This is a genomic window from Vibrio sp. 1CM7H (assembly GCF_023161645.1).
Classification (GTDB): Bacteria; Pseudomonadota; Gammaproteobacteria; order Enterobacterales; family Vibrionaceae; genus Vibrio; species Vibrio diabolicus.
In genome coordinates this window covers 1-57671 of the sequence record NZ_JALNTV010000008.1, presented here as the reverse complement: position 1 = coordinate 57671, position 57671 = coordinate 1, and the positions used below count along the sequence as shown (strand labels likewise).

Here is a 57671-nt window from a genome sequence, read left to right as displayed (position 1 = left end):
AGACACCTCCCACTCTCTTGCCAATTCAGCCAGTCAGTTAACGGATGTTGCACAATCAACAGACAAAGCGGCCAATAATCAACAATTGGAAACCAGTGACGTACAAAGCAACATCACCGACATGTTGCAACAACAAACCGCCGTTGAAGACTCGACCAATAACGCCACAGCTCTAGTCAACCACACCGTTGATGTTGCTACTCACAGCGCAAGCCAAGCACACAGCGTGAGCGAAGACATCAAACACTTGGTGAGCAATATCGACGGCGTGCGGGAGAAAATCAGTTCGTTAAACCAAAGAACCGAAGAAGTATCATCCATTCTAGGGGTCATTAAAGGCATTGCAGAACAAACCAACCTACTCGCGTTGAATGCTGCAATTGAAGCCGCCCGAGCCGGAGAGCAAGGACGCGGTTTTGCCGTCGTCGCGGAGGAAGTGCGTAACCTAGCTTCTCGGACCGCCGAAGCCACAGGCAACATTGAGCATATCATTTCTCAATTCCAGCAAGGGAGTGAAGAGTCCTTAGCCTCTGTGGATACTGTCTGCCAGTTTGCTCACCAACGTTCAGTCGATGTCGAGACACTTTCAGTCACGATGCATAACGTTGTCGATGAAATGCATCAAGTTCTGAAACATGCGGAAAACATTCAAAGCCAGACGCAAACCACATCCGACGTCAGTCAGCGTATTCAATCCAAAATTGATGTGATCACACTGCATGCTGACGACACATCGCAATCAGCATCGCACACGCGTGATATTAGTGTTGATTTAGAGCATCTATCCGAACGTTTAGAGCAATTACTTAACCAATTCACACTTTCAGAGCATCAAAGAGTGAATAAATAAAGAGATTCTCCCCATCAAAATGAATATAAAGGTTGATGCGAGCGAATTGACAGGTAATATGTCTCGTTGAATCTGTAAAATGCTACCCAACTCAGCACTTAGCTTGTTTTTTGAACAAAAATGTTATTAGACAAGCACTTTAATAAGTGTTGGGTTGAATTTTTACCTCAATGGAGAATATTGAAAACATGACTTACGCGCCTGTATCAGACGTATTGAAAGGTCAGCTAGCAGTAGACAGCGAAGTGACTGTTCGTGGCTGGATCCGTTCACGTCGTGATTCCAAAGCTGGAATCTCTTTCCTTGCCATATATGACGGCTCTTGTTTCGACCCGATTCAGGCCGTGGTCCCAAATAATCTTAATAATTACGAAGACGAAGTACTAAAGCTAACGACTGGCTGCTCTGTTGAAGTAACTGGTAAGATTGTTGAATCTCCTGCAAAGGGCCAAGACTTCGAACTTGCTGCCACTGGCGTTAAAGTGGTTGGCTGGGTTGAAGACGCTGAAACTTACCCGATGGCAAAAACTCGTCACTCTATCGAGTACCTACGTGAAGTTGCGCACCTACGTCCGCGCACAAACGTAATCGGTGCGGTAGCTCGTGTACGTAACTGCCTATCTCAAGCGATCCACCGCTTCTACCACGAGCAAGGTTACTTCTGGGTATCTGCACCACTAATTACAGCTTCAGATGCTGAAGGTGCAGGTGAAATGTTCCGCGTTTCTACGTTAGACATGGAAAACCTGCCTCGTACAGACGCAGGCAAAGTAGACTACAACGAAGACTTCTTCGGTAAAGAAACTTTTCTTACGGTATCTGGTCAGCTAAACGCGGAAGCTTACGCTTGTGCACTAAGCAAGGTTTACACTTTCGGCCCTACTTTCCGTGCTGAAAACTCAAACACAAGCCGCCACCTAGCAGAGTTCTGGATGGTTGAGCCTGAAGTTGCGTTCGCAGAACTGGACGACGTTGCGAAACTGGCTGAAGACATGCTTAAGTACGTATTCAAAGCAGTACTTGAAGAGCGTCGCGATGACCTTGAGTTCTTTGCTCAGCGCATCGACAAAGAAGCCGTTAGCCGTCTAGAGAACTTTGTTTCTTCTGACTTCGCACAAGTTGACTACACTGACGCGATCCAAATCCTGTTGGATTCTGGCCGTGAGTTCGAATTCCCAGTTGAGTGGGGTATCGATATGTCATCTGAGCACGAGCGTTTCCTAGCGGAAGAGCACTTCAAAGCGCCGGTAATCGTTAAGAACTACCCGAAAGACATCAAAGCATTCTACATGCGTATGAACGATGATGGTAAGACGGTAGCGGCAATGGACGTTCTAGCACCTGGCATCGGTGAAATCATCGGTGGTTCTCAGCGTGAAGAGCGTCTAGACGTACTGGATGCACGTATGCGCGAAATGGGTATCGACCCTGAGCACATGAGCTGGTATCGCGACTTGCGTCGTTACGGCACAGTGCCACACGCAGGCTTTGGTCTAGGCTTTGAGCGTCTAGTATCTTACGTAACAGGCATGGGCAACGTTCGTGACGTGATCCCATTCCCACGTACGCCTCGCTCTGCGAACTTCTAATCACTTTTTAGTGAGACAGAATTAGAAAAGACCTCCCTAGTGGAGGTCTTTTATTTTGTGCTCAACCGTCAATACTATCTGCCAAGCAACTCAAGCTTGAGTTAGTCTTCTTCCTTATCTCTGTCCGCTTTTTCAGCGTACTTTACGCCCACAATACATAAGCCAAACATTACGAAAGGGATCACGGCCGCGGTGTACTCTGTCCATGCCATATGAGAGAAAGACTTCGCCAAAATGAGATGCGCAAATACCAGTAAAAACGCACTAAAAATAGCAACGGCGATTAACCTTAACTCATGTTTAACCAACTGCTTTTTCATCTTAAATCCTGCTTAATCGTCCAAGGTCTGTCGACCTGAATAATGATTGAAGCACAATTTGCAAAAATGGCGCTGATACAGTTGGAGCAAAAAAACACTAAGCAGTTTAATGGGTTTCAATTCTGAGTAATTCGCGAAGCAAATCACCTAACCTTTTGATAGCACGTTCCAAACTCGTTTCTAAAGGAAGCGATGTATTCAGTCTTAAATAGTTTTCGTATTGATCACTTATCGAAAAGAGTTTGCCATAAGCGACGGTAACCTGCTCAGACAATAGTGCTTGATATACCGCTTTACTTGATATTCCATCTGGCAATTTCAGCCAAAGAAAGTAACCACCATCAGGACGTTGATAGGTAACCTCTTTAGGTATGTGCTTTGCGAGTAAATCCACGAAGTCAGCTTGACGGTGTTGCAGTGTCTTACGCAGCTTTCTCAGGTGGTTGTCGTAACTGTCGTTTTGTAAGTAGTGTGCAACTCCCTGCTGAATAGGGGCACTCCCAGACAATGTCGATATTAACTGGAGCTTTTGAATAGTCTCGTTAAAACGCTTATTCACCACCCAACCCAAGCGATATCCAGGGCATAAACTCTTAGAAAAAGAACCACAATGAAGGACACGTTCTTGCTCATCAAAGCTCTTTAATGAGTTCGGCCTTTTGTCAGAAAAATACAGCTCAGAGTACACATCGTCTTCGATGAGATACACATCATATCGATTGGCTAACTCAACAATGTATCGTTTGTGTTCATCAGACAAAGAAGCTCCGGTTGGATTATGAAAGTTCGTCATTAACCAACAAGCCCGAACGTCTTCATTGGCAAAGGCTGCTTCGATTTGTTCAAGCGAATGCCCACTCTCATCATCGACACTGATTTCTATAGCCTTGAGACCTAACCGTTCTACTGCTTGAAGTGCGCCATAAAACGTTGGGGATTCGACAACGACGGTATCACCTGGTCGGGTGACCGCTTGCAAACTCAAGTTTAATGCTTCTAGCGCACCGGAAGTAATAACCACATCATCATGGGTTAGTGATATCCCATGATGAATATACCTCTGAGCGACGAGTCGCCTTAACGACTCAGCACCAGGAGGTAGGTTGTCTAGCAACTTATCCGGCCCCATTTTTCGTCCCGAGCTGGCCAAATTACGGTTAAGCGACTCTAAAGGAAACAAACACGGATCCGGAAACGCCGAGCCTAAATGAACAACACCCGATGTTGCTTGGTGCTTCAAAAACGAATACAACTCATCATTCAACTTAGTGCATGGCGTATTGTTGCTTTTAATTCCATTCGTATTGGTGAGACGTTCAAGATCGGCAGTCACATAGTAACCAGATTGAGGCTTTGCTATCACCCAACCTTGCGCCTCTAGCAATTGATAGGCTTGTAATACCGTACCTGCACTTACGGAATGATTGCGGCTGGTGACGCGTATTGAAGGCAGCTTCTCCCCTGCTCTCCAAGTATCTTGCTGAATTTGTGCCTTAAACAATTCGGCCAATTGACGGTATCGATTCATGTATCCCTCATTTCACTTGCAGCCGCACCATAGCATACTTCGCGCCAGCATTCTGATATGGCAGTCGTCAATTTAGCAACGTAATTTATCAAGCTTGTTAATAGCAATTTCGACGACGAAGTGAGAATTTATGTTCCATACTTTTACTGATACGTCCGAGTGGTCTTAAATCTTTGCCTTGTCCGAAAAGCAAGGCATTCCACAGAGCTGAGAGTGTAAAGTCCACTTAGACATCTATCTTTTAAGTCGGGAGGAAGCGATGAAAGTATTTACAATGGACGATCTCTCTTATCGCGGGAAACATAAAGGTGTACATAGCTGGGACCATCCTGGCGGCACAACCCCTTATTACTGGCATCCTGATTGGTTGCATATCGCTGAAGATGCTTTGGGTGAACACAAAAAGGCTGACCTTGAAGTCCCTGACGGAGAAGCAGCGACAGAAGAGCATGCAAAAGCGGCGATTCTCAAACACTTGAATGACAAGTAGTTTAGGCTCTATCACCGTTCAAGAATAGCGTTAGGTAGACGAATCCATCGTCGTATGCTTTAAACGCAGATAAAGCCAAAACCTGCCAAATAATAAATTCTTCTGAATGAGAAGTACGCATCGTCTATAGCTATCGAATGACAAAATAAGTCGATAGTTATCACATTAATTTTCATTACATCTGTTACATTTAGATAGTAATGGTGATGCACACCTCAACTCATGGATTATGAGAGAAAACAATAATGGCGAAATACAACGAAGAAGACATTAAATACAAAGGTGAATCCAACGGCGTACATTCTTGGAGTTCTCCTTCCGGCCAACCTTATTACTGGCACCCAGATTGGCTACACGTAGCAGAAGATGCGACGGGCACACACCCGAAACAAAAGCTTGAAGTCGAAAAAGCGGAAGTCCCAACAGAGAAGCACGCGTTAAAAGCAATCTTAAAGCATATGAACGACTGGGCGACTGAGAAGCTTTCTTCTAACCCAGACATCGAAACCAATGCGGTTGAGTCTGAAATCGATCTGAAGAAATAACATCAATCGGCCTCTATACTTCTTACAAGCAAACGCTCCAACTTTAGTGGGGCGTTTTTGTCTCAACTAGTAACCGCCACTCCACGTAAATCACTAACGCAAAGCACTAAAGTCAAACGATTGGTACGTGAACAAAACTTCATCAACCATGGTATAAATCCCCTTCAAACTCTGTGCCTACCAAACGTTTTCATGGCAAAAACTTTAGTTATGTTAGAATTCTGTTTCAAATCGCAACTTTTTTAGGTTTTCTTTTCAGTAACGGTTGTAACCAATATTGCTGAAAGGTATAAATGTTAGCACACCCCTTCGATTAACATGGATGAAGATTATGTTTGAAAAAGTAGTTGCCGCTCCGGCTGACCCTATTCTTGGCCTTACTGAAGAGTTTAAAAAAGATACTCGCGCAGACAAAATTAACCTTGGCGTAGGTATTTACAAAAACGAGCAAGGCGAAACTCCCGTTCTTGCAACAGTAAAGAAAGCTGAAGCAGCGCTTGTTGAAACTGAAAAAACCAAATCTTACCTGACTATCGAAGGCACAGCAGAGTACGGCATTGCAGTACAAAAACTGCTTTTCGGCTCTGATGCAGAAATTGTAAACGAAAAACGCGCTAAAACAGCTCAAGCTCCAGGTGGTACTGGTGCATTACGTGTTGCTGGTGAGTTCATTAAACGCCAACTTGGCGATGTAAAAATCTGGATCAGCAACCCTACTTGGGCAAACCACAACGGCGTATTTACTGCCGCTGGTATCGAAACGGCACAATACAGCTACTACAACGCAGAAACAAAAGACAAAGACTTCGATGCAATGCTAAACGATCTGCAATCTGCATCTGAAGGTGACATCGTGCTTCTACACGGCTGCTGCCACAACCCTACTGGTATCGATCCAACTGCTGAAGAATGGGAAACATTGGCGAAACTTGTCGCAGAGAAGAAATTGCTTCCTCTATTTGACTTCGCATACCAAGGCTTTGCTAAAGGCGTGGAAGAGGATGCTGCGGGTCTTCGTACTTTTGCTAAGTACAACAAAGAAATCCTAGTCGCGAGCTCGTTCTCGAAAAACTTTGGCCTATACAACGAACGCGTTGGTGCCTTCACGTTAGTAGCGGAATCAGAAGAAGTCGCAACAACCGCATTCTCGCAAGTTAAAGCCATTATTCGCTCTATCTACTCTAACCCACCAGCGCACGGCAGCGCGGTCGTGACTCACATTCTTGGCAATGCCGAAATGCGTGCGGAATGGGAAGCTGAAGTAGCAGAAATGCGTGACCGTATCCAAGAGATGCGTGAACTATTTGTAGCGACACTAAAATCAGAAGGTGTGGACGCAGACTTTAGCTTCATCGAACGTCAAAATGGTATGTTCTCTTTCTCTGGCCTATCTAAAGAGCAAGTAAACCGTCTGAAAGAAGAGTTCGGTATTTACATCGTCGGTTCAGGCCGAATCAGTGTTGCTGGTATGACGAAGTCAAATATGGGTCCTCTATGTAAAGGCATTGCAGCGGTTTTATAATCGATAGTCGCATACTTTATTAAAAGAAAAGGTCAGCATAAGCTGACCTTTTTGTTTTTATTTATTGCCAATAAATGAACCTGTCCGCTAGTAGACAAACTTCAAACTCAGCCCCACTTCATTGACATAATCAGAGCTCTCACCGCTGTAATCGGTATCTCTAAACTGATAAAAAAGACCAGTACCAATAACATCATGCCATTGGTAGTTAAAACCTATCTTAAAATTGTTCTCATCGACGATATCACTGCGGTTAACTTCCACCTCGGCCGTCGCAATAAGTTTTTCACTGAATAAGTAATTCCCCCCAATGGTGACGGCTTGAAGCAGTTCACTATCTGAAGATAACGTATTATCCGTTTTGTCGTCCGTCGCTTTCGCTTTGATTGCACCTATTCCATATTTACCGTAGATATCGAATTGATCCGTAATCCCATAACGATAACCACCACCAAACAACAAACGGTCAATGCGAAGAGTAAAGTCGTCCGGATGGAAAAACTGCGCCGAGTAATCGACATTAAACAACCAGTTCTCAGTAAATAAGTAATTACCACCGAGCCCAATTGTGGTCGCGTTCGAATTATCTAACCACTCTTCATTTGTGGTTCCGGCACCCACATCTAGGTGAATGTGTTCATACCCAAATTTTTCTGCTTGGTCCATGACCGCCGCGCTAGTTACTGCTGGCAAAGCAGCTAAAGACGCAAGCAATAAACTTCTCACCATTCGACTTCCTTTCATGAGAATTATTTAAACACTGCCCCCAAATCACCTTGAGTGGCTTAGTTCAACAAAAATAACTTAGTTTACAGACGCGGTAACGATTTGAAATCTGCTATGCCTCTAAATCAAGCATTGGCCCAAAATATATCGACCACGTCCGCTCACCTTTTAAGTGACTATATAGTAGTAGAAATGCCGATTCCTTATCGTGCGATATGTCAGAATCTTATGACTGAGTACGAAAATCACGGTTCAGATAAGACTCTGTTTTAAAACTAAGTTAAGATTACTTTATTATTTGCGAACTAAAAGGCACCTTCGATGGATGCAGAACTTCTCGAGATTTATAACTTTCTCGCCAAGTACCCCCCGTTCAATGAACTCCCTGAAGAAACACTAAACAAGGTGACAGAGAGCGTCGAGATCTCGTACTACCGAGAAGATACCCCAATCATCCATTTTGGAGACTATATCCAAGATCTCTACGTGGTGCGAAGCGGTGTCGTAGAAGTTTATCGACGTAAAGGAGAGCTTTATAACCGTCTTGATGAAGGTGACCTCTTTGGTCAAATGGGAATGCTAACCAACAACAAAGTACGCTTTCCAGTAAAAGCCATTGAAGATACTCTGCTCTACTGTATTCCTGGTGACGTTTTCCAAGAGATATACGACAACTTTGATTCCTTTGCAGACTTTGTCGAAGTGGAAAATAGTGCTCGTTTACGCCAAGCCATTTCAGAAAACAAAGATGCCAATGACCTGACGACATCGAAAGTGAAAACCTTGCTGACTGGCGATGCTCATACGATTGATCGTGGTCAAACAATCCAGCAAGCCGCGCAGCAGATGGCGAATGACAACGTATCTGCTCTACTTATCGTCGATCCAGATTTCGTTCGTGACGAAGATGACCCACAGTCTCCGGTACTTGGTATTATTACTGACCGTGACTTGTGTACCCGTGTGTTAGCCGAAGGCTTGTCTCCACAGGACGATGTATCAAGTGTGATGACCACTGAAGTCATGTCTCTTGATCACAATGCCTACATCTATGAAGCAATGTTAACCATGCTGCGTTACAACGTGCACCATCTGCCTGTGGTTAAAAACCAATTGCCTATTGGTATTATCGAAACAACCGACATTGTTCGTTATGAATCACAAAACTCGCTCTTATTGGTGAGCAGCATTTTCCAACAACAGACCATCGAAGATTTGGCAGTTGTTGCTGAAGAAGTAAAAAGCAGCTTTGTACGCCTGGTCAACGAAGATGCCAACTCACACATGGTGGGCAGTGCGATGTCCGTAATTGGTCGAAGCTTCAAACAACGTCTGTTAGAAATGGCTGAAGAAGAGCTTGGCCCACCACCAATTCCTTATTGTTTCCTTGCACTTGGCTCAATGGGACGTGATGAGCAACTGTTGGTGACTGACCAAGATAACGCCATCATTCTAGATGAGACCTACCAAGAAGAGAAACATGGTAAGTACTTCGAAGCTTTAGCAAAATACGTCAGTGATGGATTAGATGCCTGTGGCTACAAGTATTGTACGGGCGATATTATGGCAACCAACCCATTATGGCGCATGACTCGTTCAGAGTGGGAAGAGTGCTTCGCTGACTGGATTGATAACCCGAACCCGAAAGCGCTACTCAACGCGTCCATCTTTTTCGATTTGGATGGCGTTTACGGTCGCTTAAAATGGGCAGAACAATTAACCAGCTTTATTGTTCGTCGTGCGCGTAAAAACAATCGCTTCTTAGCCTGTCTGGCTCGTAACGCACTTAACCGAACGCCGCCACTTGGCTTCTTTAAAGACTTTGTGATGGAGAAAGATGGCAGACACAACAACTCCATCAACCTCAAACGTCGTGGTACGGCTCCTCTGGTCGACTTAATTCGCGTTCACTCTCTGGCGGTTGGCTCACGCGCACAGAACTCGTTTGAGCGTCTCGACGACATCATTGATGCTGGCATTTTGCCAAAAGGTCGTGCACAAGACTTAAAAGACGCACTAGAGTTTATTTCCATGGTGCGTATTCGTCACCAAGCGACGGACGTGGAATTAGGCATTGACCCAGATAACAATATCGAACCAGAAAATCTCTCTGAATTTGAACGTCGCAACCTAAAAGATGCTTTCCAAATCCTAAGCAATGGTCAGAACTTCCTTAAGTTCCGCTACCAAGCGAATAAGAGCTTTAAGTGAGGTTGAACATGATCAAAAAGCTCTTTCAGAAGCCAACCATTCAGTGGCCAACGAAATTTGAACAAAAGTTGGAGATGGCTAAAGATGAGAATTTAATTGCGTTTTATAGCAATAAACCACCGGCACCAGAGACCCCCCTGTCTGAGGTGGAGTTCGTCGCGCTAGATTTCGAAACGACGGGGTTGAACCCCGAAAAACATGACATCATTACCATTGGTTTAGTGCCGTTTAACTTGAAACGTATTTTCTTGCGCAATTCGCGTCATTGGAAAGTTCGCCCGCAGCGAGCACTCGATGAAGACTCGGTAATCATACATGGTATTACTCACAGTGAATTGATCGATGCACCTGACTTGGGCGACATCTTAAGCGAGCTACTACCATGCTTAAGCGGAAAAATCATTGTTGTGCATTATCGTCGTATCGAGAGAGAATTTCTGGATAAAGCACTCAAAAGCCGTTTAGGGGAAGGAATTGAGTTTCCAGTGATAGATACGCTGCATCTTGAAGAAACCATTCAACAGAAACGCTCTGGCTCACTCTGGGAGCGTTTAAAAGGGAAAAAGCCAGAATCGGTTCGGCTAGCGCAATCTCGACGCCGTTATGGTCTGCCAGACTATACCCCTCACCATGCATTAACCGATGCAATTGCTACGGCAGAACTGCTACAAGCGCAAATCGCCCATCATTATAGCGAAGAGCAACCGATCAGTGAGTTCTGGCTATAACGTCTTGCTAGCTTAATAAGCGATCAAAAAAGGAGCCAAATGGCTCCTTTTTATTTAGGTCGGTATCCGATTACAGCTTAAAGCGTTGAATCTCTTGCTCTAATTCGTGTGAAAGCTCAGATAGGTGGGCAGCTTGTTCTGCTGCTTGATGAGCTTCTACCGACAGCTCGTTAGAAACGTCACGAATGCCTTCAGTATTACGCGTGATCTCGGTTGTTACCGATGCTTGCTCTTCTGCCGCTGATGCAATCTGCGTTGCCATGTCACTGATGCGCTCAACAGCAGTATGGATTTGCGTCAAGCTCGCTGCAGCCGCGTTTGCATCATCAACACTGGTGTCAGCCAGACGACGGCTATCACCCATGATGCCAACCGCTTTCGCTGTTGTGCCCTGTAGCATCTCGATAGTTTCTTGAATCTCTTGCGTTGAAGCATGAGTGCGTTGGCTCAATACGCGAACTTCATCCGCAACCACAGCAAAGCCACGGCCTTGTTCACCTGCACGTGCTGCTTCAATTGCCGCGTTAAGTGCAAGTAGGTTTGTTTGCTCAGCAATACCTTGAATCGTTGATAGAATCGTATTGATGCTATTTCCGTGTGCTTCTAGCTCTTGAATCACATCAGTGGCGACTTGAACTTCTTGCGCCAAGTTCTGGATAGAACCTTGCGTCTGAGTCACTTGGCTAGAACCGTGTGAACAAGCTTGAACCGCTTCCTCTGAGTTACTTGCCGTGCTATCTGCATTACCTGCAATTTCTTGTGTCGCTGCAGCCATTTCGTTCACAGCCGTCGCCACCATGTTGATCTCATCTTGCTGGTAAGAGATACGCTGACTACGCTCTTCAGCTTGCTGTGCTGTCGTGCGTGCTTGCTCTGAAAGCGCAGATGATACGTGGCTAAGCTTGGTCACCATCGTGTGCATGTTGCCAACAAAGCGGTTGAAGTTTTCAGCCAGTTTACCGACTTCATCATCACTGCGTGGTTCTAGTCGTTGCGTTAAGTCACCTTCACCAGATGCAATTTCCTCAAGTGCATTTGATACGCGGCTCAAGTCACGGAACAAGAAACCAACCAACCAAGATACCGCAAGAATAACCACAATGGTGATCATCACTGCAGTGATCAATAGGTCACGTAGCAATACCGCATGCCCTGCTTCTTCCGTTGCGCGATCCATTTCAATCGCGAACATCCAATGCGTGCCAGGTACTTTATTAAAGTAGTAAAGCTTCTCTTTGCCTTTGATTACCGTATCTTCGATACGACCTTCATCTGCAGCGCGCTCGATTGCCTCTTCTGAAAAGTCTTTTAGAACACTGGTGATAGGCTTAAGCGTTAAGCTTTTATCAGGATGCGCTAGGAACGTACCTTCGTTCATATCGATTAACATCGCATGCGCGTTTTCACCTGCATCTAGGTTAATCACGTCGCTGATGAGCTGATCGATCAATACATCTGCACCAACAACACCAACAAACTGACCATTTTTCATTACTGGCTCAGCAATGGTTACAAGCAGCGCGTTAGTGATTGCATCTTGATATGCAGCTGTGATGATCTGCTTACCTGCGGCGTTAGCATCTTTGTACCAAGGACGAGTACGAGGATCGTAATCAGCACGGTTACGCTCAGGGTGAGAGCGATACATATCACCATTTGGTGTACCAAGGAAGATGTCATCAAAGCCACCAGCCTTGCGAGCTTGTTGTAGGAAAGGGACAACGTCTTGCTCTGTCGAGTAGTCGTTGAATGCGGTAGCAATATCTTTACGGATATTGACCCAATCAGAAATTCCTTCTGACGCAGTAGTACTTAGACTTTGCGCACGTGAATAGACACCTGAACGAGTCTGATCAAATAATTGACCAGCCGACAACCAAGTAAGTGCTGTTGCCATCACAACAACAGCAGAAAGGCTTGCGCCAATAAGCTTTTGTTTTAATGATAATTTCATATTTATAGTTTTTGAGTTGGGAGAACAGTTAAGGTGTGTGAATATTACACACTTTTTCACGACTATTCACTAATTTTTAAAAAACAAAATAGCACATTAACTCTTTGTAAAATATGAACTTTCATGTGTCATTTTTTTGTCTCACCGTCATAAAAACCGCACAAAAAAAGCCAGCAAAATGCTGGCCTTTTGATTACTTGTTACTCAGACAGATTTATAAAATGCCTGAGTTATTGACGTTCTGTTCTCATACCCATCAATAAGCTCACACACATTGCAAGCAGAATGAAGGTAAACGGTAGTGCTGTAGAAATTGCACCTGCCTGAAGCGCTTGAACCGCTTCTGAGCCACCAATCCACAGTAGAGCAACCGCAATTGCACCTTCCATAAATGCCCAGAAAACACGTTGAAGTACAGGAGCGTCGACTTTACCGCCCGCTGTGATGCTGTCGATAACAAGTGAACCAGAGTCAGAAGACGTGATGAAGAACACAAGTACCAACACAACAGCAATGATTGAAAGCATGCTACCAAATGGAAGAACATCGAACATTTGGAACATAGCAAGTGAAACGTCAGTCAAACCATTCGTGCCCAACTCACCTACTTTATCAACAACTTGCTCGATCGCTAGACCACCAAATACTGACATCCAAACAACCGTAACAGCGGTTGGAACCAATAGAACGGCTGTAATGAATTCACGAACGGTACGACCGCGAGAAACACGCGCAATGAACATACCTACGAATGGTGACCATGAAATCCACCAAGCCCAGTAGAATACTGTCCAGCCTTGGAACCATGCCTCATCTGTACGACCAAACGGGTTACTTAGCGGAATAATATTCTCTACGTATGCCATAAGTGTGGTTGGAATCGAGCCTAGACTCGCCGCCCAACCGATAAGACCAACAAGAATCAGTAGCAAGAACGCCACAACCATGTTGATGTTACTAATGACTTTAACGCCACCATCAATACCACGTACGACTGAAACAACAGCCAGCAAAGTTACAACGGTAATGACGACGATTTGTAGGCCAAGGCCTGGCTCAACACCAAATACGTGATGAATACCACTTGCCGCTTGTTGTGCACCTAAGCCCAGTGACGTTGCAAGACCAAACAAGGTCGCAAGAACGGCCAAGATATCCACGATATGACCAGCCCAGCCCCACGCGCGATCACCCAGAAGCGGGTAGAAGATCGAGCGCATAGACAGCGGTAATCCTTTGTTGTAGGCAAAGAATGCTAAAGAAAGTGCTACAACACCGTAAATTGCCCATGGGTGAAGCCCCCAGTGGAACATCGTCGCACCCAGTGCCAATCTCGCTGCTTCTGGTGTATTTGCTTCAACACCGAGTGGCGTCTCATACCAACCAGTGAAGTAAGCGACAGGTTCTGCGACACTCCAGAACATTAAACCGATACCCATACCAGCCGCAAATAGCATTGCAAGCCATGACATGAACGAGTAATCGGCAACAGCGTCTTTACCACCTAGGCGGATTTTACCCATTGGCGAAACGATAAGTGCCAAACAGAAAATAACGAAAATATTACCTGCAATAATGAACAACCAATCGAATGAACCAATGATCTTCCATTTCAGCCCATCAAGTGCCGTCTTTGCGGTATGTGCATCTAGAACTAATGCAGCGACAAGAAACAGCGCAATTAAACCTGCACTAATACCAAAAACTGGGTTATGAACATCAAAACCCCATTTTTGAACGTTGTCTTGACCTACCGTATAGTCGGTACTATCGATACTGTACTTATCTATACCCTTTGTCATCGTTCCTCTCTATTTTTGTACTGTTTTTACGTACCAAACAAAAAAATCTTTCGAACACGATACGTTTTACATTCCGTGAAGGCGCAAGATCCTATCATTTGACACGTTTTTGTCTATCTTTTTGCTATGAAAAAATCCAATAACTTACTTTTCACTCAGCAATTTCCGCCTTTAAAAGGATAAACCACTAGAGCAATAGTTAGACCACAAACATTTATTGCTATAATAATTTTAGGTCTTCTTATTTTGTCTACACGACGCGACAAAATGAAATTGGAGACACTACTTAAAATTGTAGTGGTAATTTTTGATTCCACCCCTTTAAATAAGGGCGCATTTAAGTTAGTGTCGCCTCGATAAATGTTCCCTACAGACTGGATGAATAAATTGGAAAAGTACGAAGAAGTATTGGTCTCGATTCGTCAGATCATCCGCGCTATTGATTTACATTCTAAAAAGCTGAGCAAAGAGTCTGGATTGACCGCTCCACAGTTGATTTTGATGCGTGCTATCAATGAGTTAGATAACGTAACGATTAAACAGTTGTCTAGCCACACTAACATGAGCCAAGCGACCGCAACGACCATTCTAGATAGACTAGAACGAGGCCAGTTTGTTGAGCGTCAACGCAGTGTTCAAGACAAGCGTAAAGTGCATGCTGTACTTACGAGCAAAGGCCAAGAAGCCCTAAAGCAAGCACCAACGCCATTGCAGGAACACTTCATTAATCGATTCCAAAAATTGGAAGAATGGGAGCAGTCTCTGCTGCTATCTTCCGTTCAGCGCATCTCAACAATGATGAATGCAGAGGATATCGATGTCGCTCCAATGCTCGAGCTTGGCAGCATTACAAAAGTCGATTAATTTCGCTCTCACGTGCTCGCTTTTTGCGGGCACTACTCTCCTACTCCGTTAACCCTGTTTCAAACGCATATTTCGCTAGCTCTGCCGTCGAATGTAAATCCAACTTGTGCTTAATGTTATGGCGATGCGTTTCTACCGTTCGGTAGCTAATGTTAAGTAGTGTGGCTATTTTCTTACTGCTGTTTCCTTGAGCGACTAATTTAAGCACCGCTTCTTCCCTGCGGCTAAGTGGATTCGTTTTTTGAGTGGCTGGCACCACCTCTTGGGTAAAAAGCGTTTGTGTGACAGACTCGCAGAAATACGTTGAACCTTGATTTACCGTTTTTATTGCTTGCACCATTTTCTCGGCCGAGATTTCCTTGAGCATGTACCCTACTGCGCCAGCTTGCATGACCTTCATGATGTATTCACGGTTATCATGCATGGTCAGCATAAGTATTTTGCTCTCTGGTCGCTCTTCTTTAATTACCCCAGTCGCTTCAATACCGTTCATTATCGGCATGCTAATGTCCATCAAGATGACATCAGGCTGAAGGTGCTTTGCGACTTCAATCGCTTCCAACCCATTGCTTGCCGTACCGACCACTTCAATGTCAGGCTCTAACTCCAAGCGAGCCATGAAGCCATCTAAGACCACTTGATGATCATCAACAATCACCACACTAATCGGTTTATCCATAAACTAACTCATCCAAATTAAGCAGCACGGTAATCTCTGTTCCTAAACCAAGCTCACTCATCAGTTCAAACTCACCACCAATGAACTCTACACGCTCTTGCATGTTCCTTAACCCAATCCCTTGTTGGTGCACTGCTTGGTTAACCACAAAGCCAACACCGTCGTCACGTATGAGTAATTGCAGCATATTGCCCATTTTTTGCAAAGTAACCGTCACTTTTTTCGCTCTTGCGTGTTTTTCGATGTTGTTCAAAGACTCTTGAGCAACACGATACAAGGTCGTCGCGACCTCCGACGTCAGTTTGTACTGCTGAGTATCAAAATTACTCTCGATATCAATCCCAGAGTGAGAGTGAAAGTCTTGCAGTAAAGTGGTCAGTGCCGCCTCTAAGCCGATATCATCAAGGGCGCTAGGGCGAAGTTGATGAGAAATATGCCTTACTTCATTTATCGCGGTGACCAATGAGCGTTGCGATTTGTCTAAGTGGGATTTGAGTTTTTCGTCTTCCAGTCTATGACTCATTAAATCCAAATGACATTTACTAGAAACTAACAGCTGGTTGATTCCATCATGCAACTCTCTCGCTAGATGCTTTTTCTCGTCCTCTTGAAACATGACGGTTTTATGTGCCAACTCTTTAAGGTTTTTATCGGCAAGACGGTGTTCATGCAGATTGATCGCTAAAGTGAGAACGATAATTACAGCAACGGTCACCGCTAAGATCACGACGACCGAGAAAAAAGTCGTTTCGATATTTTTGTTCACCGCAGCACGCATATTGGCAACTTCTTGGCTGACGTCCTCAATATAGAGCCCTGTCCCTATCATCCATTCCCACTTATCGAGCCATGCGGCGTAGCTAAGCTTTGGGACGACCTCACCCGTAGATGGCTTTTGCCACAGGTATTGATGAAACCCACCACCTGATTGAGCTTGATACAACAAAGCTTCTATTAGACGATCGCCATTCTCGTCTTCAAGATAGAGTAAGTTCTCCCCAACTAGCTCTGGAAGAACAGGATGTACAAGGTTGGTACCGTATTTATCGTAAGCGAAAAAGTAGCCGTCTGCTCCGTAGCTTAAACGGTTTAAAATCGCTTTCACGCGTGTTTTAGCAACGCTCTCTTCTAAGGTTGGATCGTTGTAGATATAAGAAATGGAGTCAAAGGCGACGTCGACCGTGTCTTTCAGCGCCGCCTCTTTTGATTGGATCAGGTTTTGATGAAAGATCTCTACCTCCCTTTTGCCAAGAGTCTTGGTTTGATAGATAGAAATCCAACTGATACTCGCTGACACCAATACCACGGGTATCAATGTCAGCAGAATTAACTTTGCTTTGAGAGGCATCCCTTTCCTCCATGAAACGCTGCTTTACAGCTCACTATCTTAGCAGCACAAATAACTCGACTTCGTCCGCCTAGACATAAATAGCAGCTTAACAACTTGTCTCAAAAGGTAAAAACTCTCAGTTCACAAAATCTCTTTTATTATCGAGTGATCAACTCATGCCATAAAAGCCAGGGAAAAACAGCAAAGAAGCCAACACGACAATTTGAATCGCGATAAACGGCATCACACCTTTGTAAATATCTCGCGTAGTGACACCTGCTGGTGCGACGCCTTTTAGATAGAACAAACTAAAACCAAATGGCGGTGTTAGGAATGATGTCTGTAAGTTCATTGCGATAAGAATCGCAAACCACGTCATATTGATGCCCATCAACTCAGCGACCGGCGCAATAATTGGCACGATGATAAAGCAGATTTCAACGAAGTCGATAAAGAAGCCTAAAATCAGAATCACCACCATGGTAATGATGAGGAAGCCCCACTTTTCACCCGGCAGTTCTAACATCCACTCTTCGACTAGATAATCACCGCCAGTGTAGGTAAATGCCATTGAGAAGGCGGTTGCCCCTAGCAAAATAGCAAAGACCATTGCGGTTACTTTAACGGTTTCTTTCGATGCATCATAAATCATCGACCAACTAAACTGCTTATACAGTAACGACAGAACTATCGCACCAGCGCCGCCCAGAGCCGCTGACTCTGTTGGCGTTGCAATCCCAGCAAAGATTGAGCCCAATACCACAATGATCAGTGCTAGTGGCGGTAAAACGGCTTTCAGCGCGGTGAACACTTCTTGCTTTCGACTGATCGACTCATCACGCTCTATCGCCTGTGCGGCTTGAGGGTTCAACTTTGCGTAAATAAGAATGTAGATCACATAGGCGCCAACAAGTGTAATACCGGGCCAAATCGCAGCTTGAAATAGGTCCCCTACCGGAACGCCGAGTACATCCCCTAACAAGATCAACACGATAGAAGGTGGAATAATTTGTCCCAAGGTACCAGACGCACAAATAGTCCCGCACGCCAAGCCTTTGTCGTAATTGTATTTAAGCATCACAGGGAGTGAGATCAGCCCCATCGCAACAACCGACGCGCCGACTACGCCCGTTGACGCGGCAAGTAGTGCGCCAACTAATACTGTCGAAATAGCAATACCACCACGGACGCCGCCAAACAGACGTCCCATCGACTCAAGCAGTTGCTCTGCAAGCTTCGTCTTCTGAAGTACTAGTCCCATGAAGACAAACAATGGTACGGCCATTAGCACCGTATTTTCCATAATGGATTGAATACGATATGGCATGAAAGCAAACATCTCGATGCCTTCAGCCCAAACACCAAAAATCAGTGCAATACCGCCAAAAGTAAAGGCAACGGGGAATCCCAATAAAAGCGCAAAGAGCGCGACAAAAAACATCACTATACCGATCATAATGACTTCCTTTTACGACTTACCGTTATTACCGGCATAGATAAGATGAGGGTTAACAATCTTGTTGATCGAATGCAGCAGCAGTCCAATGCCACTGACTGCCATAAAGAAAAATGACAGCGGAATCATCGCTTTGATGATCCAACGATATGGCAATCCGCCTGGATCACCAGACGTCTCGCCTAGCGCGTAACTTTCTTTGGCGAAATCGATACCAAACCAAGCCACCAGTAGGCAAAAAGGGAATAAGAAAAATAGCGTGCCTATGATGTCGATGATGGATTGTGCTTTGTAAGATAAGCGTTCATAAAAAATGTCGACGCGAACATGGCCACCAGACTTAATCGCGTAAGGCACACCAAGCAGAAATACGGCGGAGAATAGATGCCATTCCATTTCTTGGAATGCAATGGATACATCGTTGAATACATATCGCATCACAACGTCGTAAACCACATTCACCAACAATAAAATAAACAGGATGCTGGACAACCATCCGAGAAAATCGCTAAAGCGGTTAAATAATCGCTCAATATAAATAAGACTTCTCATTCCGAACTCCGTGGAACGTTTGGATACGCTCCGCTATGGTGCGGAGCATTCATTATGAAGTTTTCTTGGGCTTCGTTCGCAGGCTAAACCTCTCGGCGTCGCCTGCGTCATAACGTTATTGTTGAGCTTGACTGTTTAAGTAAGCTCGGTGTGAAATGTCTGACCAAGGTCGAACTTGATTCATGTAGTTCGCTTGCGACTCTTGAATCTCTTTCGCCAAAGCATCTTTTTCTGCGTGCTCTTTCAACAAACGATCGTTTGCTTCTCGCAACGCAGCCACTACTTCAGGCGGGAAGTCTTTGACTTCAACATTTGGGTATTCAGATTTGATAGATGCCCAGTTTTTGCCACTTTCGTGTTTCGATTGCGTGTACATATCGTAAGCGGCGGTTTTCATTGCTACTTGTAAAATCGCTTTTAGATCATCAGGTAGACGGTTCCAAGTACGCTTATTAACAAGGAACTGAAGCTCAGTTGCTGGCTCATGCCAACCTGTGTAGTAGTATGGCGCGATTTTGTGGAAGCCCATGCGCAAGTCCAATGATGGACCAACCCACTCCAAGGCATCAATTGTGCGACGCTCTAGAGAGGTATATAGTTCACCAGGGGCGATATTCGTTGGTTTTGCACCTAGCTCTGCCAAGATCTCACCAGCAAAACCTGGGATACGCATTTTCAAACCCTGCAAATCCTCGACGGACTTGATCTCTTTCTGGAACCACCCGCCCATCTGAGTATCGGTATTACCGCCAGGGAAAGACATCAAATTATGTGGAGAGTACACCTTCTCCATCAGCTCCATACCACCGCCGTAGTAAAACCACGCATACTGCTCAGTTGGTAACATACCGAAAGGCATAGAAGTGAAGTAAAGTGTGTTTGGAACCTTGCCCTTCCAGTAGTAAGACGCCGAGTGGCCCATGTCGTATTGGCCAGACTTAACCATATCAAACACCCCAAAAGGCGCTTTGTGCTTGTTTGCGGAATCAATACGGATTTGCAGACGCCCGTTGGACATCTCCTCTGCCATTTTTGCCATGTTTTTTGTCGCATCACCAAAAATCGGGAAGTTAGGTCCCCAAGTTTCAGCAAGCTTTAAACGATAGACTTTTTCAGCAGCATTTGCAGAAGTCACAACGAATGTCATCGCGGCAACGACAGCGGTTGTTTTGAGCACTCGTTTTAAAGATTTTTGGATTAGACTCATCGTTCACGTCCTTTATCACCAAGGTTATTGTTGTCATCCATTTCATTAGGATTGGCTGTATTCGGTATAAAAGATGTAACAATGTTGTCGAATGCGAAATGGGCATGAACACGGAAGCGAGTAATTCATCAATAAGACATTAGCCTTAGGTATTACGTATAACTACGTAGGACAGCTGTTATGCAATAAGTTTAACCATCATAAAATTAATGAGTTACTTTTCCCTTAACGATGTAAAAAGAAAAATGATACGTACGTACTTCTCTGCCAAAAAATTTACATAGTATTTAAGAAAATGTGACAAAGCACTTATTGGCAGCGTTAAAATCAATACCTAATGGATCACTTTCAATACGAAGATAAAAAAATACCCCGGCATTGGCCGAGGTATTCAATCTAGAACGGTAGCGGTAATTAAACTGCTTTGTAGATAACTTTGTTACCTGCTAACTGCTCTTTTTGAACTAGGTTTTCTTCAAGAAGCTTCTTCAGTGCGCCAGTAGCCCATGATGCCGCTTTAGTATCTTCTTGACCTGCAGCTAGACCAATGCCTTTAGGGTTAATACCTTCAGCATTTGCTACAACGATGTCTAATACTTGTTGTTGCTTAGGAGTAAGGGCAACATCAACTGTTTTCACTGCAGCTACTTTTTTCTCAGCTACTACTTTCTCCGCAACAGCTTTTTCAGCAACAGAAGGTGCTACTGCTTTTTCGGCAACAGGCTTCACTGCTTTAGGTGCTGCAGCTAAGTTTGCTACTGTCGCTTTAATGCGTTTTTGCAGTTTCATCTGCACTTTACGCTTATGAGCAAGTCTCATTGAATATTTCTCCAGTTCACTGCATCTCAGCAGGGATGAAAATTTGAAGCGCGTTTTATACCAAAATTCACAAGCAATTTGTAGGTTTTAGCGGCGAAACGCGATGAAAAATGCGCTCAAAGCATAGAACGTCTACTATTTAATCAGATATTTTATAAACGGATTTATTGAATACTGGGTATAAAAACAGAGGTTTCTTTTATTTCAAATGCAAGTCAATGCACATTTAGTCATCCACGCATTTTTGATCAAGTATTCGATGAGGTTATAAGCATGGAAACGCTGCACCTAACAAATTCACATTTCAAACCCGACTCCCCTATCAACAGAATACTTTTGTTGCTCGTTGCACTGATAACCCTGTTTTTGGTTGTCATTTCTCCGGGATGGAAGCAAGCCATGTTGTCGGTCATTTTGATGTCTGCAATTGTTGGTTTCGCCATCTTGATGATCAAAAAAAGCCAAGTCACTTTTACGCTGACAGCTTCTCACTTCCAACAACATCTTTTTAAAGGCGGATGGGTCGTCCGATGGCGAAATATTGAGTCAATAGGGATTTGTAGCTACCAGCAGGAAGGGTGGCATCAGCCGCTACCTTGGATTGGTATTCGTCTAAAACACTACTCACCTTATTTGGATTCGATCTGCCCTCGTATAGCGACAGAAATTCTCCTTAGCCAACGCGCACTACTTTATTTAGGTGCGAAGCAGAATCAGTGTGAAGAAAAGTTTGAAGATATGGTGCTTGATCCTAAGCCATACATAAACAGCAATGGGATTGAGTATAAAGGCTTACTGGCGATGCTCGCCAACCGTATGAAATATCAAAGAGGATTTTACGGCTACGATCTGTTTATATCAGCCAGTGACCTAGATCGTGAAGCAGAGGATTTTGTGGGACTGACTCGGCGATACTTAGCTGCCGCCGAGCCAGAATAATGCTTAGTACACGCGCTTTTAGTAAAGCGGCATCTCGTCAGCAACGAACGGGTTAGTTTTACGCTCGTGACCGAAAGTCGATTGAGGGCCGTGGCCAGGGACAAACGTGACATCATTGCCTAAAGGCCACAATTTCTCTTTGATAGAGCTAATCAAGGTATTGAAATCACCTTGTGGGAAGTCAGTTCGGCCAATGCTACCGTTAAACAATACGTCGCCCACAAACGCCAAGCGCGCTTCTTCACTGTAAAGAACAACGTGGCCAGGAGTATGACCTGGTGTGTGGAATACCTTTAATACTTGATTACCAAACGTGACAGTGTCACCCTCATTTAACCATTGATGCGGTTCAAAGGCTTCAGTCAATGGGAAACCAAACATTTGGCTTTGCCCTTCTAGACCTTGTAGCCAAAAATTATCCGCTTTATGAGGTCCAATGATCTCAGTACCACCAAGCATTGCAGCCAGCGGCTCTGTTCCGCCAACATGATCTAGGTGCCCATGAGTTAGCACCAAGTTGACGATCTCGATGCCAAGCTCTTTAATGAGCATAGCAAGTTGCTTTTCGTCACCGCCTGGGTCAATAACGATGCCTTTCATCGTTTCATCACACCACACGATAGAACAGTTTTGAGAAAAAGATGTCACTGGGACAACTTGGTATTTCAGAGCCATAGAAAACCTATTACCAAACAAATTTGCGTTAAAACTGGCGCAACTATGACACTAACCCCATGCGACTTCAAGGCTTGCTATTGACTTACCAAGAACGCACAGCACCTGTATCGATATGGACAAAGTTACTACTTGGATAATACCCAACACCACCAGCTTTCAAGCTAATTGCTGCATCGCGTACAGTAGACAATTTCACTCCATCAAGACGGAAGTCTATGGCCTTACCTTCCATATGAAGACTTTTCTTTGCCACTCCGCTAGCCCCTTTGCGTAGGGACGCATTGGTCAAAGGCGAACGGTAACCAGAAATTACAATGACTTCTGCATCTGTACCGATCAGCTTTTGAATCTGGCTGATTTGATCGAACAAGCGTCGATCCATCGGATGAACTTCGTTTCGACGGTGATCACGACAAAACTCATTCAGCTTTTCTAGTTCATCATCAAGATAGCGTTTACCATCGAAATAGCATGTTTCGAGGAGCTCTCCAGTATTAAGGTTGTTCATCGCCAACTCACGTGCCTCGTCAGGGAATGAAGCCCATGAAATCGATGGCAAGGCAGATGCCAAAACCACGCCACCAGCGGTCATTTTAAGGAAATCTCGGCGGGAAAAATTACGACTTACCATTTCAAAAAACAATGCTCAACAACTAAACAAGTCGCGGACATTACCCAAACACATTTGTCACGTCAAATGCATACATCGCTCCACCCTAATTTTAAGATGTGGCGATTAACGCTTAATTATTGAACAAACAGAAGATTCTTAGTTTTGTAAATTTTATTTAAAGATTTCAACTACGGTGATCGTATTTATAGATATCATCTCGGTAGTAAAGTGTTCCCTCTTCTAGCCATGCGGTTTGATAAATAATGTGCACTTGGATGCGTTCTCCTAAAGGAACCGACGTGTTAGAGCGACGCGTACTTTCCCGTTTTTTCGCTAAGCGCTCTTCTAGTCCCTGAGTTTTGAATAAGAGCTCCGCCAGTTGGTCGGCATGTTCAACGCGGACACACCCGGAACTGAATGCGCGTCTATCTCGTTCGAACAAGTTTTTACTTGGCGTATCATGCAAATAGATAGCTTGGGGGTTTGGCATATTAAACTTATACAATCCCAATGCATTGTGTAATCCCGATGCCTGTCGCATACGATAAGGAAATGTTCTCGGATTCACCGTCGCCCAATTGATGGTTGTAGGGTCAATAATTTCGTTTGAAGTCCAAGACCGGATGATTTGAATGTTGTGGTTAATCAAATACATCGGATTACGTTTCACTTTAGGAATGATGTCTTTCACCATTATGGTCCATGGCACATTCCATGTGGGGTTGAGAATGACGGAGTCAAGAGTCCCCGACATGATTGGTGTTTTTCTTGAGGCTCTGCCAACCACAACTTTAGACTCGAACAACGGTTGACCATCGTGCCAATACGTTACTTCGTATCCAGGTACATTTACAAAGACAACATTATCTCTGTCTTTGGACCAAATCCTTGAACGTTCTGAGTTCAGCGCCAATAGATGCAATCGTTCTTGAGGAGAAAAGTTGATCCATCGAATGGTATTCGGGCCAATCACCCCGTCCTCTTTCAAGCCATGAATACGCTGAAACTCTTTCACCGCTAACTCTAATTCTTCATCATACTGTTGGGTCGTGATATCTAAATACGATACATCCACACCAACCACTTCCATACGCTCAATCAGAAGCGGTTTATTTTCTAATTGGTCACCAACACGGGCGAGGCCCGTTTGTTCATAGAGTGGGTATTGATACTGAGCGTGCTCGGATAAAGAGGAGTAAGCGGAATAAAAAGCTTCGTCCGTTTGTAAAGGAGAGCGAAGGCTTGCTAAGAATTGACCAAGTTTGCCAACCGTAATTTCGTTACTCAGTACGGACAAAGTATCGATACTAGGAGCAGGTAAAATCACGTGGGTTTTGTTAGCAAATAACCAGTTGATGCCTTCTTCAGGGAGCTGCTCGAGATAGCTGAGATACATCAACAGTGAATCTGTCATCACCAAATCAAAGTCGAGGTTATCTCCCTGCCATCGAACTTGGTTTATACGATGGAGTTGATTCTCGAATTCGTCCGTGACGCCAGCAAGAGCAACCAAGTTTACTTGAAAAAGAAACTGCTCAATATCGCTTTCATTTTCCCAGTTCAAACGGTAATTGGTACTTTGATAAAGCTGGTCAATCACCTCTGGATAATGGATCATTTTTTCGACAGACAGCTTTTGTACCGCTCCCTCTTGCTCTGTTTGTGCAGAAGCTTCGAGAGAAATGACGGTAGAAAAGCTGAAAAACGGCACCATAAGTGCCGTCATGATTAAAACCCTAGCAAACACTGAAACGATCCTTGCGCTACTTGCCATAATGAAAAGTATGGCAAATATCTCACAGCTTGCAGGTTTAAAATTAAGAATCTGATGTCGAAATTAACATCAAGTTTCTTTATCTACTTGGGTTCAAACAATCTTTGACCAATGGTTATCCCATTGAACACCACTAAAAGAAGCGCTTTTATGTGTCGTTGGCCTTTGCTCAATCACTTTGCCAGCACCAGAGCTGACCCTGAATTCCTTTCCATATGTCACCACTCCCGATGCATCTGGCAAAGCACTTAACTCAACCAACTTCCCTGTAGCTTTGGACCATATCCCATAACAACTGCCCGGAGGAGAAGTCGCAAGGATCCATTCATCCGTCGCCGCGATACTCGCGACATAGTGATTAAATCTCGCCCACTCTTCGGGTTCCGCATGCAAAGATTGCATCACACCTCCACGAATGTGCATCGCAAGTAAAGCTGGGTATTCATCCGGCTCTCCACGATATTGTTGACCACACAGTACCGTCTCTGCACCATCATGCGCTAAATGACGGATGCTCAACTTATGATCTGGTAAAGAGACTTGATCCAACAGCTCACCTTCTTGTGAAAGGTAACTCAGGCTTGGTCTCATGCTATCTAGATTGAGCGGTTCACGGCCGTTGGTGTGTACGCCACCGACGCCAATCGCTAATGCGCCATCAGGCATCATGATCACTTCATGAGGGCCAAGGCCAAAACCTGTTAACTCATCGATTTTTTGATATTGCTTCTGCACATCATAAACACCGATGATCCCGCGACTTGTCCCCCTTTCCCCTTCTGTGGCGAATAGCAACGTGCCATCGTGGGAGTAAACACCATGACCATAGAAATGGCGATTTGGCTTTGCGAGCTGCAGTTTGATCATCTGCTCTGAGCGATAATCAAACACCATGAAGAAAGTACCTGGTCGACGACCAAAAACTACCGCGTGGCCTTGTGGGTTTGTTGCCACACCGTGACCACGTTCAGGAATCGGCAATGAAGATAGCGGCATACCATGCTCATCTGCCACCACCGCTGCATATTTATCTCTGCCAATGATAGAGCAGCCGATCAACGCAGGCTCACGTGAGATTGTTGAAGCACACCCAAATGGCATCATAGGTGTAGCCGCCCCGAATAGAGCGGCTTTCAGTAAGTTTCGGCGGGTTTGATCAGTCACCATCGGTTGCATTAAATCCTATAACCACGCCAAGCTCGATCGCCACTTCTTCGTGAATCAGGTACTTCAATTGCTCTAGCTTATTATATTGAGCGAGCACCATGCGATAGCCTTCTTTTGTTTGTAGTGCAGCAAACAAGCTCTTATCTTCTGGCCAAGTTTCTAACGCCATTTCGAACTGATGAACAACACGGTCTGCGAGATCTGCATGGCCTTGCTCTCTAAGTAGCGCATCTAGACCGTTTCCGTTAGCAAAGTACAACGCTTCCATCCCTTGAAGGTTGGCTTTTAGGTTTGAAAGCGAGGTCTCTGAACGCCACGATTCTGAGAAATACGGGCGAGGCTTACCAATCTTCGCTAGCGGTCGGCTCAACTTCTTCATGCTGTATTCAAGCTGATTAGAGAGCAGTGAAATGTACTCAGATTCCCATTCCGTCATCTCCAGCGATTTCCAAGGGTTTTCTGCCCAAGAATCCGCGATGATCTGTGCTTTGTCATCGAGGTTTTCTGCAATCGAAACGCCTGTCGCACAAGTATTGCTGTTGCTAGATAAGGTCGACGCTTTATCGTAAAGCAGCCATTCCAATGCACCTAAACCTTGCACGGTGACACTTTGGGTGGAGATATCTTCTGCACTCCAAGCTTGATCAGATTTCGTCAGTACGGACATTTTACGACCAGTTGTGTTCTTTTTATCTGGCCAAAACTGAACATTCCAGCTTTGCTCCAACGCCGTAGCAGGGCCACGCTCTTGACCTTGTAATGCCATCCAAGCAAGCATAGTTTGCTGCCATTGCTGTTTTACTGGCGCATCATCTTTCGACTCTGATGCGCAGTAATCCGCGAAGCGTTGCTCAAGTTCTGTAGTTTGCGCTAAAAACGTCTGAGCTGATTGAAACTCGACCTCGTACACGCTTTGAGAAATATGGCTTGTACTCTCAGGCTTGGCTGAGCTCGAACCGATGGTCGATTGGCAACCAACCAAACTTAACGTTGCGGCAACCGCACTCACTAATAGTGTTTTTTTCATGGTTGCTTCCTTATAGAGAATTCAGAAACGCAATCAATGCGTCACGTTCTTTTTTGTTCAGTGCTAAGACGTTTTGTTTCGCCGTTTCAGCTTCGCCGCCGTGCCACAACACCGCTTCCATCAGGTTACGAGCGCGGCCATCATGTAGAAAGTAAGTATGCCCGTTTACTTCTTCGGTATAACCAATGCCCCATAGGGGTGCCGTTCGCCATTCACGGCCGTTTGCTAAGTACTCAGGACGGTTATCGGCTAAACCTTCACCCATGTCGTGCAGAAGCATGTCTGTATATGGATGGATAAGCTGCTCAGAAAGCGCTGGTAACTCTGGTCGCTTCGCCGTTTTGACACTGGTCTTATGGCAGCTTTCACAGCCAGAAGCCGCAAAGATTTTCTGACCGAGTTTCACGCTAGGATCGTTCATATTTCGGCGAATAGGTACGGCTAAGTGCTGGCTGTAAAACTCAACGAAGTCGAGAATATTTTCACTCACTTCGGGTTTGCCGCCATTTGGCATGTCGTCACAAATACTTTGTTTCGAGGTACAGTTTTCATTGGGGAATAAATGGCTCGTCAGACCCACATCACCATTGAATGCTGCTGCATTTTGCTGCATTAACGTCGGTTGTCCGGCTTTCCAGCCAAAACGACCAATCGAGAAGTCGTCCTTCTCAATATCCCAAACCTTGTTTACTTTACCTGAGATACCGTCTTTATTTGCATCTTGTGCATCAGCCCATGCAAGTAGCGTTTCGTCAGGAATACTCTCTAACAAACCAAGGCCGATCATTGGCGGTGCAACACGCGCTGAAAATTCTGTATCAGGGTGCATATCGCCGTAACCTAGATCGGTAATATTCAAATGAGGTTTTCTTAGTGTCACCGTCGTGCCGTCTTTAAACTTCACTGGCACATCGGTGTACGTGATTTCGATTTTTCCTTCTGGCGTTTGATCTTGCAGGGCAAAGTCTTGGAGCTGGCCGCCATAAGTCGGCTCAGGTATAACGCCGTCTCTGATGTACGCTGTTTTTTGTTCTGACGTCATCGCAGGGATGCTCAAACGCACTAACATGGACACCGCATGCAAATCATTTTGCTCTGGAGGATGACCACGACCATCTTTGATGTGGCAGTTTTGACAACCATTTGTATTGAAAAGAGGTCCCAAACCATCTCTGGCATCGGTAGACGCTGGCGCTTGTACCCAAGGGTTGCGGAAAAAACTATTGCCCACGCTAAAATCAAGACGTTTACTCATAGGAAGGTTCGCGGCAGGAAGAGAATACGCGTTGGCGCCTTCTTTTTTGACGCTCGTTTGTCCACCAGATTTCACATCATACGCGATAGCAGTAGAAGAAAAGATCACGGCCAAGGCCGAAATTAAGTAAGGCTTCATATCATTGCTCTAAAACACAACAAGAGGAGTGGGATAACAGCGAGTTAAAACGGTAAAGGGCTCAAACGAGCCCTTTCAATTATTTTTTGTACTTTGATTAAAACTCGTGGTCAGCAGTATCAGGACTTAGGCTATCAATGCCAATGATACCCGCAGCACGCTCAATTGAACCGGTTTGAGCAACCAATGACATGATGGTGTCATTCACTAACGTGTTGCCTTGTGCATTACCCGCTGCAATTAACTGGTCGAAGTGCTGGTTGTTCTTCTCCGCAGACGTAACCAATTTACCAACTTGATTACGCGTAACATCAAACTGCTTCTGGATCTCTTTAGCTGCTTGTTTGTCTTTTTGAGCCACTAGGTCAGCAATACTCGGACCAGAAAGCAATGTGCCGTCTTCACGCTTGTAAAGACCTGTGTAAACGTTATAGATGCCCTGCTCGTTGTAGTAATGAGAGTTGTGCGTATTGTCTGAGAAACAATCGTGCTCATCTTCTGTCGAGTTTGCTTCCAACGCCACCTTCATACGCTCACCAGCAAGCTCACCTAAAGACAATGAACCCATACCGAACAACATTTTACGTAGGCCATTATCAGCAGAATCATTAAGAAGCGTTTCACGGTAGTTGCCTTTCACTTCCGCAGACCACTGTTTTTCCATCCATTCAAGGTCTTGAACCAGTAGATCGGCTGCCGCTTTTAGGTACTCACCACGACGGTCACAGTGACCATTCGTACACTCAGAACCGACAACGAAGTCTGTGTAAGCGCGCTGACCTGCGCCTGCGTTTGTGCCGTTTAGGTCTTGACCCCAAAGTAAGAATTCAATCGCGTGGTAACCTGACGCAACGTTTGCCTCAGAACCACCTACTTCGTTGAGATCCGCTAGCAATTCTGGAGTAATTTTTGAAACGTCTAGTTTAGAAGCACCAATCTGTAAACTGGTGTTTGCGATGATGTTTGCAGCAGCGCCTTCGTTACCGAGTTCATATTGGTAATCTGTCGCTACGTAGTCAATTAGGCCTTCATCAAGTGGCCATGCATTTAACTGTCCTTCCCAGTCATCAACAATCGCGTTACCAAAACGGAATACTTCAGATTGTTGGTACGGAACGCGAGAGTCTAGCCACGCTTGTTTTACTTCTTCAAGCTTATCCGCTGATGGCGATTTTAGGAATTCGTCGATTTTTACGTCGAGCGTTTTCGCCGTTGTCACTGAGTCAGCAAAGACTGCATGTGCAACGTCTGCATAATGTTCAACGACTTGTTGTTTCGTTACTTGGGCAGCAACGGTAGAACCACTGGCAATGAGGAGTGATGCAGCAATAGATTGGACTAAAACTGTTTTTGCATTCATCTGAAGCATCCTTGTTGAGCAATTTATTTGTTTTATTCGTAGTGCTAATTATTCTTATTTGCACTATTAGTCACGAGATAATACAAATTTACAATTTATTTTCAACTCTAGATACAAAAAAAGCCTCATCATTGTGAGGCTTTTAACATGCAAAACTGATAATTTAATAAATAAAATCAGAATTTTAGATTGTGCTTACCATGAGAAACTTTTGCTTTTAGGTAGCTTTCATTACCATCTTTAATATGTGCAGAGGTATTGACAACCTCAACAATCTCGATGCCGTATTCTGCTAATTCACGGATTTTCTTAGGGTTGTTGGTCACAAGGCGAATTTTACTTACACCTAATGCTTCGAGCATTTGCGCTGCTTCAGTGAAATCACGAAGGTCATCGTCAAAACCCAAATGGTTGTTTGCTTCATAGGTGTTCATACCTTGGCTTTGCAAACGGTACGCATCAATCTTATTGTATAGACCAATACCACGACCTTCCTGACGTAGGTATAAAATAATACCGCCAGATTCGCCCATGCGTTGAATGGTTTCTTCTAATTGCTCGCCGCAATCACAGCGGGATGAGTGAAAAACATCACCAGTAAGACATTCTGAATGCATACGCACCAAAGGCGTTTCTTGCGTTTGATCCGCTTGCCTAAAGATAACTGCCACATGCTCTTTGTCTGTCTTCAGGCCACGAAAAGACAGGATTTCAGCATCGATATTACTTTTAGCCCCGACTTTAAAATCTACTCTGGCACGTACTTCCGCCATATCTATACTCACTCGATTTATTGCTTGATGCGCTTGATGCGTTTTCGTTATTGCATTCATGGGATTCACTCATTGCTCTTCAACTATGGGGATTGATACCGCATTTTTCAATATAGAGATCACAATTGAGAGCAGTTATCCCCTAAAGACAGCCAAAGAGAACAACTCCCCCGCGCTGACGAATTGTTATAGTATAACAATTTTGAAAAACTACAATAAAAAACCCCACACAAATTTTGTCTGGGGTTGATAATGAGTTACATGTAGGGGTGATGATTTAATGTGTTTGGCTACGTTTCCAAACCGTAAGCTCTATCCATACCGCTTCGAGTTCTTGAATTTCTTCTTCGGTTAATACGGCAAGAGACGATGTAACTTGAGGCAGTTTCGAGGTTTGCAATGCACGAATCTGCGAATAAAAGTCTTTTTTTAACTGTAATATAACTGAATCCACTGCGTGCACCTACTTAGTTCTTTTATTACTTCTCCAGCTCAAATCGTTGATTTTCTTTATACTGGAATCTTCATAAATTCGGAAAAATGATAACATTCTGTTTGTTATCTGCACGATTTATTTCCCATAGTGGAATAGTGGTCACATTATTGACGCTTTATCATTTTGATCGAAAATAAGATAAAAAAGATCAAAAGTAATAGAGGAAAGATCCACAACGCCGCTGTCGAATAATTAAATGGTGGCTGATACAAAACGATATTCCCATATCTCTGAACCAAATAATCTTTTACCTCTTGATCCGTGCTTCCTTCGTTTACCATCGAGTACACTTTCAATCTTAAATCTTTAGCGGCTTGTGCATTAGATTCAACAAGGTTTTGGTTTTGACATTGCGGGCATCGTAAAGCCTTAGCTAATGCAATTGCTCTTTGTTGCAGTTCAACGGAATGAAATTCAAACAGATCAACATGCTGCGTAATTTGCTCTGCTTTGACCCAAGAAGAACACAAAGAAAACAAAACAATAATGAAGTAAGCATATTTAAAGTGAGACATTAAAATACCCTGAAAATAACGAGTTCCATTTGTCTATTGTTAACTTACCTCTATATTTGATCAAAACATTGCCATTTTGATCAATTAAGTAAGTTTCAGGCGTTCCTATTACACCAAGTTCAACCGCCAGTTGCCCATTAGGATCGGATATAACTTCGGTATATGGATTGTGTGAGGAGCTCAAATAGCGCTTAGCCGCGCTCTCTTTATCTCGATAGTTAAGGCCAACGATGGGCACACCTCGTCGAGCTAATTTGAGCAAATCATCATGTTCTTGTTTACAAACCCCACACCAAGACGCCCAAACATTCAATAGCACATAACCTTGATTTTCTAGTACTGCATCGGTGATTCGATTGCCTGAAATGAGTGAGTAAGCGGTAAAATCCGGGATAGATAACACACGATTTTGTTGTATTTCTACGTTTGGTCTATCGGATAATGCCATTGTCGCGGTGACAACAAAAATCGCAACTAGCAATATGAGAACGATCAGTTTAAGCGTATTTTTCGATCTCATTACCTTTTCCCCTTAGATTCATCATACTCCCCAAAGCACTTATTACGATTAAAGCGCCACCAAACCATATCCACCAGATACCCGCCCGATATTGCACTTTAATTGCGTAGGCGCTGTTGTCGAGCTTGTCACCCAAAGTGATGTAGTAGTCTCCATGCCACAGTGATCGAATAGCGGGCTCGGTCATATTCATCACGCGTACAGGGTAATGCCGTTTCTCGGGGTGAAAGTTCAGCGCCTTACCGCTCTCCAAATAAAGATCAACACTCCCCTGTTCTGCGGTGTAGTTCGGCCCAACTAACCATTCAATCCCATGGTAATCAACGGTGATACCCGCTTTTTGATACGAGCTACCAGGCTCTGCCCGTAAGTTGTATTCATACGAATAGTCACTATTAAATACTGCCCCGCTTGCACCCAACGCAAAGCCAACATGAGCAAGAAGCATAGGCATTAATTTGCTCTTGTTTTCTGCACAAAACAGCAATAGCACATGAGAAACCACTACCCACGTCGCTAATACCAGAGTAATCAGAGTCGTTATATGAAGCTCTTTAGTAGCAAAAACGAAAATAGCGCTAACCGCAATAACATGAATACCGACAAACCCAATGGTTTTAACGGCATGAGGACTGGCTCCTTTCGTCCACTTCAACACGGGCATAAAGGCGAGAAAGGTCAGAGCAAGTAATGTAAGGGGAAAAACGAGGCTGTTAAAGTAAGGTGCCCCAACGGATATATTACCCAAGCCAAGCAGTTGATAGAGCATTGGGTAAAAGGTACCGAGGAAAACAATCGCCATACAAACAACGAGAAGTCCAATAGCGATGTATACCATGTAGGCACGACTTATTAACGAATCGAGCGTAAAACGAGGAATATGTAGCCCTCGCACAATGAGCACACCAAAAGTGACAACCACCAAAACGCTGAGAACAGCAAGAAGTACTACACCTTTGGTTGGATCAACCGCAAACGCGTGTACTGAGGTTAATACACCCGATCTCACCACAAATGTGCCGAGAATACTCAAACTGAACGTCGCAAAAGCCAATGCGTAGGTGCTCCAAATTGCTCCTTTATTACGCTTCGACAACACACCGCTATGCAGTAGTGCGGTACCCACTAACCAAGGCAGCAAAGACGCGTTTTCTACCGGGTCCCAAAACCACCACCCGCCCCAACCTAATTCATTGTATGCCCACCAAGAACCGATCAAAATTCCAATTGTTAGCGTACCCCAAGCAAAGAAAGCGGCACTACGGGCAACACCATACCATTCATTTATAGGTCGCTTCGCTAATAACGCAGCTAAAGCGAACGCCAGTATCGCGGCATAACCAACGTAACCCAAATACAACAGCGGTGGATGAATAATAAGCCCGATATCTTGCAACATCGGATTGAGATCTCGTCCCTCCAACGCTAGCGTCTGAGCATACTCAAAAGGATTGGACGTGGTGAGGGTAAACCAAGCGAACATAGCAATAAGTAAGTTCATGATACCCAAGCAATCGCCTGTATATTGAGTGCAAACTGGCGACTTGATAGCAATAAATGAGGCCCATAAGCTCAACGTAACCACCCAAAACAACATAGACCCTTGATGGCCGCCCCAAGCAGCTGCAATCTTAAACGCGATAGGTAACTGGCTGTTCGAGTGTGTAACCACATACTCAAGCGCAAAATTATCCTGAATAAAACAGACTATCAAAAGCGCCAAACAAACTAAGGAGGCTAAGCTGATAATATGAGACGTTGCGGTTTGGTGTGGCAACACTCCCTTCTTACTCAGCGTAAAGCAAACCCAATGCAGCAGCGTCGCACATGTCGATGCGACAGCCACCAATATCAACAAAAAGAAACCGAGCTCAGCCTCCATTTTGCCTCCTTACACGATGGTCATTTGACCAGCATAGAGAATGAAAGTACGCAGCATGAGTACGCCAACCAAACTCAACGTTGTGACCGCAAAAACGTAACTTCCCCTATGACGAACTTCAGAAGGCGTCAACCAATTAAGAGTCAAAGGCGTTATCATGCCGATGAGCACCACCCCAACCCAGAACCACTGAGCCCAGAATCCACTCGAAATGGCATTCCAAGCCGCGGCTTCATTTTGCCCGCCACTAAAGATAAGCCCGGTAAAAAACGTTACTAAGACAAACAGCTCAAACAATACCACTGGGCGTTCAAATCCGTGCACCCAAGACACACTAGGGCTGCTGGTCGACTCTTTAAACACCAAGATGCCGAACATCAAACATGCTGCTGCGCCAGATGACAAACTAGAGAATAGGAATAAGATTGGCAGTACTGGATTGTTTAGCATTGGGTAAGTCTTCAATGCAGACAATAAAAAGCCGGTGTATGCCGCAAGCACGATGGCTAAGAAGCCCAAGAATAATTCAATTGCGTTGTTGGCTTTCCCTGCTTTAATCAAGATGCCATCGGCAAAATCCAACAGTTTGCTCGGTAACTTCCCTTCACAGAAGCTGATAATTTGATGACGGAAGATAACGCCAATCCAAACAAACAGCACTAGCATGTACACTTGGAACAAGACAACGCCCATCGACATCACGGAAGTCGGGTTGTAATAAATCATGATCTTCCAAAACTCAAGCGGTTTAGTTAAGTGGAAAATCAAAATCACTAAGCCAGAAATAATGCCAAATGGTGCGAGCCAAGCCATCGCTTTCATGATGCCGTTGTTTGCGGGATCACCTTCAATCACTTTGCGTTTTAAATAGATAGAAATCATCACCGCACCTGCTGACATCCCAGCAAGGAATAAGTAAATCGCGATGATCCAATCCCAGACTAACGAGTCAAAGTGGAATGCACTTTCGAATCCGTTCATGATGACACCTCCCCTTTGCTATGCGGAATTTTGTACAGTTTAGGTTGCGTACCTAAATGCGATTTATCGCGATAGACAACATGGCTTTCGATAGCTTTGCTCACCTCGCTAGTTGGATCATTTAAATCACCAAAGATGAGTGCTTTTGTTGGGCAAGATTCCACGCAAGCTGGCTGCTTACCTTGCGCCAGGTTGGTATCACGGCAGAAGTTACATTTATCCGCAGAGTGATCGACTGGATTAAAGAAGCGCACTTGGTAAGGGCAAGCAGCAAGGCAATAACCACATCCGACACATTTCTCTTTGTGCACATCCACGATGCCGGTCGCTTCATCTTTGTATGCAGCGCCTGTTGGACAAACGTACACACATGGTGGGTTATCACAGTGCTGACAGGATTCGCGAGTAAACTGGTATTCCACATCTGGAAATTCGCCAGTCGGTTCACTGCGATGAATTTTAAGTCGCGTTACGCCTTCAGGGACTTTATTTACTTCGCGACAAGCATCGGTACAAGCGGTACAGCCAATACAGGCATTTTCATCATGAACCATACCCATGCGTTTCGCTTGTTCACTGTTGCTGGCATAAAGAGAGGAGCTAACAATGGTAGTGCCTGCAACGCCTGTAGTTAAAATCAACGCGCCGCTGCCGGCTAAAAAGTTTCTTCTCGAACATTTCATGCTATCTCTCCTCTTCTTTGGCAAGTTCAGGTTCGACGGCAAATTCAGAGTGACAATCCACACACTGCTTGATCAGTTGTTTTCTGTCGTACGACAACGCTTTGGTTTTCGCTGCGTGTACATCGTGGCAATTTGAACAAGTGAGGTTTTTGGCGTGCACATCGTGCGTCCAGTGGCTTTCTCTAAGCTGTGTCGGTGCATGGCAATCCACACACTGGCTATTAGCTTTAAGAATCATGCTTGGGTCAAGGGACACTTTGTCGTGCACCGCTTTCGATTGCGCAGCAGAAAACTTAATCACATCGGGTGCGCCTTCACGGTGATCAGGGCCAATGTTGCTGTGGCAGTTAGTGCAATTGAGCTGCTTACCTTGACTCAATAACGCTTGCGAATCATGCGATAGATTCAGAGTATCTTTAGCATCCTTATGACATTGAAGACATTTATAGTCTCGGTCACGAATCAACTCGACTTGATGACGCTCAGCTTGAGCACCTTCAACTGGCTCTGAAGAAGTCGCATGGGCGGCGGTGAAAAAACCATAGATGGCAAAGATGAAGAGAAATTTCAGCATTGTCTCTATGGTCAATTTTATATTGCCCATATTTTTCTTTCCTTAGCTCGATAATAATTGATAACTGTTATCAACTATTATTTGAGCAACAATTAATTTCCTCTGAAGATATTTTTACACCTTCAAATGACATCAATTCTTATTTTGGAAAGCCACAACGCTAAACCTGTATTTATAATACCTCTATAATTCCTAAGAGGTAGAATCACATGTTCAAAAAGCGAACTTAATCACCTTATTTTTAAAATGGTTATCCCCATAACACACTGTGATTAAAGGGGATTACAATATACCACTTTAGGGGTATATGAACTTAAACATGATTAAGATCACTAGCATAAATTGATCTAAAACAAGGCCAATTTCGGTCACTATTTCATCTATTCAATTCACTATTAATATTAACGATAGATCTCCGATTCTTATTTGGAATAGCTCCTCACAACGCTGCTAATAAAAACGAATATGGAGATAACACCGTGAGCATAAAACACTGGATGAGCGCACCTATCGCGGTTGCGACCTTATTCGCCAGCCAATTATTTTTGGTTGGTGCTCCTTTGGCGGCAGAGGATACTGGTCTCATAGAGCCTCGCAATGATACCTTTGAACAAAACCATCCTGACCAATATCACTCTTGGAAAGCCACATCGGAAAGCAAGCATATTGAAGATGCCTTAAGTGAAGACCCAAACATGGTGATCTTGTGGGCTGGTTATGGTTTTGCTAAAGACTACAACAAAGCGCGCGGTCACTTTTACGCGCTTGATGATGTGAGGCAAACCCTCAGAACCGGCGCACCAGCAGACGAAAACTCCGGGCCAATGCCGATGGCTTGTTGGAGTTGTAAAAGCCCAGATGTCGCCCGCGTAATTGAAGAGCGCGGTGAAGACGGCTATTTTGAAGGTAAATGGGCGCGCTTGGGCTCAGAAATCGTCAACCCTATCGGTTGTTCCGACTGTCACAATACGGGTTCTGAAGCCTTCAAGAAGGGCGAACCCGCACTGGCACTGACTCGCCCATACGTCGAGCGTGCTTTTGACACCATCGGCAAAAATTTTGACCAACAATCTCGCTTAGATAAACAAGCGTCAGTCTGCGCTCAATGTCATGTCGAGTACTACTTCACAGGTCCGACTAAAGCAGTCAAATTCCCATGGGACATGGGGACCAACGTCGCTGATATGGAGAAATACTACGACGCGTTGAACTTTAAAGATTGGACGCACGCCGTTTCTAAAGCACCAATGCTTAAGGCGCAACACCCAGGTTTCGAAACTTGGAGAGCGGGTATTCATGGCAAAAACAAAGTGGTGTGTGTGGACTGTCACATGCCTAAAGTAACCAAAGAAGACGGTACGGTATACACCGACCACAAAGTGGGTAACCCGTTTGATCGTTTTGAAGACACCTGTGCGCAATGCCATACTCAAACCAAAGAGCAACTACAAGGCATCGTTTCGACTCGTAAAGCGCAAGTACTGAACATGAAGCTAACCGCCGAGAAACAAATTGTGGCAGCGCACTTTGAAGCTGGTGCAGCATGGGAAGCAGGGGCAACAGAAGAAGAGATGCAACCCATCCTACAAGATATTCGCCATGCCCAATGGCGCTGGGACTACGCGATTGCTTCTCACGGTGTTCACATGCATGCTCCTGAGGTAGCACTTGAAGTACTCGGTACCGCAGTTGATCGCGCCGCTGACGCCCGTACCAAGTTAGTTCGTTTACTGGCAACAAAAGGTATTACTGACCCAGTTCAAATTCCAGATATCTCGACCAAAGCAAAAGCGCAACAAGCACTAGGTATGGATATGGAAAAGATGAACGCAGACAAGAAACACTTCCTAGAAACGGTGGCACCAGAATGGGATAAAGCAGCTGCTGAGCGCGAAGCAACGTACTGATCAGTATCGATTACACTAGCTTAAATGGATAAAACGAAGGGCGCACGTTGCGCCCTTTTTGTTTGATAGAAGGCAGAGGAAAACAGATTAGCGACGAGGAAGTCTCGGCCTAGGCTGAATATGTGGACGTGTTTTAGGCATCTGCACATTTGGGCGTGTAACTGGGCGCTGAATCTTCGTTTCCGGCAATGCTTTTCTTTGTTGAACCTTTTCTTTCACCGCTTTATCTTGTAAAGCCGTAGGCTCGATGCGCTCGGGGCGGTTCTCCCACTTGGTTTGAATCTCCTGCTTTTGCTCGTCAGGCAGCGATTGCCAATGATCGTCAAGCTGTCGCTTCATGTTATCGATATTGGCGGACATATCGTCGTCTTTCCAATCTTCGACTTTGTCTTTGATGGATTGCTGTTGCTCTTCATCCAAGCCATTCCACCACTCTTCTAGTTTCTCTTTGTATTCATCGTCGTTGTCGCAACAACCCGGATAGTAATAAATCCAGTAGTCGTCATGATCGTACCACCAAGGGTCGTAATAACCGGAAGAGTAATAAACCGTAGATGAGGTGCCAGAATGTTCGGAAGAGCTACAACCCACTAACACGGAGCCGCACAGCACCACAAATATTCCGAACGCTTTATTCTTCATTCGTCCCCCACCTTTCTTCTACTACTTATTAGAGTCTACGCCTACAACAGCTCTTTCGCTTTATTGATCGAGTTAATAATTTGTACTCGATCTAAGCTTGGATCGTTCGAGTCGAGTAATAGCACCCAAGTATCAATGGCTTCCTGAAAGCGGAATGACAAAAAATGATCATTGGCGATCAAAGACAAAGCCGCTTCATTGTGCGGTTCTATCTGCAAAGCTTGTTCTAGAAGCAAACTGACTTCTTGCGTCATTGATTGCTGGTGAATGTAGTATAAGGTCGTCGCTTTCGCAGCAAGTTGCGTGGCACCGACTGGCTCAGTCAGTTGGATGGCGTAATCAAAACAAATCAGCGCGCCATCCAATTCTCCCTCTAGCAGGTAGCCCTGCCCTAACTGAAACCACAATTCTGCATTGTTTGGATCTTCACGCAATTGGTCTTGAATTTCCTGCATGATATCGCGAGCAGTCATCATTCGAGAGACTCCAGCTTGAATAGGTTGTGGAGGAGATTGACGCAACAATAAGAAGCTAGCGCTGGTTAACACTAGTACCAAAGCACAAAAACCGAACCATTGCGTCGCTCTTACTCTTGAAGCGCTGAGCGATAATACGACGACGAATAATCCCATCAAAGTGATGGCAATGAAAAACCAAACAGACATAACGCGCTCCCTAGACAAACTGAGTATTAGTGTACTGGTTTAATGCTTGTATTGCGTTGATAGAGGTACAAAAAAGCCGAGCAACTGAGGCTCGGCTTTTTACATTAGAATAGTGACGAAAGATTACTCTTCGTTACCTTCCTCTGCATCATCAGCGGCTGGCGCTTCTGGAGTATCTTGCTGCGTATTTTCGTCTGTTGACTCTAACGCTTCTGCTTCTTCACCAGCAGGCAGCTCTTCTTCATCAACTTCTTCAATACGTTGCAAACCAACAACAGATTCGTCTTCCGCAGTACGGATAAGCGTTACACCTTGCGTGTTACGACCAACCTGGCTAACTTCACCCACACGAGTACGTACTAGTGTACCAGCGTCGGTGATCATCATCATTTCATCACCTTCAACAACCTGGATAGCACCAACTACCGGGCCGTTTCGCTCAGAAACTTTGATAGAAACGACACCTTGAGTGCCACGACCTTTTGTCGGGTACTCACTCAGCGCTGTACGTTTACCGTAACCGTTTTCTGTAACTGTTAGGATGTCGCCTTCGTGCGAAGGAACGATAAGTGATACAACTTGGTCATTTTCAGCCAGTTTCATACCACGAACACCAGAGGCGGTACGACCCATAGGACGAACACCTTTAAACTTGATCTCTGGCTGACCATTCTCATCAAGAACTGGCTTACCATTTTCGTCAAGTACTGGAATTTCTTCTGCTTCTTTAAAGCGAACCACTTTACCCGCTTTAGAGAACAGCATGATTTCGTTTTCGCCGTTAGTGATATCCACACCGATTAACGAATCGTCTTCACGTAGGTTTACCGCAATCAGACCATTTGAACGAACATTTGCAAATTGGTTCAACGGCGTTTTCTTAACCGTACCGTCACCTGTTGCCATGAAGATGAATTTGTCTTCAGAGAATTCATCAACACGCAGAATCGCGGTAATGCGCTCACCTTCTTCTAGTGGAAGGATGTTCACAATTGGCTTACCACGAGCAGTGCGGCTCGCTAGAGGCAATTGGTAAACTTTCAGACGGTATGTTTTACCGCGAGTAGAGAAACACAAGATGTTATCGTGGGTATTCGCCACTAGAAGACGCTCGATATGGTCTTCATCTTTCATCTTGGTCGCACTCTTACCTTTACCACCACGGCGCTGTGACTCGTAGTCGCTCAGTACTTGGTACTTAACGTAACCACCGTGCGACAGAGTAACCACAACGTCTTCACGTGCGATCAGCTCTTCCATGTCGATATCATGGCTCGCAGCTGTGATTTCTGTACGACGAGCATCACCAAAGCCATCACGAACCGCTTCAAGTTCTTCGCGGATCACTTCCATCAAACGCTCAGTGCTTGCAAGGATATGCATGAGTTCAGCGATTTCTTCTAGAAGTGTTTTGTATTCGCCAAGAATCTTCTCGTGTTCTAGACCTGTTAGTTTATGTAAACGTAGATCTAGAATTGCTTGTGCTTGTTGCTCAGTCAGGAAGTACTGACCATCGCGGATACCATATTGAGGCTCTAGCCATTCAGGGCGTGCTGCATCAGTACCTGCACGCTCTAGCATTGCTGAAACGTTGCCTAAATCCCAACCACGAGCGATAAGGCCAGCTTTTGCTTCAGCAGGAGTCGGCGCCTTACGAATTAGGTCGATGATTTCATCGATGTTCGCTAGTGCAAGTGCTAAACCTTCAAGGATATGAGCACGTTCACGCGCTTTACGCAGTTCGAAGATAGTACGACGTGTCACAACTTCACGACGGTGATCAACGAAGCACTTCAACATATCTTTTAGGTTGAATAGCTGTGGCTGGCCATTGTTTAAGGCCACCATGTTGATACCGAAAGTGGTTTGCAACTGAGTCTGAGCGTATAGGTTGTTTAGAACCACTTCGCCCACTGCGTCGCGCTTACATTCAATAACAATACGCATACCGTCTTTATCTGACTCGTCGCGTAGTGCACTGATGCCTTCAACTTTCTTATCTTTAACTAGCTCAGCGATCTTTTCGATCAAGCGAGCTTTGTTTACCTGGTATGGGATCTCAGTGACGATGATGGTTTCTTTACCATTCTTCTCCACTTCGATGTCCGCTTTCGAACGCATGTAGATTTTGCCGCGACCTGTTTTATACGCGTCTACAATGCCTTTACGACCGCTGATCAGCGCCGCCGTTGGGAAATCAGGACCAGGAATGTAATCCATTAGTTCATCAATAGTGATTTCTTCATTATTGATGTATGCAAGACAGCCATCGATCACTTCGCCAAGGTTATGAGGCGGGATGTTGGTTGCCATACCTACTGCGATACCAGAAGCACCGTTAACCAATAGGTTTGGAATTTTAGTTGGAAGAACCGCTGGGATCTGCTCAGTACCGTCGTAGTTTGGTACGTAGTCTACGGTTTCTTTGTCTAGGTCAGCCAATAGTTCATGGGCAATTTTTGCCATTCGAACTTCGGTGTAACGCATTGCCGCAGCAGAGTCGCCATCGATCGAGCCAAAGTTACCTTGACCATCGACCAGCATGTAACGAAGCGAGAACGGCTGAGCCATACGTACGATTGTGTCGTACACAGCACTATCACCGTGCGGGTGATATTTACCGATTACGTCGCCGACAACACGGGCTGATTTTTTATATGGTTTGTTCCAATCGTTGCCTAGTACGTTCATCGCGAATAAAACGCGGCGGTGTACTGGTTTTAGGCCATCACGCACATCTGGAAGAGCACGACCTACGATGACTGACATCGCATAGTCTAGATATGAACCTCTAAGCTCATCTTCGATGTTTACGGGCGTGATCTCTTTAGCTAAATCGCTCATAGAGCCATTATCCCTCTATTATCTGATCGTAATTACGATACGTGTAAGGTGCAAAAATATAACACACAATTCATCACTTCGGCATCACTTTCCCTCTCCTTTTATCAGGTTGTGAGCTTGGTTATGAATCAAATGTCGAGAATTTGCACACTCATCCCATATCTTTCTGATTAGTGGTTATATTTCGGTCAACATTGAGCAAAATCGGACTTTTTACGCGGAAAAGCGAGATAAATTCCTTTAACCACACAACGCGAAAATGCAGGTTTTAGAGTATTGTCACTGGCACTAGTTCAAGGATGAACCAAAAACAATAGCTAGCGCTTTCAAAATTACAGGAACCTGTCGCGTTTGCCGCGCCAGTGAACTCTGTCATTGTCCCTTCACTAAGCACATCGAGGTTGTTTGGGGATAAAACGTTGGAGTATACTGACGCCCTCTAAAGGACTCAGATTGAATGCAATAAAACCAATTATGACTAAAGCACAAAACGTCGACCCAAGTGAAATTAAGAAATTCGAGGACATGGCTTCTCGATGGTGGGATTTAGAAGGCGAGTTTAAGCCGCTTCACCAAATTAACCCACTTCGTTTGAACTATGTACTTGAAAAAGCAAATGGCTTGTTTGGCAAGCGTGCACTTGATGTCGGCTGTGGTGGTGGCATTCTTGCTGAAAGCATGGCGAAAGAAGGCGCTATTGTGACTGGACTTGATATGGGCAAAGAACCTTTAGAAGTCGCGCGACTCCACGCACTAGAAACCGGTACTCAACTGACCTACATTCAGAGCACAATAGAAGACCACGCTATAGAAAACGCAGGAACTTACGATGTTGTGACTTGTATGGAGATGCTTGAACACGTTCCAGATCCTCTCTCTGTTATCCGCTCTTGTGCTGCGCTAGTCAAACCCGGTGGTCACGTGTTTTTCTCAACCTTGAACCGAAACATCAAGTCATACTTGTTTGCTATTGTCGGTGCAGAGAAGCTTCTTAAGATTGTTCCTGAGGGGACTCACGAGCACGAGAAGTTTATCAAGCCTGCCGAAATGATGAAGATGATAGACCAAACAGACCTAACGGAAATGGGCATTACGGGCCTGCATTACAACCCTCTTAATGACAGTTACAAACTCGGCCGTAATGTAGATGTAAACTACATCGTTCATACTAAAAAATACTGAACGCCGTTATGTTAAAAAATGCGTTTTGTGATTGACATTTTTTGTAGAAAATGAATCGAAAGCGGTAGCACAAAGTTGCCGCTTTTTTTGTCTTTTTATGCCTAAAATTCGTGCTCTAGATTCCATTTTAACCAACCTATTTTTCGTAGATAAAAACGGCCAAAGATCAAGGAAAATATTTTTGCATGCGGTTATTTCTAAACCGATCTCAAAACCGTGCTTTTAACCATTCAAGTCTGCCCTTTTCTCATCGGTTAGTGTTCACTTACTGATTTTTTTCATTTTGTCAGTTATCCACAAGTCATCCCCGATCTGTACCTTGATAAATCAGTGTAATAGCACTATCTTGTAACCCGCAAACAAATGAACCCCTATATGTTGTGTTTAAGCGACAATATATAGATAGACTTTGATCACAAAGCCGCCGCAAGCTTTACTCATATTGCACATAAACAAACAAAAATACGGCTTTTATCAGTTTTCTTAGGGAAATAAAGCAGAATGAACCAACAACTTACCGTCACCAAGCGTGATGGCCGTAAAGAAAGTATCGATCTGGATAAAATCCACCGCGTTATCACTTGGGCTGCAGAAGGTCTAGATAATGTTTCGGTTTCTCAAGTAGAACTTCGCGCTCACATCCAGTTTTACGACGGCATCACAACGACAGATATTCACGAGACAATCATCAAGTCTGCGGCAGACCTGATCTCTGAAGAGACTCCGGATTACCAATACCTAGCTGCTCGCCTAGCGGTATTCCATCTGCGTAAAAAAGCGTATGGCCAATACGAGCCACCAACGCTTTATGATCACGTGTCTCGCCTCGTCGATATGGGTAAGTACGATCAACATATTCTAGAAGACTACACAAAAGCAGAACTCGACGAACTTGATGCGTACATCGACCATAAACGCGACCTAAACTTCTCATACGCGGCAGTTAAGCAGCTAGAGGGCAAGTACTTCGTACAAAACCGTGTAACGGGCCAAATTTACGAAAGTGCTCAGTTCTTATATATCCTTGTAGCAGCGTGCCTATTTGCGAAATATCCAAAAGCAACGCGTCTTGATTACATCAAGCGTTTCTACGATGCGACATCGACATTTAAGATTTCTCTACCTACGCCAATTATGTCTGGCGTGCGTACCCCTACTCGCCAGTTCAGCTCATGTGTTCTGATTGAGTGTGGCGACAGTCTTGATTCTATCAACGCAACAGCAAGCTCGATTGTTCGTTACGTATCTCAGCGCGCTGGTATTGGTATCAACGCTGGTCGTATCCGTGCATTAGGTTCAGAGATTCGCGGTGGTGAAGCATTCCACACTGGCTGTATCCCGTTCTACAAATACTTCCAAACCGCAGTAAAATGTTGTTCGCAAGGTGGTGTTCGTGGTGGCGCAGCGACTGTATTCTACCCAATGTGGCACGGCGAAGCTCGCTCTCTAATGGTGCTTAAAAACAACCGTGGTGTTGAAGAGAACCGTGTTCGTCACATGGACTACGGTGTACAGCTGAACAAACTGATGTACCAACGTTTGGTTGAGGGTGGCAACATCACACTATTCTCACCTTCAGACGTACCGGGTCTATACGACGCATTCTTCGAAAACCAAGAAGAGTTTGAGCGTCTATACGTGAAGTACGAGAACGATCCTTCAATCAAGAAAGAAACGGTTAAAGCGATTGAAATGTTCACTCTGCTAATGCAAGAGCGTGCATCAACAGGTCGTATCTACATTCAGAACGTGGACCACTGTAATACTCACAGCCCATTCGACTCTGAAGTAGCGCCAGTTCGTCAATCGAACCTATGTCTAGAAATCGCACTGCCAACGAAGCCATTAACTAACGTTGAAGATGACTCGGGCGAGATCGCACTATGTACGCTTTCTGCCTTCAACCTTGGTACTATCAAGTCTCTAGATGATTTCGAAGAGCTATCTGATCTTGTTGTTCGTGCGCTAGATGCACTGCTTGATTATCAAGATTACCCTCTACCAGCGGCATACAAATCGACGATGAACCGTCGTACGCTAGGTGTTGGTGTGATCAACTTCGCTTACTACTTAGCGAAGCATGGCGTGAAATACTCTGACGGTAGCGCAAATGGCCTGACTCACCGTACGTTCGAAGCAATGCAGTACTACCTACTAAAAGCATCGGTAGAACTGGCAAAAGAGCAAGGCAAGTGTCCTTCATTCGACGAAACGAACTACGCGAAAGGCTTACTGCCGATTGATACGTACAAGAAAGATATCGACCTAATTTGTGACGAAGCGCTGCACTACGACTGGGACAGCCTACGTAAAGAAATTATGGAGCACGGCCTACGTAACTCAACACTGACTGCGCTAATGCCTTCTGAGACCTCTTCTCAGATTTCAAACGCAACTAACGGTATTGAGCCACCACGTGGTTATGTTTCAGTAAAAGCTTCGAAAGACGGTATTCTGAAGCAAGTTGTACCTGAGTTCACTGAACTTAAAGACAACTATGAACTGCTTTGGAACATCGGTTCGAACGACGGTTACCTACATCTTGTGGGTATTATGCAGAAGTTTGTTGACCAAGCTATCTCTGCTAATACTAACTACGACCCGTCACGTTACGAGACTGGCAAGGTACCAATGAAGAAACTGCTTCAAGACCTGCTAACAGCGTACAAGTTTGGTGTGAAAACGCTTTACTACCATAACACTCGTGATGGCGCAAAAGATGAACAGAAAGACGCTGTTCAACCACAAGATGACGATTGTGCTGGCGGCGGTTGTAAGATTTAATCTACCCGCACCCAACACTCCGTAAAGACAGACTATCGATAACCTCCCCTTATGGGGAGGTTTAAAAGGAATTGAGGCATTATGGCTTACAGTACTTTTAACCAAAAAAAGAATGACCAGTTGAAGGAACCAATGTTCCTAGGTCAATCAGTAAACGTTGCACGCTACGACCAACAAAAGTTTGAGATTTTCGAAAAGCTTATCGAGAAACAACTTTCTTTCTTCTGGCGTCCAGAAGAAGTAGACGTATCTAGCGACCGTATCGATTACAACAAACTGCCAGATCACGAGAAGCACATCTTCATCTCTAACTTGAAGTACCAAACGCTTCTAGACTCTATCCAAGGTCGTAGCCCTAACGTGGCACTGCTGCCGCTTGTATCTCTGCCGGAACTAGAGACTTGGATTGAGACTTGGTCTTTCTCTGAAACGATTCACTCTCGTTCTTACACGCACATTATTCGTAACATCGTGAACGACCCTGCTGTGGTATTTGATGATATCGTTGAGAACGAGCACATCCTGAAGCGTGCAAAAGACATCGCGCACTACTACGACGATTTGATTCAAGCGACGAATGATTACCATCGCTACGGTGAAGGTGAGCATGTCCTTAACGGTGAAACGGTTAAGGTTAGTCTGTACGATCTGAAGAAGAAACTGTACATCTGTCTGATGTCTGTTAACGCACTAGAAGCGATTCGTTTTTACGTAAGTTTCGCATGTTCTTTCGCTTTCGCAGAACGCGAACTAATGGAGGGTAACGCGAAAATAATCAAACTGATTGCACGTGATGAAGCGCTTCACCTGAACGGTACGCAACACATGATCAACCTGCTACGTAACGGTCAGGATGATTTCACTTTCATGCAAATCGCAGAAGAAGCAAAACAAGACTGTTTTGACCTATTCAAAGAAGCGGCTGAGCAAGAAAAAGAGTGGGCAGAGTATCTATTCAAAGATGGCTCGATGATCGGTCTAAACAAAGACATCCTAAGCCAATATGTTGAATACATCACCAACATCCGTATGCAAGCAGTAGGTCTACCTGCAGCTTATCCAGAAGCAACAACCAACCCAATCCCATGGATTAACGCTTGGTTGTCTTCAGATAACGTTCAAGTTGCACCTCAAGAAGCGGAAATTTCTTCTTACCTTGTGGGTCAAATTGACAATGAAGTTCGCGCAGACGACTTCGAAGGATTCGAGCTGTAATGGCAACACTCAAAATCAACAAACTCATCAGTATTGAATCCAACCCTTCCAATACAATTTTGGAAACAATGGAGCAAGCTGGCTTATTACCAGAATACAACTGTCGTGATGGGCACTGTGGCGCTTGTCGCTGCAAGTTGGAATCTGGTGAAGTGGAGTATGTTGGTTTTGCCATGGCTTACACGCAAAGTGATGAGATATTACCTTGTATCTGTAAAGCAAAATCGGATTTGTCACTCAGTGGCGTTAACTACGCGATGAAAGAAAAGCAGCGCGCATAACGTGACTCGACGGTATAAAACGCAAAAGCCAAGGTGATTACCTTGGCTTTTTTGTATCTACGTGTTTTATCTCTCAGGCTGTTATAGGTCTCTGGTTATAAAGCACTACCTGGGAGATGCATCTCTTTAACTTTCTCTAAAAATGCATAATGTGCAAACATCGGTTTACGTTCTAGGTAGCGACGCAACAAGTCTAGTGCTGCCGTGCTGATCACTTTAACTTGATCATTGCGCTGATACTTTTTCGAGAGTTTATATAACGCTCCCCACTCGCCTGACGGTGTCGATAAAGCGACGGAAAAAACACCCTCTTCAATATCGCCAGTGACGAGTGATAAATCCGTCCCACACTTCTCTCGCGTCGCTCCTGCCAGAGCAAACGTTTCTACTAATGGGTCTCCGCTGTTGCTCATCGCTTGAGTCTGGCTTGGTAGTACCCAACCATGTCCAAGTTGCCTTTCAGCGTTTTCATCACTATTTAACCAATAAGTTAAGTATCCACCACTGCTTTTTTCGGAAACCGACACGGTTAACTCTTTATCCACCAACAGCTGGCCGACATTTTCAACCATAGGTAAATCAATACTAACGGTATTGCTTTCAAGATGCTTATTGATCATCTGTACCAACTTCAAACGCTGTTCAAACTGGTCAGAAGGGCCAAAGAGTTTCACTTCAATAAAAGGTAAGTAAGAGCGATAACCAAGCTCATACCCTTGAGGAAGTTTTAGCTGATCAAGCTTGTCCGAGATGCCGGATTCGGAAAGGCCAAACGTATAGATTCGACTACAACATGAACCTTGCACCTCTGGAAAAGCTCTTCTCAGATCAGGCAAAATTTGCGTCTCTGCCATAAGCTTAAATTCACTTGGCACACCCGGCGTAAAATAAAAAATGGCATCATTAATCAGCATCTTGAAACCACAGGCCGTGCCTATTGGGTTATCCAGAATCTCAGCCGTTTCTGGTAGCATGGCTTGTTTTAAATTACTGTCTGGCATTGGGATGCCACGTCGAGCATACAAACTTTCTAGATGCTGCAACCACTCTTTGAAAAGCACGAGTTTACACTCAGCAGCTCTCGCGGCGGCGGCCGCACTCATATCATCGGTCGTTGGCCCTAAACCACCATTCACGATCACCACGTCATTGTTGAAGCTCAACATTAAAAACTCTTCAACCAAGCTCGACAGGCTATCACCAACCGTTGAACGCTTTGTTAAGCCAAATCCATGTTGATAAAACAGGCTAGACAACCATGCCGCATTCGTATCAACAATATCACCGTGGAGCACTTCCTCACCGGTACTAAGCATTGCTATTTTCACAACTGACTCCTGAACATAAGCACAATCCTATTATTCGTTATAGTGCTTATTTTTCTTTTTATTTGGACGAATCTCGACGAGATATATTGGGACTAAATAAGGATCAAGTATTTAAATGGTTGATGTTTTGAGGGATAATTGCGAGCCCGATCATCACACCATCAACTCGGAGACCTTTGTGTCAAAATCATCCATGTTCAAGAAAACTCTAACTGGCCTTTGCTTGACTTCGTCAGCGCTTGCGCACGCAAGTCAGTACGATATGACCAGTCATACGGAGTTTTCTTACACACCTGATTGCTTGTCAGGTTACTGCGAAACGACGACTCTGTACACCTTCGAGTCTCAAAATCGCGGTCTTATGTTTGAACAGAATAATGATGATTCATTAAATCTTGATGCAGGGCTTCAGCCTAAACATCTCATTATCCCTCAAGATAAAGACTGGGATTACCTCATGGGTCAAACCTACACCATTCTTGGCCTGAGTATCGCAACCGTTGGTATGATGACTTTCCTTCCAGAAAGTATCACTAAATGGGACGAAGAAGACCGAGACATGAGTAAGCTGGGTCAAAAATGGAAAGATAATGTCTCTGACGGGCCTGTTTGGGATCGTGATGAACATGTCCTCAACTACATCATGCACCCTTATTTTGGCGGCGTTTACTACACAGCCGCACGCCACGCTGGCTATAACGAGTTTCAGTCATTCTTGTACTCCGCAACCATGTCAACGTTCTTTTGGGAGTACGGAGTAGAGGCATTTGCAGAAGTGCCATCTTGGCAGGATATTTTTATCACACCATTCTTTGGTGCTGTGGTTGGCGAAATGATGCTCACTGCTGAGCAAGATATTGTAGCAAACGGCGGCGAAGTCATGGGCTCTGAAACCGTCGGTGATGTATCACTCTTCTTCCTAAACCCTGTTGGGCATATCCATTATTGGGTAACCGATGCATGGGGCGGTAGTGCAGAATTACAATTTAATTCATCACCTTGGTTTGGTAATCAAGACGTCGCAAAATTCGCAATGGACGCAGGCGCCAACTACGATAGCCAATTTTACGGTGTCGAACTAAAAGTAACATTTTAGCCTTGACTTGAGTTGATACTCAGTAGAAAGCAGCCTTATGATGGCTGCTTTTTTGTGCCCTAAACATCGTTTTAATTATTTGCTTCACGAATTAGTGTCAAAAATTGACTTTCATCAAACATAACCCTCTCCTAGCACCTACACTAAATAAAAGGATTTATTCCAATAACTTAAGTAGCACGTTTATTCGTACTGCGTCCAAACCTTATTCCAGGAGGGGACATTATGAACACCGTATTTATTGTTAATTTTGTCGGACAAGCGTCACCCGCAACTATCAAAGAACTCGCAGCAATTACTCATGAAAATGGCGGTAAATGGCTGATAAGCAAAGTAAACTTTATCGAAGATCAAGTTGCTGGTGTCATCAAAGTAGAGCTTCCAAGAGAAAATGCCGACATCGTTAAAGAGGCGTTCTCTTCATGTCAAACTCTTGTGGTTAGGTTCGTTGACTCAGATCCTCACTCGCATCGTGAAGACACCATCTTTCAGCTTCGCTTAGATGCCAACGATAGAGCAGGTATTGTGAATGAAATTACTCACGTTCTCGATAATCAAGGCATTTCAATTCTAGATATGGATTGCCAACGCGTATTCATTGCAGGCGGCGGTGGGGTAAGCTCCAGCTTATTCAGCGCAAAAATGGCGATTAAATTGCCTAGCGAGCTAGAGATTGAGGACGTGGCTAATGAGTTAGAATCTCTGAGTGAAGACACTCGTGTAATTGTAGAAAGCTAACTGCATACCTTTAACGCTTCCCCAATAAAAAAGAGCAGCAATTCAGCTGCTCTTTGTCGTTCTAATACTCAATACGTTTTATTTCACCGACCACTGAGATAGTGAACGTTTGAAATCAGAGTAGTCAAATTCATTCAGTTTTTGAATGTCACCATTCGAGCGTTCACAGTAAACCGAAGGCATACGTAGACCGTTAAACCAGTTCAGTTTCACCATGGTGTAACCTGCACTATCTAGAATATGCAGACGCTGTCCGATCTCGAGAGGCTGTTCGAAGTTCGCCACGCAAAACTGGTCACCAGCTAAACAAGAGCATGATCCAATCACGTATTCATGTTCACCGTTTTCAGATGCTTCAAGAATGGACGCTGGCTCGTTGTAGATAAGCGTATCCAAACGGTGGGCTTCTGTTGCTGAATCGACAATCGCCGTCTTCTTCACGTTCTCCACGATATCAACCACTGTTACAACAAGATCGGTTGTCTTAGTGATGATCGCTTCACCCGGCTCTAGATACATTTGTACGCCGTGTTTCTCTGAGAATGCTTTAAGCGCTAAACCCAACTTCTCGATGTCGTACCCCGGCCATGTGAAGAACACGCCGCCACCCATGCTTACCCAGTCCAGCTTATCTAGGTACTCGCCAAACTGCTCTGAAATAGCATCGAGTAAGCCGATAAACGCATCCACGTCTTTGTTCTCACAGTTCATGTGGAACATTACGCCATCAATACCATCAAAAATTTCCGGTTTGATGTGATCAGCCTGAACACCAAGACGAGAGAATTGACGAGCTGGGTTTGCTAAGTCTTGCCCTGCGTAGCTCACACCTGGGTTTAGGCGCAAGCCAATCGATGCTTTACCTTCGACAATATGACGATAAGCCGCTAGCTGTGACTGAGAGTTAAAGATCATCTTGTCACAGATGTCCGCCACATCGCGAACGTCATCTTCGCTGTAACCCACACTGTATGCGTGTGTCTCACCACCGAACGTTTCGTAGCCAAGCTTCACTTCAAACGGGCCAGAACTTGTTGTTCCGTCTAGGTAAGGCTTGATGATGTCGAATACACCCCATGTTGAAAAGCACTTCAGTGCTAATACAAGCTTCACACCAGAGATGTCTTTTAGCTGTTTTGCTTTCTCTAGGTTCTCAATCAGCTTGTCTTCATTGATCATGAAGTATGGCGTTTTTAGTTCGTTTTGTTGCATTTTGATACCTTACGTCCCTTCGCTTTAGCAAAGGCACTATAAAATCGAACAAAGCCGACGCAAGTGCATCGGCTTAAACGTACAAATAAGAGTCGCTAAATTCTTACTTCAATTTATGGATAACAGGTTGTCCTGGCTCCAGTTCTTGAACATGCCAATCTAGACCAATCGATGGCATGGTTTCTAGGAATGGGTCTGGATCTAGCTGCTCCATGTTGAACACGCCTTTGTCTGCCCACTTACCACGGAAAAACTGCAAAGCCGCGGTGATCGCAGGTACGCCAGTGGTGTATGAGATAGCTTGGTGTTCAACATCTTCGTATGCAACTTCGTGATCTGCGTTGTTGTAGATGAACACACTGCGCTCTTTACCGTCTTTCTTACCTTGAACCCAAGTACCGATACACGTTAGGCCTGTGTAACCTGGTGCGAGAGATGTTGGGTCCGGCAGTAGCGCTTTCAATACGTGTAGAGGTTGGACTACCGTGCCGTCGTGCAGCGTCAGTGGGTCTGGGCTGAGTAGACCAATATCGCGCATTACGTTGAAATAGTTCAGGTAACGGTCACCGAACCCCATCCAGAACTCAATGCGTTTCGCCGGGATGAACTCTTGCATAGATCGAACTTCGTCGTGCGCCATTGAGTACACTTTATGTGAACCACAGTTCGGGAATTCAAACTCAAGCATACGTGAGTGACAAGGTACTTGTTTCCACTCGCCGTTTTCCCAGTAGAAGGAATCACCTTGAATCTCAAGCATGTTCGTTTCTGGGTCAAAGTTAGTTGCGAACTTCTTACCGTGGTCACCTGCGTTTACATCCATTACGTCGATAGTATCGATTTCATCGAACAGATGTTTCACCGCGTATGCAGCAAACACCGATACTACGCCCGGATCGAAACCGGCACCAAGAATACCTGTGATACCCGCCTCTTCAAACTTCTCACGGTAGCCCCACTGCCAATCGTAAGCTTGAGGTACTTGTTGGCCTTCAGAACACAAATCAACCGCAACAGATGTATCAAGGTATGACACTTTAGCTTGGTAACATGCTTCCATAATAGACATGTTCACCCAAGGAGGACCCGCGTTGATCACTAAGTCAGGCTGCACTTCTTTAATTAAAGCAACTAAAGAATCTACGTCGTCCGCGTTTACCGCACGAGCTTCTAGTTTCTTAGTTGAATCTTTCAGATTGTTTTTCTTCTGAATCGATTCGATGATTTTCTCACACTTACCTACGGTACGTGATGCGATTGTGATATCACCCAGAACGTCGTTGTTTTGTGCTGCTTTATGTGCAACTACCCAGCCAACGCCGCCTGCACCAATCTGTAGAATTGCCATAGTTTTCCGTTACCTTTGTTAAACTAGCTCTGCCGCTAGCGTATTGATTTTTGAGAGCAAAGATTCAAAGTCCGCCGTCGTCAGACACGGGTTCAAAATCGTAAATTTAAGCGCGGTTTTATCGTCGACAATGGTTTCACCCAATACCGCGATACCGCGTGTTAACGCTTCTAAGCGCAACGTTTTGTTCAGTTCATCAAGATCCGCTGATTCATGTGTCGCGCGGAACAGAACCGTAGATAGTGATGGTTCAGCCAACAACTCAAAGTGTTTGTTATCTCGAATCATGTCCGCAACTTCAAGCGTCTGCTCAAGTAAATGATCGTACATATCACCTAGGGCTTTTGGCCCCACGCTTTGCATCGTCATAAACACTTTTAGCGCATCAAAACGCTTAGTTGTAGCAATAGACTTATCCACCAAGTTCGGCAGTTCGTCGTGTTCGCGGTTCAAATAGTCTGCATGATGAAGCAGGAACTTAAAGTTAGACTTGTCATTCACCAACAGCGCACCACAACTGATGGTTTGGTAAAATAACTTGTGGAAGTCTACGCTGATGGAGTGTGCACGCTCACAACCTTTCAGACGGGCTTTTTGGCTACTTAGAATCAGAGCTCCACCGTATGCACCGTCGACGTGCATCCACATGTCATGTTTCGCTGCCATATCGGCGATAAAGTCTAGGTCATCAATAGCGCCGTGATCCGTAGTACCCGCTGTGCCGACAATTGCAAATGGGATCAAACCTTCTGCTTTTGCCTGATTTAGAACTTCGTCTAACTTAGTGACATCCATCGTTCCATCGGCATTAGCATCGACGATCATAACCGCTTTTTCACCCAATCCCATCCAAGACGCTGATTTTTGAACTGTGAAGTGGGATTTTTTCGAACACACTATACGCAGCTTCTCTGCGTATTCAGGAAGCCCAAGCTTTTGAATTGAGTGCGCACTGAGTTTGTCAGCAATCCAATCACGCGCAAGCATCAAACCCATTTGATTACTTTGCGTGCCGCCGCTCGTGAAGATACCGTCCGCTTTTTCACCTAACTCGTATTTATCGCATAGCCAGTTCACAACTTTCTGTTCAACATAAGTCGCTGATGAAGCTTGATCCCATGAGTCCATTGATTGGTTCAAAGCCGCAATCATTGCCTCTGCGGCAATAGCAGGCATCAACGGTGGAGTATGAAGGTGAGCGATACAATCTGGATGTTGAGTAAAAATCGCGTTTTTCGCGACCAACTCGGCTGCATCATCAATAACCGTTTTGAGAGGCGCATTTTTATTGTCAAGATCAACAGCATGGATCGCTGCTTCCAATGCTTTTGGATCCATACCAGAGTATGGTGCAGCAACCTGTTCAAACACTGATTTCATTGCTGTCGTAGTGTGATTCATCACCGAAGCAAACTCATTGCTGCCCAACTCTCCAGTGTGGATGAAATGCTTCTTCCATTCATCTTGTGGCTGAGTTTCGATGTGACTACCGCCGGCTGCTAAAATCGCGTCTTCAAATACACGTAAAGCAAAGTCGATTTGCTCAAACGAGATGATAAGAGGAGGAAGGAAGCGAATTACTGCACCTTCACGTCCGCCTTTCTCAACGATCAAGCCACGCTCAAGTGCTGCGCGTTGAATGGAAAGAGTGAGTTCACTATCCGCTTGAGGTTCGCCAAATTTATTGAGCTCACCGTTTGGATTTTTAATCTCCACACCAAGCATCAAACCTTTGCCACGTACTTCTGCGATACAGTTCACGCGCTTTTGAATGCTTTCAAGACCATAGCGCAAATACTGGCCCGCAATATTGGCATGCTCAACCAGATTGTCACGCTGGATGATTTCTAATGCTTTCGCACCAGAGACCATGGCTAACTGGTTACCACGAAATGTACCTGTGTGTTCGCCCGGCTTCCAAGTATCATGCTGCTTGTTGATAACCAATAGCGACATTGGTAAGCCACCGCCAATAGCTTTTGATAAACACAGGATATCTGGAACAATGCCCGACTCTTCAAATGCGAAATTGTAGCCAGTTTTACCAACACCACACTGGATCTCATCGAAGATCAGTAAGATACCGTGTTCATCACAAATACGACGTAACTCTCGCAGCCAGAATGCTGGCGCAGGAACAACACCACCCTCACCTTGCACTGGCTCAACGATGATCGCAGCAGGCTTCATAATGCCCGATTCATCATCGTTTAAAAGACGATCGATATAGCGAATGCTTGCTTTCGCACCTTCATCACCGCCAAGCCCAAATGGACAACGCAGATTGTATGGGAAAGGCATAAAGTGCACGTCTGACATTAAACCAGTTCGACGCGCTTTCGTACCTAGGTTGCCCATCATTCCCATTGTGCCGTTAGTCATACCATGATATGCGCCACGAAAAGCAAACATGGTGTTGCGACCAGTAGTCTGCTTCGCGAGCTTGATCGCGGCTTCAACTGCATCGGCTCCAGACGGACCACAAAATTGGATAACGCTGTTCTCACTTAACTCTTGAGGAAGAAAAGATTTAACAGATTGAATAAACGTCGTTTTTGCTGATGTTGCAATATCTAGCGTCTGATATGGCAGACCCGAATCTAATTGCTCTTTCAGAGCTTGGTTTATTTCAGGATGGTTATACCCCAAAGCTAGAGTGCCCGCTCCCGCAAGGCAGTCTAAAAAGATCTGTCCACGTGTATCTTCAACCAAGCAACCAAAAGCTTGTTTGATTGCGATTGGCAAGCGACGTGGATAAGAACGCACTTCAGATTCATGCTCAGCCTGATCAATCAATACTTGATCTGGCGTTAAGTCATACGTTCCCTCAACGATAGGAACCTGAGACGAAAAAATGTTTGCGATATTGCTATCGACTTCAAAGGCAGTGCTCATACTACATAATCCCTTGAATTATAATAATTCTATATCCTGTATTAATAATCATTGGAATGAAGTTACAGGAGGTGTGTATACCCCTCCGCATTTGTCAGTGCAAAATGACAAATACAGATCATCTGCCACGATATTCGTGACTTTATATGTAAAAGGGATTAATCAAGGTTCCGTAATGCACCCGTTTTGTAAAACAGGACATTTCGGCAGTATGAAGCTGATTAGTGTGTGTTTATTCAAAGGTTTCAATGTTGGGTTTCCCATTAATATGCCGCTTTTACAGCATTAGTATCCCGTCTATCGACAAAAGGCTTTGCCGATACCTACCCTACGCAGTGTCACAATCAGCTTGAATGGTCACTACGCGTATCCCCCAGAGATCAAACGTTGTTAATTACGCTCCGAGATTGCGCGCGAATTTATCACAAAATAAAATCTTCTGGCAACGATTTTTCATATTAGTAACAGTGACGCAAATCACAACAAAGTTCCCCCTAGTGATATTTGTACATTCATACTCATCTACAACGCTTTTCTTCTTTTCTCAAATACCTGTTATTTAAACAAATATCCTTACAATATCAGCACCATGAACCAAAACGGTTTATGAACATACCACTCTTTAATCGTAGAACATTATTTTCAGTATCCAAGGTATTTAACAGAGCTAGTATTTACGTTACTGCTCAGCCTAAAGCGATGAGTCTTTATTCACAGAACTTTGATTGACTAAACTTAAACTAGCTGGATGGGTACGGCCATGAAGTGACGTTGCTATGGCTAAAATTAACAAGAAGTTAAGTTAGTAAGCTGAAGGAGCTCAGTGCTTAACGAAATCCATCACAGAGAAGAAATTTAAGATTTGAAGAAATACAAAAAAGGCCCAGCATTTTGATGCTGGGCCTTAAACCTGGAGCGACACACGAGGTTCGAACTCGTGACCTCAACCTTGGCAAGGTTGCGCTCTACCAACTGAGCTAGTGTCGC

At 44.7% G+C, this 57671-nt stretch carries 49 protein-coding genes and 1 tRNA gene (1 of these 50 running past the window's edge); 16 read left to right on the top strand and 34 right to left on the bottom strand.

Going from position 1 to position 57671, the window contains the following annotated elements; genetic code table 11:
• Both MSG33_RS20220 and asnS read left to right on the top strand, forming a co-directional pair.
• Positions 1-850, top strand: partial view of a methyl-accepting chemotaxis protein gene (locus tag MSG33_RS20220; protein ID WP_109169676.1) — the 3' portion only. The gene continues 776 nt to the left of window position 1, outside the view; only the last 850 of its 1626 coding nucleotides appear in the window; its start codon lies beyond the left edge, outside the window; its stop codon occupies positions 848-850.
• A 188-nt stretch (positions 851-1038) separates the two neighbouring features.
• On the top strand, positions 1039-2439 hold the full coding sequence (gene asnS / locus MSG33_RS20215) for an asparagine--tRNA ligase (RefSeq protein WP_046876186.1): 1401 nt from the start codon (positions 1039-1041) through the stop codon (positions 2437-2439).
• Positions 2440-2540: 101 nt separating this feature from the next.
• Here the strand turns inward: asnS and MSG33_RS20210 are convergent, their stop codons facing one another.
• Together MSG33_RS20210 and MSG33_RS20205 are read right to left on the bottom strand one after the other, a co-directional pair.
• Positions 2541-2759 (bottom strand): hypothetical protein, encoded by a 219-nt coding sequence (locus MSG33_RS20210; RefSeq protein WP_012841649.1) that lies wholly within the window; start codon positions 2757-2759, stop codon positions 2541-2543.
• Between the two features lie 106 nt (positions 2760-2865).
• A complete protein-coding gene (locus MSG33_RS20205; protein ID WP_248381895.1) occupies positions 2866-4287 on the bottom strand; it encodes a PLP-dependent aminotransferase family protein in 1422 nt (473 codons plus the stop codon).
• Between the two features lie 259 nt (positions 4288-4546).
• Between MSG33_RS20205 and MSG33_RS20200 the strand changes: the two genes are divergently transcribed.
• The 3 genes from MSG33_RS20200 to MSG33_RS20190 all read left to right on the top strand — a co-directional run bounded on the left by MSG33_RS20200 (position 4547) and on the right by MSG33_RS20190 (position 6844).
• On the top strand, positions 4547-4777 hold the full coding sequence (locus tag MSG33_RS20200) for a hypothetical protein (RefSeq protein WP_248381893.1): 231 nt from the start codon (positions 4547-4549) through the stop codon (positions 4775-4777).
• A gap of 245 nt (positions 4778-5022) precedes the next feature.
• A complete protein-coding gene (locus MSG33_RS20195; RefSeq protein WP_005396873.1) occupies positions 5023-5322 on the top strand; it encodes a hypothetical protein in 300 nt (99 codons plus the stop codon).
• Positions 5323-5653: 331 nt separating this feature from the next.
• Positions 5654-6844, top strand: a complete 1191-nt coding sequence (locus tag MSG33_RS20190; protein ID WP_012841647.1) for an amino acid aminotransferase — start codon at positions 5654-5656, stop codon at positions 6842-6844.
• An 87-nt stretch (positions 6845-6931) separates the two neighbouring features.
• On the opposite strand, the gene MSG33_RS20185 is transcribed toward MSG33_RS20190, so the two are convergent.
• Complete coding sequence (locus MSG33_RS20185; RefSeq protein ID WP_248381891.1) at positions 6932-7573, bottom strand: outer membrane beta-barrel protein; 642 nt, start codon at positions 7571-7573, stop codon at positions 6932-6934.
• Positions 7574-7891: 318 nt separating this feature from the next.
• On the opposite strand from MSG33_RS20185, the gene MSG33_RS20180 reads away from it, so the two are divergent.
• On the top strand, positions 7892-9781 hold the full coding sequence (locus MSG33_RS20180) for a DUF294 nucleotidyltransferase-like domain-containing protein (RefSeq protein WP_005396868.1): 1890 nt from the start codon (positions 7892-7894) through the stop codon (positions 9779-9781).
• 8 nt (positions 9782-9789) lie between these two features.
• Entirely contained in the window at positions 9790-10509 is a 720-nt protein-coding gene (locus MSG33_RS20175; protein WP_080955984.1) for a 3'-5' exonuclease, read from the top strand.
• A 70-nt stretch (positions 10510-10579) separates the two neighbouring features.
• On the opposite strand, the gene MSG33_RS20170 is transcribed toward MSG33_RS20175, so the two are convergent.
• Complete coding sequence (locus MSG33_RS20170) at positions 10580-12463, bottom strand: methyl-accepting chemotaxis protein (protein ID WP_012841645.1); 1884 nt, start codon at positions 12461-12463, stop codon at positions 10580-10582.
• Positions 12464-12693: 230 nt separating this feature from the next.
• Entirely contained in the window at positions 12694-14265 is a 1572-nt protein-coding gene (locus tag MSG33_RS20165) for a BCCT family transporter (protein WP_005394723.1), read from the bottom strand.
• Between the two features lie 387 nt (positions 14266-14652).
• Between MSG33_RS20165 and MSG33_RS20160 the strand changes: the two genes are divergently transcribed.
• Complete coding sequence (locus tag MSG33_RS20160) at positions 14653-15129, top strand: MarR family transcriptional regulator (protein WP_031780419.1); 477 nt, start codon at positions 14653-14655, stop codon at positions 15127-15129.
• A 40-nt stretch (positions 15130-15169) separates the two neighbouring features.
• Here the strand turns inward: MSG33_RS20160 and MSG33_RS20155 are convergent, their stop codons facing one another.
• The 6 genes from MSG33_RS20155 to MSG33_RS20130 all read right to left on the bottom strand — a co-directional run bounded on the left by MSG33_RS20155 (position 15170) and on the right by MSG33_RS20130 (position 21172).
• Positions 15170-15808, bottom strand: a complete 639-nt coding sequence (locus MSG33_RS20155; RefSeq protein WP_005394727.1) for a response regulator transcription factor — start codon at positions 15806-15808, stop codon at positions 15170-15172.
• Positions 15801-17156 carry a cache domain-containing protein gene (locus MSG33_RS20150; RefSeq protein ID WP_005394729.1) on the bottom strand — a complete coding sequence of 452 codons (1356 nt, stop codon included), beginning with the start codon at positions 17154-17156 and terminating at the stop codon, positions 15801-15803. Before MSG33_RS20150 ends, MSG33_RS20155 begins: the two co-directional genes overlap by 8 nt.
• A 151-nt stretch (positions 17157-17307) precedes the next feature.
• Entirely contained in the window at positions 17308-18594 is a 1287-nt protein-coding gene (locus tag MSG33_RS20145) for a TRAP transporter large permease subunit (protein WP_005394731.1), read from the bottom strand.
• A gap of 12 nt (positions 18595-18606) precedes the next feature.
• Positions 18607-19146 carry a TRAP transporter small permease subunit gene (locus MSG33_RS20140; RefSeq protein ID WP_012841642.1) on the bottom strand — a complete coding sequence of 180 codons (540 nt, stop codon included), beginning with the start codon at positions 19144-19146 and terminating at the stop codon, positions 18607-18609.
• 115 nt (positions 19147-19261) lie between these two features.
• Positions 19262-20353 carry a TRAP transporter substrate-binding protein gene (locus tag MSG33_RS20135; protein WP_005394734.1) on the bottom strand — a complete coding sequence of 364 codons (1092 nt, stop codon included), beginning with the start codon at positions 20351-20353 and terminating at the stop codon, positions 19262-19264.
• A 414-nt stretch (positions 20354-20767) separates the two neighbouring features.
• Positions 20768-21172, bottom strand: coding sequence for a hypothetical protein (locus tag MSG33_RS20130; protein WP_005394736.1), 405 nt, complete (start codon positions 21170-21172; stop codon positions 20768-20770).
• A 273-nt stretch (positions 21173-21445) separates the two neighbouring features.
• Between MSG33_RS20130 and MSG33_RS20125 the strand changes: the two genes are divergently transcribed.
• Positions 21446-22111, top strand: coding sequence for a DUF2982 domain-containing protein (locus tag MSG33_RS20125; protein WP_012841641.1), 666 nt, complete (start codon positions 21446-21448; stop codon positions 22109-22111).
• 18 nt (positions 22112-22129) lie between these two features.
• On the opposite strand, the gene MSG33_RS20120 is transcribed toward MSG33_RS20125, so the two are convergent.
• The 15 genes from MSG33_RS20120 to nrfB form a co-directional block, all read right to left on the bottom strand.
• On the bottom strand, positions 22130-22786 hold the full coding sequence (locus MSG33_RS20120; RefSeq protein ID WP_048625699.1) for an MBL fold metallo-hydrolase: 657 nt from the start codon (positions 22784-22786) through the stop codon (positions 22130-22132).
• An 85-nt stretch (positions 22787-22871) separates the two neighbouring features.
• Entirely contained in the window at positions 22872-23420 is a 549-nt protein-coding gene (locus MSG33_RS20115) for a DUF882 domain-containing protein (protein WP_046876194.1), read from the bottom strand.
• A gap of 166 nt (positions 23421-23586) precedes the next feature.
• Positions 23587-25128, bottom strand: a complete 1542-nt coding sequence (locus MSG33_RS20110; RefSeq protein ID WP_248381889.1) for a L,D-transpeptidase family protein — start codon at positions 25126-25128, stop codon at positions 23587-23589.
• 141 nt (positions 25129-25269) lie between these two features.
• Positions 25270-26352, bottom strand: coding sequence for a DUF1513 domain-containing protein (locus MSG33_RS20105; protein WP_248381887.1), 1083 nt, complete (start codon positions 26350-26352; stop codon positions 25270-25272).
• Positions 26333-27370: an imelysin family protein gene (locus MSG33_RS20100; protein ID WP_248381885.1), complete on the bottom strand. Its 1038-nt coding sequence runs from the start codon at positions 27368-27370 to the stop codon at positions 26333-26335. The genes MSG33_RS20105 and MSG33_RS20100 overlap by 20 nt, the downstream gene beginning before the upstream one ends.
• Before the next feature lie 10 nt (positions 27371-27380).
• The gene (locus MSG33_RS20095) at positions 27381-28763 is read right to left on the bottom strand and encodes a di-heme oxidoredictase family protein (RefSeq protein ID WP_248381884.1); all 1383 of its coding nucleotides are present in this window, start codon (positions 28761-28763) and stop codon (positions 27381-27383) included.
• Between the two features lie 97 nt (positions 28764-28860).
• On the bottom strand, positions 28861-30123 hold the full coding sequence (locus MSG33_RS20090; RefSeq protein WP_047009973.1) for an imelysin family protein: 1263 nt from the start codon (positions 30121-30123) through the stop codon (positions 28861-28863).
• A 176-nt stretch (positions 30124-30299) separates the two neighbouring features.
• Positions 30300-30956, bottom strand: coding sequence for a GTP cyclohydrolase II (gene ribA / locus MSG33_RS20085; protein ID WP_005394759.1), 657 nt, complete (start codon positions 30954-30956; stop codon positions 30300-30302).
• A gap of 217 nt (positions 30957-31173) precedes the next feature.
• Positions 31174-31350, bottom strand: coding sequence for a hypothetical protein (locus MSG33_RS20080; RefSeq protein ID WP_005394761.1), 177 nt, complete (start codon positions 31348-31350; stop codon positions 31174-31176).
• Between the two features lie 146 nt (positions 31351-31496).
• Positions 31497-31907, bottom strand: coding sequence for a heme lyase NrfEFG subunit NrfF (gene nrfF / locus MSG33_RS20075; RefSeq protein ID WP_053808915.1), 411 nt, complete (start codon positions 31905-31907; stop codon positions 31497-31499).
• Positions 31894-32427, bottom strand: a complete 534-nt coding sequence (locus MSG33_RS20070) for a DsbE family thiol:disulfide interchange protein (RefSeq protein WP_053808914.1) — start codon at positions 32425-32427, stop codon at positions 31894-31896. Before MSG33_RS20070 ends, nrfF begins: the two co-directional genes overlap by 14 nt.
• Complete coding sequence (gene nrfE, locus MSG33_RS20065; protein WP_248381883.1) at positions 32405-34309, bottom strand: heme lyase NrfEFG subunit NrfE; 1905 nt, start codon at positions 34307-34309, stop codon at positions 32405-32407. Before nrfE ends, MSG33_RS20070 begins: the two co-directional genes overlap by 23 nt.
• A 9-nt stretch (positions 34310-34318) precedes the next feature.
• Positions 34319-35290, bottom strand: a complete 972-nt coding sequence (gene nrfD / locus MSG33_RS20060) for a cytochrome c nitrite reductase subunit NrfD (RefSeq protein WP_248381882.1) — start codon at positions 35288-35290, stop codon at positions 34319-34321.
• A complete protein-coding gene (gene nrfC, locus MSG33_RS20055) occupies positions 35287-35973 on the bottom strand; it encodes a cytochrome c nitrite reductase Fe-S protein (RefSeq protein ID WP_248381881.1) in 687 nt (228 codons plus the stop codon). The genes nrfD and nrfC overlap by 4 nt, the downstream gene beginning before the upstream one ends.
• 1 nt (position 35974) lies before the next feature.
• Positions 35975-36577 carry a cytochrome c nitrite reductase pentaheme subunit gene (gene nrfB, locus MSG33_RS20050; protein WP_248381880.1) on the bottom strand — a complete coding sequence of 201 codons (603 nt, stop codon included), beginning with the start codon at positions 36575-36577 and terminating at the stop codon, positions 35975-35977.
• A gap of 449 nt (positions 36578-37026) precedes the next feature.
• Here nrfB and nrfA point away from each other — a divergent pair, with 449 nt between their 5' ends.
• Positions 37027-38454 carry an ammonia-forming nitrite reductase cytochrome c552 subunit gene (nrfA, locus tag MSG33_RS20045; RefSeq protein WP_248381879.1) on the top strand — a complete coding sequence of 476 codons (1428 nt, stop codon included), beginning with the start codon at positions 37027-37029 and terminating at the stop codon, positions 38452-38454.
• Positions 38455-38541: 87 nt separating this feature from the next.
• Here the strand turns inward: nrfA and MSG33_RS20040 are convergent, their stop codons facing one another.
• The 3 genes from MSG33_RS20040 to gyrA all read right to left on the bottom strand — a co-directional run bounded on the left by MSG33_RS20040 (position 38542) and on the right by gyrA (position 42605).
• Complete coding sequence (locus tag MSG33_RS20040; RefSeq protein ID WP_248381877.1) at positions 38542-39096, bottom strand: hypothetical protein; 555 nt, start codon at positions 39094-39096, stop codon at positions 38542-38544.
• A 41-nt stretch (positions 39097-39137) separates the two neighbouring features.
• Complete coding sequence (locus MSG33_RS20035; protein WP_248381875.1) at positions 39138-39761, bottom strand: hypothetical protein; 624 nt, start codon at positions 39759-39761, stop codon at positions 39138-39140.
• Positions 39762-39884: 123 nt separating this feature from the next.
• The gene (gene gyrA / locus MSG33_RS20030; protein ID WP_248381873.1) at positions 39885-42605 is read right to left on the bottom strand and encodes a DNA topoisomerase (ATP-hydrolyzing) subunit A; all 2721 of its coding nucleotides are present in this window, start codon (positions 42603-42605) and stop codon (positions 39885-39887) included.
• Between the two features lie 474 nt (positions 42606-43079).
• Here gyrA and ubiG point away from each other — a divergent pair, with 474 nt between their 5' ends.
• The 4 genes from ubiG (at position 43080) to yfaE (ending at position 48067) form a co-directional block, all read left to right on the top strand.
• Positions 43080-43787 carry a bifunctional 2-polyprenyl-6-hydroxyphenol methylase/3-demethylubiquinol 3-O-methyltransferase UbiG gene (gene ubiG / locus MSG33_RS20025; RefSeq protein WP_031780424.1) on the top strand — a complete coding sequence of 236 codons (708 nt, stop codon included), beginning with the start codon at positions 43080-43082 and terminating at the stop codon, positions 43785-43787.
• Positions 43788-44288: 501 nt separating this feature from the next.
• Positions 44289-46571, top strand: coding sequence for a class 1a ribonucleoside-diphosphate reductase subunit alpha (gene nrdA, locus MSG33_RS20020; RefSeq protein ID WP_248381871.1), 2283 nt, complete (start codon positions 44289-44291; stop codon positions 46569-46571).
• Between the two features lie 81 nt (positions 46572-46652).
• On the top strand, positions 46653-47786 hold the full coding sequence (gene nrdB, locus MSG33_RS20015) for a class Ia ribonucleoside-diphosphate reductase subunit beta (RefSeq protein WP_005376818.1): 1134 nt from the start codon (positions 46653-46655) through the stop codon (positions 47784-47786).
• Positions 47786-48067 (top strand): class I ribonucleotide reductase maintenance protein YfaE, encoded by a 282-nt coding sequence (gene yfaE, locus MSG33_RS20010; RefSeq protein ID WP_005376817.1) that lies wholly within the window; start codon positions 47786-47788, stop codon positions 48065-48067. The genes nrdB and yfaE overlap by 1 nt, the downstream gene beginning before the upstream one ends.
• 95 nt (positions 48068-48162) lie before the next feature.
• Here the strand turns inward: yfaE and MSG33_RS20005 are convergent, their stop codons facing one another.
• Positions 48163-49395, bottom strand: a complete 1233-nt coding sequence (locus MSG33_RS20005) for a CinA family nicotinamide mononucleotide deamidase-related protein (RefSeq protein ID WP_248381869.1) — start codon at positions 49393-49395, stop codon at positions 48163-48165.
• 193 nt (positions 49396-49588) lie between these two features.
• Between MSG33_RS20005 and MSG33_RS20000 the strand changes: the two genes are divergently transcribed.
• Both MSG33_RS20000 and MSG33_RS19995 read left to right on the top strand, forming a co-directional pair.
• The gene (locus MSG33_RS20000; RefSeq protein ID WP_031780425.1) at positions 49589-50491 is read left to right on the top strand and encodes a DUF3943 domain-containing protein; all 903 of its coding nucleotides are present in this window, start codon (positions 49589-49591) and stop codon (positions 50489-50491) included.
• Positions 50492-50716: 225 nt separating this feature from the next.
• Positions 50717-51229, top strand: a complete 513-nt coding sequence (locus MSG33_RS19995; protein ID WP_005394795.1) for an ACT domain-containing protein — start codon at positions 50717-50719, stop codon at positions 51227-51229.
• Positions 51230-51307: 78 nt separating this feature from the next.
• On the opposite strand, the gene nspC is transcribed toward MSG33_RS19995, so the two are convergent.
• The 4 genes from nspC to MSG33_RS19975 form a co-directional block, all read right to left on the bottom strand.
• Positions 51308-52441, bottom strand: a complete 1134-nt coding sequence (nspC, locus tag MSG33_RS19990) for a carboxynorspermidine decarboxylase (RefSeq protein ID WP_005394797.1) — start codon at positions 52439-52441, stop codon at positions 51308-51310.
• 103 nt (positions 52442-52544) lie between these two features.
• Positions 52545-53789: a carboxynorspermidine synthase gene (locus tag MSG33_RS19985; protein WP_012841628.1), complete on the bottom strand. Its 1245-nt coding sequence runs from the start codon at positions 53787-53789 to the stop codon at positions 52545-52547.
• A gap of 18 nt (positions 53790-53807) precedes the next feature.
• A complete protein-coding gene (locus MSG33_RS19980; RefSeq protein ID WP_248381867.1) occupies positions 53808-56684 on the bottom strand; it encodes a pyridoxal phosphate-dependent class III aminotransferase in 2877 nt (958 codons plus the stop codon).
• Between the two features lie 911 nt (positions 56685-57595).
• Positions 57596-57671 (bottom strand) — tRNA-Gly (locus tag MSG33_RS19975).

Excerpts from the sequence above, each read along its gene's own strand:
- MSG33_RS19995 (WP_005394795.1), top strand. The coding sequence starts at position 50,717 with ATGAACACCGTATTTATTGTTAATTTTGTCGGACAAGCGTCACCCGCA.
- MSG33_RS20190 (WP_012841647.1), top strand. The coding sequence starts at position 5,654 with ATGTTTGAAAAAGTAGTTGCCGCTCCGGCTGACCCTATTCTTGGCCTT.
- MSG33_RS20200 (WP_248381893.1), top strand. The coding sequence starts at position 4,547 with ATGAAAGTATTTACAATGGACGATCTCTCTTATCGCGGGAAACATAAA.
- MSG33_RS20155 (WP_005394727.1), bottom strand. The coding sequence starts at position 15,808 with ATGGATAAACCGATTAGTGTGGTGATTGTTGATGATCATCAAGTGGTC.
- MSG33_RS20070 (WP_053808914.1), bottom strand. The coding sequence starts at position 32,427 with ATGAGATCGAAAAATACGCTTAAACTGATCGTTCTCATATTGCTAGTT.
- asnS (WP_046876186.1), top strand. The coding sequence starts at position 1,039 with ATGACTTACGCGCCTGTATCAGACGTATTGAAAGGTCAGCTAGCAGTA.
- MSG33_RS20140 (WP_012841642.1), bottom strand. The coding sequence starts at position 19,146 with ATGAGAAGTCTTATTTATATTGAGCGATTATTTAACCGCTTTAGCGAT.
- ribA (WP_005394759.1), bottom strand. The coding sequence starts at position 30,956 with ATGAATGCAATAACGAAAACGCATCAAGCGCATCAAGCAATAAATCGA.
- nrdB (WP_005376818.1), top strand. The coding sequence starts at position 46,653 with ATGGCTTACAGTACTTTTAACCAAAAAAAGAATGACCAGTTGAAGGAA.
- MSG33_RS20180 (WP_005396868.1), top strand. The coding sequence starts at position 7,892 with ATGGATGCAGAACTTCTCGAGATTTATAACTTTCTCGCCAAGTACCCC.
- MSG33_RS20175 (WP_080955984.1), top strand. The coding sequence starts at position 9,790 with ATGATCAAAAAGCTCTTTCAGAAGCCAACCATTCAGTGGCCAACGAAA.
- nrfE (WP_248381883.1), bottom strand. The coding sequence starts at position 34,309 with ATGGAGGCTGAGCTCGGTTTCTTTTTGTTGATATTGGTGGCTGTCGCA.
- yfaE (WP_005376817.1), top strand. The coding sequence starts at position 47,786 with ATGGCAACACTCAAAATCAACAAACTCATCAGTATTGAATCCAACCCT.
- MSG33_RS20210 (WP_012841649.1), bottom strand. The coding sequence starts at position 2,759 with ATGAAAAAGCAGTTGGTTAAACATGAGTTAAGGTTAATCGCCGTTGCT.
- nspC (WP_005394797.1), bottom strand. The coding sequence starts at position 52,441 with ATGCAACAAAACGAACTAAAAACGCCATACTTCATGATCAATGAAGAC.
- MSG33_RS20170 (WP_012841645.1), bottom strand. The coding sequence starts at position 12,463 with ATGAAATTATCATTAAAACAAAAGCTTATTGGCGCAAGCCTTTCTGCT.
- MSG33_RS20090 (WP_047009973.1), bottom strand. The coding sequence starts at position 30,123 with ATGAATGCAAAAACAGTTTTAGTCCAATCTATTGCTGCATCACTCCTC.
- MSG33_RS20035 (WP_248381875.1), bottom strand. The coding sequence starts at position 39,761 with ATGTCTGTTTGGTTTTTCATTGCCATCACTTTGATGGGATTATTCGTC.
- ubiG (WP_031780424.1), top strand. The coding sequence starts at position 43,080 with ATGACTAAAGCACAAAACGTCGACCCAAGTGAAATTAAGAAATTCGAG.
- MSG33_RS20110 (WP_248381889.1), bottom strand. The coding sequence starts at position 25,128 with ATGACGGCACTTATGGTGCCGTTTTTCAGCTTTTCTACCGTCATTTCT.
- MSG33_RS20150 (WP_005394729.1), bottom strand. The coding sequence starts at position 17,156 with ATGCCTCTCAAAGCAAAGTTAATTCTGCTGACATTGATACCCGTGGTA.
- MSG33_RS19980 (WP_248381867.1), bottom strand. The coding sequence starts at position 56,684 with ATGAGCACTGCCTTTGAAGTCGATAGCAATATCGCAAACATTTTTTCG.
- MSG33_RS20185 (WP_248381891.1), bottom strand. The coding sequence starts at position 7,573 with ATGGTGAGAAGTTTATTGCTTGCGTCTTTAGCTGCTTTGCCAGCAGTA.
- MSG33_RS20115 (WP_046876194.1), bottom strand. The coding sequence starts at position 23,420 with ATGGTAAGTCGTAATTTTTCCCGCCGAGATTTCCTTAAAATGACCGCT.
- nrfF (WP_053808915.1), bottom strand. The coding sequence starts at position 31,907 with ATGTCTCACTTTAAATATGCTTACTTCATTATTGTTTTGTTTTCTTTG.
- MSG33_RS20130 (WP_005394736.1), bottom strand. The coding sequence starts at position 21,172 with ATGAGACTTGCTCATAAGCGTAAAGTGCAGATGAAACTGCAAAAACGC.
- MSG33_RS19985 (WP_012841628.1), bottom strand. The coding sequence starts at position 53,789 with ATGGCAATTCTACAGATTGGTGCAGGCGGCGTTGGCTGGGTAGTTGCA.
- gyrA (WP_248381873.1), bottom strand. The coding sequence starts at position 42,605 with ATGAGCGATTTAGCTAAAGAGATCACGCCCGTAAACATCGAAGATGAG.
- MSG33_RS20120 (WP_048625699.1), bottom strand. The coding sequence starts at position 22,786 with ATGGCTCTGAAATACCAAGTTGTCCCAGTGACATCTTTTTCTCAAAAC.
- MSG33_RS20135 (WP_005394734.1), bottom strand. The coding sequence starts at position 20,353 with ATGAGTCTAATCCAAAAATCTTTAAAACGAGTGCTCAAAACAACCGCT.
- MSG33_RS20165 (WP_005394723.1), bottom strand. The coding sequence starts at position 14,265 with ATGACAAAGGGTATAGATAAGTACAGTATCGATAGTACCGACTATACG.
- MSG33_RS20000 (WP_031780425.1), top strand. The coding sequence starts at position 49,589 with ATGTTCAAGAAAACTCTAACTGGCCTTTGCTTGACTTCGTCAGCGCTT.
- MSG33_RS20095 (WP_248381884.1), bottom strand. The coding sequence starts at position 28,763 with ATGAAGCCTTACTTAATTTCGGCCTTGGCCGTGATCTTTTCTTCTACT.
- nrdA (WP_248381871.1), top strand. The coding sequence starts at position 44,289 with ATGAACCAACAACTTACCGTCACCAAGCGTGATGGCCGTAAAGAAAGT.
- MSG33_RS20040 (WP_248381877.1), bottom strand. The coding sequence starts at position 39,096 with ATGAAGAATAAAGCGTTCGGAATATTTGTGGTGCTGTGCGGCTCCGTG.
- MSG33_RS20105 (WP_248381887.1), bottom strand. The coding sequence starts at position 26,352 with ATGCAACCGATGGTGACTGATCAAACCCGCCGAAACTTACTGAAAGCC.
- nrfD (WP_248381882.1), bottom strand. The coding sequence starts at position 35,290 with ATGAACGGATTCGAAAGTGCATTCCACTTTGACTCGTTAGTCTGGGAT.
- MSG33_RS20145 (WP_005394731.1), bottom strand. The coding sequence starts at position 18,594 with ATGATCGGTATAGTGATGTTTTTTGTCGCGCTCTTTGCGCTTTTATTG.
- nrfB (WP_248381880.1), bottom strand. The coding sequence starts at position 36,577 with ATGGGCAATATAAAATTGACCATAGAGACAATGCTGAAATTTCTCTTC.
- MSG33_RS20125 (WP_012841641.1), top strand. The coding sequence starts at position 21,446 with ATGGAAACGCTGCACCTAACAAATTCACATTTCAAACCCGACTCCCCT.
- MSG33_RS20100 (WP_248381885.1), bottom strand. The coding sequence starts at position 27,370 with ATGAAAAAAACACTATTAGTGAGTGCGGTTGCCGCAACGTTAAGTTTG.
- nrfC (WP_248381881.1), bottom strand. The coding sequence starts at position 35,973 with ATGAAATGTTCGAGAAGAAACTTTTTAGCCGGCAGCGGCGCGTTGATT.
- MSG33_RS20205 (WP_248381895.1), bottom strand. The coding sequence starts at position 4,287 with ATGAATCGATACCGTCAATTGGCCGAATTGTTTAAGGCACAAATTCAG.
- MSG33_RS20195 (WP_005396873.1), top strand. The coding sequence starts at position 5,023 with ATGGCGAAATACAACGAAGAAGACATTAAATACAAAGGTGAATCCAAC.